At 59.9% G+C, this 57671-nt stretch carries 40 protein-coding genes and 1 pseudogene (1 of these 41 running past the window's edge); 12 read left to right on the forward strand and 29 right to left on the reverse strand.

The features are described from left to right. Nucleotides 1–1382 (reverse strand): annotated as a pseudogene (locus M727_RS0124175) (OmpA family protein); the annotation flags it as partial. A 7-nt stretch (nt 1383–1389) separates the two neighbouring features. Continuing rightward, nucleotides 1390–2055, reverse strand: a complete 666-nt coding sequence (locus tag M727_RS0124180; RefSeq protein ID WP_027154818.1) for a hypothetical protein — start codon at nt 2053–2055, stop codon at nt 1390–1392. Between the two features lie 914 nt (nt 2056–2969). On the opposite strand from M727_RS0124180, the gene M727_RS0124185 reads away from it, so the two are divergent. Next, on the forward strand, nt 2970–5948 hold the full coding sequence (locus tag M727_RS0124185) for a trifunctional glycosyltransferase/class I SAM-dependent methyltransferase/polysaccharide deacetylase (protein WP_027154819.1): 2979 nt from the start codon (nt 2970–2972) through the stop codon (nt 5946–5948). Nucleotides 5949–6007: 59 nt separating this feature from the next. On the opposite strand, the gene M727_RS0124190 is transcribed toward M727_RS0124185, so the two are convergent. The 5 genes from M727_RS0124190 to M727_RS0124210 all read right to left on the reverse strand — a co-directional run bounded on the left by M727_RS0124190 (nt 6008) and on the right by M727_RS0124210 (nt 13281). Then, nucleotides 6008–6688: a redoxin domain-containing protein gene (locus tag M727_RS0124190; RefSeq protein WP_027154820.1), complete on the reverse strand. Its 681-nt coding sequence runs from the start codon at nt 6686–6688 to the stop codon at nt 6008–6010. An 18-nt stretch (nt 6689–6706) separates the two neighbouring features. Beyond that, complete coding sequence (locus M727_RS0124195) at nt 6707–10006, reverse strand: adenylate/guanylate cyclase domain-containing protein (protein ID WP_027154821.1); 3300 nt, start codon at nt 10004–10006, stop codon at nt 6707–6709. A gap of 287 nt (nt 10007–10293) precedes the next feature. Beyond that, nucleotides 10294–11673, reverse strand: coding sequence for a hypothetical protein (locus M727_RS0124200; RefSeq protein ID WP_027154822.1), 1380 nt, complete (start codon nt 11671–11673; stop codon nt 10294–10296). 184 nt (nt 11674–11857) lie between these two features. Continuing rightward, nucleotides 11858–12382, reverse strand: coding sequence for a GNAT family N-acetyltransferase (locus M727_RS0124205; RefSeq protein ID WP_027154823.1), 525 nt, complete (start codon nt 12380–12382; stop codon nt 11858–11860). 74 nt (nt 12383–12456) lie between these two features. Next, a complete protein-coding gene (locus M727_RS0124210) occupies nt 12457–13281 on the reverse strand; it encodes a hypothetical protein (RefSeq protein ID WP_027154824.1) in 825 nt (274 codons plus the stop codon). A gap of 201 nt (nt 13282–13482) precedes the next feature. On the opposite strand from M727_RS0124210, the gene M727_RS0124215 reads away from it, so the two are divergent. Continuing rightward, nucleotides 13483–14898 carry an adenylate/guanylate cyclase domain-containing protein gene (locus tag M727_RS0124215; protein ID WP_027154825.1) on the forward strand — a complete coding sequence of 472 codons (1416 nt, stop codon included), beginning with the start codon at nt 13483–13485 and terminating at the stop codon, nt 14896–14898. 65 nt (nt 14899–14963) lie between these two features. Here the strand turns inward: M727_RS0124215 and M727_RS0124220 are convergent, their stop codons facing one another. The 8 genes from M727_RS0124220 to M727_RS0124255 form a co-directional block, all read right to left on the reverse strand. Continuing rightward, nucleotides 14964–15443 (reverse strand): class I SAM-dependent methyltransferase, encoded by a 480-nt coding sequence (locus tag M727_RS0124220; RefSeq protein WP_027154826.1) that lies wholly within the window; start codon nt 15441–15443, stop codon nt 14964–14966. A 210-nt stretch (nt 15444–15653) separates the two neighbouring features. Continuing rightward, nucleotides 15654–16835, reverse strand: a complete 1182-nt coding sequence (locus M727_RS0124225; RefSeq protein WP_027154827.1) for an ABC transporter permease — start codon at nt 16833–16835, stop codon at nt 15654–15656. Beyond that, complete coding sequence (locus M727_RS0124230; protein ID WP_027154828.1) at nt 16832–17830, reverse strand: ABC transporter permease; 999 nt, start codon at nt 17828–17830, stop codon at nt 16832–16834. The genes M727_RS0124225 and M727_RS0124230 overlap by 4 nt, the downstream gene beginning before the upstream one ends. A gap of 2 nt (nt 17831–17832) precedes the next feature. Continuing rightward, nucleotides 17833–19731 (reverse strand): ABC transporter substrate-binding protein, encoded by a 1899-nt coding sequence (locus M727_RS0124235; protein WP_027154829.1) that lies wholly within the window; start codon nt 19729–19731, stop codon nt 17833–17835. Next, nucleotides 19728–21623 (reverse strand): ABC transporter ATP-binding protein, encoded by a 1896-nt coding sequence (locus M727_RS0124240; protein WP_027154830.1) that lies wholly within the window; start codon nt 21621–21623, stop codon nt 19728–19730. The genes M727_RS0124235 and M727_RS0124240 overlap by 4 nt, the downstream gene beginning before the upstream one ends. A 164-nt stretch (nt 21624–21787) precedes the next feature. Then, nucleotides 21788–23128, reverse strand: a complete 1341-nt coding sequence (locus M727_RS0124245; RefSeq protein WP_027154831.1) for an adenylate/guanylate cyclase domain-containing protein — start codon at nt 23126–23128, stop codon at nt 21788–21790. A gap of 192 nt (nt 23129–23320) precedes the next feature. After that, complete coding sequence (locus M727_RS0124250) at nt 23321–24664, reverse strand: nucleotide sugar dehydrogenase (protein WP_027154832.1); 1344 nt, start codon at nt 24662–24664, stop codon at nt 23321–23323. Between the two features lie 111 nt (nt 24665–24775). After that, nucleotides 24776–25954 carry a DUF3095 domain-containing protein gene (locus M727_RS0124255; RefSeq protein ID WP_027154833.1) on the reverse strand — a complete coding sequence of 393 codons (1179 nt, stop codon included), beginning with the start codon at nt 25952–25954 and terminating at the stop codon, nt 24776–24778. 73 nt (nt 25955–26027) lie between these two features. Here M727_RS0124255 and M727_RS0124260 point away from each other — a divergent pair, with 73 nt between their 5' ends. Then, a complete protein-coding gene (locus M727_RS0124260) occupies nt 26028–27116 on the forward strand; it encodes a glycosyltransferase family 4 protein (protein WP_027154834.1) in 1089 nt (362 codons plus the stop codon). Further along, on the forward strand, nt 27113–27877 hold the full coding sequence (locus M727_RS0124265) for a polysaccharide deacetylase family protein (protein ID WP_027154835.1): 765 nt from the start codon (nt 27113–27115) through the stop codon (nt 27875–27877). The genes M727_RS0124260 and M727_RS0124265 overlap by 4 nt, the downstream gene beginning before the upstream one ends. 1 nt (nt 27878) lies before the next feature. Here the strand turns inward: M727_RS0124265 and M727_RS0124270 are convergent, their stop codons facing one another. From M727_RS0124270 to M727_RS37180, 4 genes are all read right to left on the reverse strand, one after another. Continuing rightward, nucleotides 27879–28733 (reverse strand): MBL fold metallo-hydrolase, encoded by an 855-nt coding sequence (locus M727_RS0124270; protein ID WP_027154836.1) that lies wholly within the window; start codon nt 28731–28733, stop codon nt 27879–27881. A 135-nt stretch (nt 28734–28868) separates the two neighbouring features. Further along, nucleotides 28869–29318: a cyclic nucleotide-binding domain-containing protein gene (locus tag M727_RS0124275; RefSeq protein ID WP_027154837.1), complete on the reverse strand. Its 450-nt coding sequence runs from the start codon at nt 29316–29318 to the stop codon at nt 28869–28871. Between the two features lie 300 nt (nt 29319–29618). After that, on the reverse strand, nt 29619–32333 hold the full coding sequence (locus M727_RS0124280; RefSeq protein ID WP_027154838.1) for an ABC transporter ATP-binding protein: 2715 nt from the start codon (nt 32331–32333) through the stop codon (nt 29619–29621). A 17-nt stretch (nt 32334–32350) separates the two neighbouring features. Continuing rightward, entirely contained in the window at nt 32351–32716 is a 366-nt protein-coding gene (locus tag M727_RS37180) for a hypothetical protein (protein WP_051505698.1), read from the reverse strand. A gap of 82 nt (nt 32717–32798) precedes the next feature. Here M727_RS37180 and M727_RS0124290 point away from each other — a divergent pair, with 82 nt between their 5' ends. Next, nucleotides 32799–33470, forward strand: a complete 672-nt coding sequence (locus M727_RS0124290) for a class I SAM-dependent methyltransferase (protein WP_084646866.1) — start codon at nt 32799–32801, stop codon at nt 33468–33470. 84 nt (nt 33471–33554) lie between these two features. Here M727_RS0124290 and M727_RS0124295 read toward each other — a convergent pair whose 3' ends face one another. From M727_RS0124295 to M727_RS0124315, 4 genes are all read right to left on the reverse strand, one after another. Next, a complete protein-coding gene (locus M727_RS0124295; protein WP_036263196.1) occupies nt 33555–34745 on the reverse strand; it encodes a glycosyltransferase family protein in 1191 nt (396 codons plus the stop codon). Next, a complete protein-coding gene (locus M727_RS0124300; RefSeq protein ID WP_027154841.1) occupies nt 34742–35986 on the reverse strand; it encodes a glycosyltransferase in 1245 nt (414 codons plus the stop codon). The genes M727_RS0124295 and M727_RS0124300 overlap by 4 nt, the downstream gene beginning before the upstream one ends. A 1-nt stretch (nt 35987) precedes the next feature. Further along, nucleotides 35988–37202 (reverse strand): glycosyltransferase family protein, encoded by a 1215-nt coding sequence (locus M727_RS0124305; RefSeq protein ID WP_027154842.1) that lies wholly within the window; start codon nt 37200–37202, stop codon nt 35988–35990. 466 nt (nt 37203–37668) lie between these two features. Continuing rightward, nucleotides 37669–38529, reverse strand: a complete 861-nt coding sequence (locus M727_RS0124315) for an AraC family transcriptional regulator (protein WP_051505702.1) — start codon at nt 38527–38529, stop codon at nt 37669–37671. 237 nt (nt 38530–38766) lie between these two features. Here M727_RS0124315 and M727_RS0124320 point away from each other — a divergent pair, with 237 nt between their 5' ends. The 6 genes from M727_RS0124320 (at nt 38767) to M727_RS0124345 (ending at nt 47868) form a co-directional block, all read left to right on the forward strand. After that, nucleotides 38767–40239 (forward strand): alpha-glucosidase/alpha-galactosidase, encoded by a 1473-nt coding sequence (locus tag M727_RS0124320; protein WP_027154844.1) that lies wholly within the window; start codon nt 38767–38769, stop codon nt 40237–40239. Between the two features lie 204 nt (nt 40240–40443). Further along, nucleotides 40444–42528 carry an ABC transporter substrate-binding protein gene (locus tag M727_RS0124325; protein ID WP_084646861.1) on the forward strand — a complete coding sequence of 695 codons (2085 nt, stop codon included), beginning with the start codon at nt 40444–40446 and terminating at the stop codon, nt 42526–42528. Nucleotides 42529–42650: 122 nt separating this feature from the next. After that, a complete protein-coding gene (locus M727_RS0124330) occupies nt 42651–43664 on the forward strand; it encodes an ABC transporter permease (RefSeq protein WP_027154846.1) in 1014 nt (337 codons plus the stop codon). Then, the gene (locus tag M727_RS0124335; protein WP_051505699.1) at nt 43661–44788 is read left to right on the forward strand and encodes an ABC transporter permease; all 1128 of its coding nucleotides are present in this window, start codon (nt 43661–43663) and stop codon (nt 44786–44788) included. The genes M727_RS0124330 and M727_RS0124335 overlap by 4 nt, the downstream gene beginning before the upstream one ends. Before the next feature lie 13 nt (nt 44789–44801). Beyond that, nucleotides 44802–46472, forward strand: a complete 1671-nt coding sequence (locus M727_RS0124340; protein WP_027154848.1) for an ABC transporter ATP-binding protein — start codon at nt 44802–44804, stop codon at nt 46470–46472. 22 nt (nt 46473–46494) lie between these two features. Then, complete coding sequence (locus tag M727_RS0124345; RefSeq protein WP_027154849.1) at nt 46495–47868, forward strand: alpha-glucosidase/alpha-galactosidase; 1374 nt, start codon at nt 46495–46497, stop codon at nt 47866–47868. Nucleotides 47869–48107: 239 nt separating this feature from the next. On the opposite strand, the gene M727_RS43185 is transcribed toward M727_RS0124345, so the two are convergent. The 6 genes from M727_RS43185 to M727_RS0124375 all read right to left on the reverse strand — a co-directional run bounded on the left by M727_RS43185 (nt 48108) and on the right by M727_RS0124375 (nt 55033). Then, entirely contained in the window at nt 48108–48446 is a 339-nt protein-coding gene (locus tag M727_RS43185) for a hypothetical protein (RefSeq protein ID WP_023797948.1), read from the reverse strand. A 20-nt stretch (nt 48447–48466) separates the two neighbouring features. After that, nucleotides 48467–49027, reverse strand: a complete 561-nt coding sequence (locus tag M727_RS0124355) for an ATP-binding protein (RefSeq protein ID WP_027154850.1) — start codon at nt 49025–49027, stop codon at nt 48467–48469. 2 nt (nt 49028–49029) lie between these two features. Continuing rightward, nucleotides 49030–51399, reverse strand: coding sequence for a SpoIIE family protein phosphatase (locus M727_RS0124360; RefSeq protein ID WP_027154851.1), 2370 nt, complete (start codon nt 51397–51399; stop codon nt 49030–49032). A 14-nt stretch (nt 51400–51413) separates the two neighbouring features. Beyond that, on the reverse strand, nt 51414–52592 hold the full coding sequence (locus M727_RS0124365) for a class I SAM-dependent methyltransferase (RefSeq protein ID WP_027154852.1): 1179 nt from the start codon (nt 52590–52592) through the stop codon (nt 51414–51416). Then, entirely contained in the window at nt 52589–53110 is a 522-nt protein-coding gene (locus M727_RS0124370; protein WP_027154853.1) for a hypothetical protein, read from the reverse strand. Before M727_RS0124370 ends, M727_RS0124365 begins: the two co-directional genes overlap by 4 nt. A 129-nt stretch (nt 53111–53239) precedes the next feature. Then, nucleotides 53240–55033, reverse strand: a complete 1794-nt coding sequence (locus M727_RS0124375; protein WP_084646862.1) for an EAL domain-containing protein — start codon at nt 55031–55033, stop codon at nt 53240–53242. 943 nt (nt 55034–55976) lie between these two features. On the opposite strand from M727_RS0124375, the gene M727_RS0124380 reads away from it, so the two are divergent. Beyond that, a protein-coding gene (locus tag M727_RS0124380; RefSeq protein ID WP_027154855.1) for an AAA family ATPase crosses the window boundary here: on the forward strand, nt 55977–57671 show its 5' portion. The gene runs 1650 nt beyond the window's last position; only the first 1695 of its 3345 coding nucleotides appear in the window; the start codon lies at nt 55977–55979; its stop codon lies off the right edge, out of view.

Raw genomic sequence — 57671 nt, forward strand, 5'->3', positions numbered from 1 at the left:
GCCCGATCTATCCAGGTGTCGGGAGCCTCACCCTCGGCAACGATGCGATCCTCGACGATCGAAAGCCGAACCGATTTCGGCGGGGTCAGCGACGCCGTCAGCCGCTTCAGCACGAACTCCGGCTCAAGGCTCTGATAGAATTGCCACTGCGAATGAACGCGGGCAGGATCGACCTGCGTTCCGGACAGCAAAGCCTGCGGGTCGGCGGCAAGCGGGTCTCTCAGGCCGGCAATATAGAATTGGCCATCGCGCACCTTTTGTTCGGCAACGATGATGCCCGGCTGGGTACTCAGCCGCGACACATAGGCCTGCCAGCGTTGCCCGGATTGCCAGGAAAGAAAGAACCAACCGCCTGCCGGAATCAAAACCAGCAGGACTGCAGCCACCACCAGCCACGGAAATCCCTGGTTTGAGTCCTCCTGCTTCAGTTCAACGCAGGATTGCAACTGCGTCTCTATGCCGGCCAACTGCGAACTGTCGCCGTCAAATTGCTCTAAGGCCTGTGAGTATTCATCATGGATGCGAAACAACACATCGCGAACGATTTCATGTAATTCCTCTGGCGGATTTCCCCGGATCACCGCGACCAAGGTCGCAAACGGTCCAACTTCCGACCAGAGACGAAGCTCTCCGAAACGGATAGTGTCCAGGCCGCTTTGTTCTTTCTCGTTAAATGAGTCTTTCACAAAATCTTGAATAGCACTAAGCATCGAAGAAATGAGTTGAGGATCTTCGCTCGTTGCATTATCGGCTGTTACATGCGCTATCAAAAGGCCGGAATTGCGGTTGATAAGAAAGACATGCTCTACACGGTAGACAAGAGAATGCTTAAGAACAACTTCTGAGAAGCTTGCACCCGTTCTCCAAGCTTCAAATCTCCACTTGAGCCCGTGCCAGGTAAATATATGTCTTAAAGTTTCATTCAGCGACTGAAAGGTCTGATCGATCTTTTCCCCGATCGACTTGCGAATTGCCGGCAGAAACACCGGGTATAATATATCCGTAAGCGTGCGCGGGCTCTTCTGGATGGACCGCTGCACGGCCCTCTCGACAGCTGGCGCAAGGGCCTCGCCGAGTTGCGCATGAGGCGCACGTGCGGCTGCACTGGGGAGAACACCCCCCACTGCAGCCGCAAGCTGCTCAGGTTCGTCGAGCAGGTGCGCAACTCGTGAAAGCTCCGAAATTTCGCGGCCGACCAGCAACTGGCGCAGCGTCTCCATGCGAGGATCGGCGGTTGGAACTCCGTAGAGACGCGCACGATAGTCCGGATCGACGTTCCGAGCAATTTCGACCAAAAGATTAGCCAGAGCCTCGCGATCAATCTCTGGATCGTTCGAAGCTGCTCTTTGAGGAAGACTGATTGGGTCGACGGTCGACGTCAAGTTCCGATCAACTCACTTTCCAGCTGCGTTCCGCGTTGTGCTTGCTGCCGACGGGATCCTGATTTAGACATTTTGCAACCTCGACAAACAGGCCGGCCAAAAGATTTCGGTCGGTCTTGACGTTGCTGAGATCGGAAAACATTTTCTCAATCAGCATCTGAATGCTTTCATTCTTTTGCTTGATTTCCTCACGCAGCAATTGATCGCTTCGATTTATCCGGTCCGCGACTTCGCGCTCAAGCTCGCTCAATTGATCCGACAACGCGCGCACCTGCTTTTCAAGCGCCTGATTTTGCTCGCGAAGATTCCGGTCAATCTCCTTGTCGGCCTCGGCTCGTGCATCTTTTTCGTTCCGCAATTGCGCCGCGAGCGATTCGACCTGCTTCTTTGCATTCGACTCGTACATTTCAAGATTGCGCTTGGCCTCGGATTCGACATCCTTGAAGCGCTGCAAGAACCGCTCTTCAAGCTTGGAAAAACGGCGGTCGTAGTCCTGCATCTGGTTGCCGAACAGCAGATCACGTATCTTGTCGACACCTACAGCGTCGCCGGACACCCCGCTCTCGCGGGCCTGGACCCCCATGAAGGCCAGCCCGTTTCCATCTGGATTGTTTATCAGATTTTCGTCCGCTTTACTTGCCGAAGAAGCGGTACTCGAAGATTCCTTAGCCATCCTTATGCCCCTTCATTTGAACACCTGCCACAGTGCAAAACCAAAAAACGCCCAAGCATGTCAGCAAAATACCCGGCTCGCAAGCCGGAATCTTCTTGCCTTAGGCCAATTCGTGCGTCCCTTTTACATCTCTTGGACTAGCACAAATGAACGAGTTCCGATTTGCGTCGCTCTCGCATCTCTTTGTGATAGCAGCCATAACCGGCTAATCTAATCGGCCATTGGACGCAATCTACTATAGAAACGAGTAATACAATGTCAGGCCATAGCGATTGGAGCGCAATTAAGTAGCGCATATTCATTAGAAGTATCTAAATTAACGGGCCTGGCAGTGCGCATACTGTCTCGCACCCGGCTGTATACTGCGACGATCAGCTTCCGATGCGGGCCCAACGGTAGAAGGAAGGTCTTCTTTCGCACGGAGAATGGCTGTTCGAGAATGCACCTCGGAATCGAGGCGTTTCGGTCGATAGCAGGGGAGCAATAGTCCCAATCACTGCAGTCATTCACACCAACGCTTCAGTGGGCCTGCATCTATTGCGCCCCGATTGCAAAAGACGTCAGGTTGCCATAGCTATTGCACGATGCCAGGGACCGCAGCTCGTGGTCATGGCGCCGACTCCGGGGATCGACGACATGAGTATGCGGCATGCTTGGCCTTGACGTCCCTCTGCGACAGCTGGCGCCCAAGCTCGGCGGCACGGATCCGAATGCTGCGCCCGGCTTCCAACATCGGTAGCACGACAGGAGCAAGCTCGCTCTGCAGCCAAATGGCGGCGTCGCGGCGGCTCGGAAGCGTTCGCAGGAGACTGTTTGGACGCAGTGTCGCTGAGGACCGTTTCCTTTGGCAGGAAATCGCCGGCTATGTTTCGGGACTCTGGTTCTACCTTCGAACCAGGCGCGGGTAAGACGGCGTGGCGCATAATCCCTTGGTTTCAATCGTGGTTCCTGCGCACAATGCGGTGGCAACGCTGCCGCGCGCACTCGATTGCCTACTCGATCAGGAAATAGTGGATTGGGAGGCGATCGTCGTCGACGACGCCTCCACGGACGCCACCGCCGCGATCATCGCCGGCTATGTGGAGCACGACGCCAGGTTTCGGACGTTGAGCTCTTGTGCGTATAGCGCCGCCGGCGCGCGCAATAGCGGGATTTCGACAGCGTGCGGACGCTGGCTCATGTTCCTGGATGCGGACGATTGGGTGGGCGCCGGCTTCCTTGCGAAAATGCTGGCCGCACTTGAAGCCGCCCCCGATGCGGTCGCCGCCTATTGCGGTTCCCGGCGCGTGATGCCCGATGGCGAACTCACCCCGTCGAGCATCCCGACGGAGGTTGCGATCCAGCCCTTCGAAACATTCGCGCGCCGGTGCCCTATCCGCACTCACGCGCTGCTCGTCGACCGGAAGACAATTGTCGAGTTGGGCGGCTTCGATGTTTCGCTGCGCACCTGCGAGGACTGGGATCTGTGGCAGCGCCTGGCACGTCTAGGCAAACGTTGGGTGATGGTCGACGAACCGCTCGCTTTCTATCGGACCAGTCCCAACTCGCTCACCCGCAAATCGACGCAGATGCTGGCCGATGCGGAAATCGTGATCGCCCGCGGCTTTTCTCCTGATCCCAGGGTCAAAAAGCCAGCATCGGCTCACGCCAATGGCGCGACCGAAACGAACGGCCGCACCGCTTCCGAAGCACTCGCGTGGTTCGCGTTGTGGAACGCCGCGTCGGATTGCGGCAGCGGCCGCCGCTCGATCAGCCCGCAGACCCTGCGCGCGCTCCCGGCAGGACGTAAGTGGGCGCGTGAGATCGCCAAGGTGGCCTGCGACGGCCTTATGGTAGGAAGCCTATCGGTGCCAGCGCAATTGGCTGCCAGGTGGGACGGGTTCGGCGGCTCCCTCACCGAGTTGATCACCGAACTCGGCAAGGTCTGGGACGATCCCGTCGCGGGTCGCCGCGTCCAGTATCACCTTGAGGAAATGCTTCTCGACTTCGACGATCTTGCCGCGCCGCGCAGGCTGGCGCGGACGCTTGGAATTCGCGTCGATATTCGAAATCCGACCTCGATCGAAATTCCGGAAGGAATCGATCGAATTTATGCCTATCTGACGATGGATGGCCAGATCGAGGCTGTCGCACAGTTCGGCGTACTTGGGAAAGTGACAAGGCGCCATTGGATTGAATTGATCCAGGATTTCGTGCCCCCTGAGCGGCTTTCACAGAGTGCCGCGCGGCTTGCGAGGCGACCGCCTGTACATGCCCCGCAACAGGGCGCCGGTGCCGACAAGTCAAACATATCTGCAGCCGAGGCATTGTTGTCCATCGCGGGACCCCGGTCCGATCGGGACAGCCACTTCGGCAAACTCGCGCGGTTGGCCGCGGAAGCGCGCGGGCTGGTTCGGTCGAGCGCCGAAGCTACAGAGCCGCTTTCAGTGCAGCGCCGTGCATCGGCCGCGGATGGGCACGACAATGATCGCACGTCGTTCTGGAATCGCCGTTTCGCCACCGAGGATCCCTGGAACTACGGTTCGTCCTATGAGCAGGAAAAATATGAGCGGCAGCTCGAAATTCTGCCTGCCGGTCCGATTGGACGGGCGCTTGAGCTGGCCTGCGCGGAGGGGCATTTCACGCGGCAGCTGGCGCCGCGAGTGGGCCATTTGACCGCAACCGACATCTCCCCCGTAGCCATCGGGCGAGCGCGCGCGCGATGCAGCGATCAGCCGAATGTCGAGTTCGGCGTACTGGACTTCTGCGCGGACACGCTGCCTGGTGAGATGGACCTGATCGTCTGTTCGGAAGTGCTCTACTATCTGGATGATCTCGCCGAGTTGCGGCGCATCGCCAAAAAAATCGTCGAGGCATTGGCGCCTGGCGGCAGTTTCATCAACGCACACGCATTCGTATTACGTGACAATGTTGAAAGGACCGGCTTCGACTGGAACACATTCGGTGCACAAGCGATCTCAGAGACGCTGGCAGCGACCGAAGGCCTCGCCCTCGATCAATCGATCCAGACCGAGCTCTATCGCGTAGACCGCTTCCGCCGCCTGTCGCCGGACGAGGTGGCGACGGAACCGCTGATCGATCATGCGCCAATCCGCGCGCGCCTCGAAATCGGGGTCGCGCGAAATATCGTCTGGGGCGGGGCACGGGCCCTGCGCCGCGACGTTGCGCGTAGCGAGCGGCGGCAGCGTATCCCTGTCCTCATGTATCACGGCGTCGCCGATGAAGGTCCGGCCGCGCTCGCCCGTTTTCGGCTCACGCCCGCCGCATTCCACAGTCAGATGGCATGGCTGCGCGCCAATGGCTTTCACGCGATTAGGTCCGAGCAGCTGGAACGGTTCATCGCCAGCCGTCAACCTTTCGCTGGCCGCCCAGTGCTCATCACCTTCGACGACGGCTTCCAGAACTTTGCCGACCATGCCTGGCCGATCTTGCGCGCGAACGACCTGACCGCGGAAGTGTTCCTGGTGACGGACCTGGTGGGTGAAAGTGCACTGTGGGACGCCGACAGCGGTCCGCCGACACAGCTTATGGACGCCGGGACGGTGCGACGCCTCGCCGCCGAAGGTGCGTTCTTCGGAAGCCATCTGGCGACGCATCGCGCCATCGATGGTCTGTCGAGCTCCGACCTGGCCGCCGAGCTCCTGCGCTCTCGCATGTTCATCGAACGGTGGACCGGTCGGCCAACCACGGCGTTCGCGGCACCCTTTTCTGTCACCGACCGACGGCTTGGCCGGCTGGCCAAGGAGTGCGGCTATCGGATCGGCTTCGGCGGCAGACACGGGCCGGCGGACCTCGATTGCGATCCCATCGACCTTCCGCGCATCGAGATTCGCGGGGATCGCTCACTCGATGACTTTGTAGCCAAGGTCGAGGCCGTGCTCGAAGAACGGTGAACTCGTCTCGTCAGTGTCATTTCAGTGTCCCGCCCGTTTACCTTACCTCGTTCGCAAGTCTATTGGGCGACTTGGGACACGGCTGACATCAGCTCCTGAGGGCTTGGCGCCCCAAACATGTATCGCCCACCCTCTGGAACCTCCGTGAAGCTCCAGCGGACGATCCCCTGCCGGTCCAGCAGGAACTGACCGACCAGTTGTCCGTGTCCCGTTGCCACCATCTGCTCGTCGGCTTCGGTCACTTCGTAATGGTCCATCTTGTTGAGGATTTCGGTGGCCGCAATAGGATCCATAGGACCGGGCAACTCGCCTGGTATGTCGACCCGCATATCCTTTACCGCTGCCATCGAGACCTTGTACGGCCAGTTCGTCTCGTTTTGGGTGAATTCGAGATTGGGCAGTCCAAAAGCACGATGTGAAGCGCGCTCAGGGTCGGAGGCCGCAAGCAGATTCGGCATCGGGTGGTAGCGGAAATAGAGGCGCGCCCGTTCGATCGGGGTGTTGACCACCGTCAGGCTCTCCACGCCCTTTTCGCGCAGCTCCGGATCAAGCCGCGCCTGGGCGGCGATATAGCGCCGGCAAAACGCACAATGCAGACCTCGAAACAGGCCGACCAGCACCGGTTTTTGTCCGCGATAGTCGTCAAGCGCGATCTTGCCTTCCTGGGTAATGGCGTCGAGTACCAAGTTCGGCGCACGGTCGCCCGGTTGAAGCGGTACCAAGTCACTACGCGCGGACATTTCCAACCTCCAACCCGGCTAGTCGAGAAAAGGCAGCACCACAAGCGCTTCCGGGTCGAGCCCGTGCTGGGCGCATATGCCCTGCGCCAGGGAAAAGTAGCGTTCGGCCTCGGCCAGATTGTCGAGGTCGAGATTAAGCGTTGCGAGACCATCATAGCACGGAAACAGCAGTTGGGGTTCGCCCGTTTCGCGGGCTACGTCCAGTGCTTCGTGGAACAAGCCGACCGCCAGTTCCGGACGGCCGTGGCACTGGTGGATCTGCCCAAGCACGATCAACGGCACCGCCAGGTGCTCGCGCTGGTCGAGCGCCCGGTCGATCTCGATGGCCTTCTCGGCAGCAGGCACGCCCTCCGTTGGACAGCGATCCGTGAAAGTACAACAAGCGACAGCCAGATTGGCGAGAAGGCGCGCCTGGAAACCCAAATCACCAATATGGCGCGCCACTTCAAGACCGCGCCGACAGACCTCCATCGCCTGTGCCGGATCGATAGTCGTGTAAAGCACGCCGAGATTGGTGTAGCCGCGACAGGCCGCGCCCAGTAGACCGGCGGCTTCGGCCAATTCAATGCTACGCTCAACCTGACGCACGGCTTCACGGCTTCGCCCAAGGCGAGCCAGCGCAACAGCCTTGGTATTAAGTGCCTCGGCGGTCACAAGAGTGGCATCACATCCTACCTCGGAGACATGCTCCGTTGTCAGAGTGCGTACGCAATCCAGCGCCGCGTCTGCCCATTTTACCGCGAGAGCGTGATCTCCGCTACGGAACGCCTGTCGGCCACGTTCTTGCCAGAGTTGCGCTTGCTCGATCGGAGCATCCGCTCCATCGAGGAGCGCTGCCGCTTCAGCATAGCGGGATTCTGCGTTGTCCCGCTTGCCGACGTCCCAGAGCAGCCGACCGATCTTACGCAAAACTCGCGCCGAAGCGACACGATTGGCTGACTTGCGGTATGCCTGCAACACCGTCTCGTAGTGGTGGTGCGCGATCTCGCGGCGGCCTACCGGGCCGCTCAAATCGGCAATGCGCTCTGCAATTGCCAGTTTGAGCGGTGTTTGCCCGATCGCGCCGAACGCAGTCAGTGCTCGATCGTAGAAACGAAGGGCGTCGTCGTTGGCGTATATCATGCGAGCGCGATCGCCCGCCGCCTGCAGGTAATGCGCGCCCTTCTCCCCCTCGGCGCTCTGTGCGAAATGATAACCGAGCACGGTCAAATCCTCGAGCCGTTCCGGCTTGTCGCCGCACAGTTGCTCCAAGGCAGCGCCGACCCGCCCGTGGATGTCGGTCCGGCGTTGCAGGAGCAGATTCTGGTAGATCACGTCCTGCAGCAGTGTTTGCGTAAAGCGGTAGCTTTGCGACGAGACCGAGCCTGATCCGGCAACTTCCTCGATGATTTCCGCATCGCAAAGCAGTTCGCAGCCGGCTTCTAGCCGGCCGGGGTCGGCTGTCACGGTTTTCAGAAGTGTGGCATTGAAGCGCGGGCCGATTACCGCGGCTTCCTGGGCCAACCGGCGCGCCTCTTGAGGCAGCCGGTCGACGCGAGCAAGCAACATTGCCTGGATAGTGGCGGGAATGCCGGTTGCCACTTCGCCTGCCACAGTCCGCCATCGCTGGCCCTCGCGCATCAGTACACCGCGATCGATAAGGCCGCGAATGATCTCCTCTACAAAAAAGGGGTTGCCGCCCGCGCGCTCGAGGATCTGGTCGAGAAGCCCTCCTGCGGAGTTTACCCAGCTCTCGCCGAAAAGCGCCGCCAGCAGGCCGCGTCCGTCATCACTGTTGAGCGGCGAAAGCCTCAGCGCTGTGTGACTGACCCGACTTGAGTCGAGCTGGTCATTGTCCGGCGCCGGACGATGCGTGACCAGCACCATCAACCGCGTGCGCACTAACCTGTCCATCACGAAACGTAGTGCCTCGAGCGACACGGCGTCGGCCCAGTGCAGGTCTTCGACGACAATCAACAGCGGCGACAACGCAAGCCGCCGTTCGATGATTGTGCGGACTGCGTAGAGAATTTGCCGCCGCAGCTGCTCGGGCTCGACATGCTGCAAGGTGGCATCGGGGTCGCCAAGGCCAAGCACATGGTAGAGCAAAGGCATCAGCCGCTTCGCCTCCTCGCCCTGCAGGCCGAGATCGGCAAGCAAGCCTGCGAGCTTCCCCCGCATTTCGTCCCCATTGTCGTTTTTCATCATCCCGGCAGCGCTGCGCACCACTGCGCCCAAGGCGCCAAATGATTGTTCGCCCAGCGGTGAGCACGTGGCCTGCCGCACGGCGACGTTGCGAAAACGATCCTCGTCGCCGACGCGGGCGACGAACTCGTTCACCAGCCGCGATTTCCCGATACCGGCTTCTCCGACGAGGCGGACAAGTTGGGCCGAGCCGCCGCACGCCTGGTCAAGGCTCGCCAGCATTCTATTGAGCTCCGCACCACGACCTATTATCGGCGCACTGAGGCCGAGCGCCTCGAGCCCACGCGCTGCACGCGGCGCCGCAAGCGGTGCATCCAGTCGATGGACGAGCACACTGCCAGCCTTGCCGCGAAGCACGACATCACCCAGCGACTCGTAAGAGAAGGCGTGCCGGGTCAGCCTGTGAGTGAGCTCGCCTACCAGCACCTCACCCGGTGCGGCCAGCGATTGCAGGCGTTGCGCCGTATTCACTGTATCGCCGGTCACCGAATAGGATTTGGCGGTGCCGACGCCCAATCCGCCAGTGACGACCGGACCAGTGTTTATGCCGATATGGAGTGACAGAGGCGAGCCGGAGTGGGGGGTGCTTTCGCCGAGCCGCGCCGTCCGGGCGATCATGTCGAGAGCGGCGCGAAGCGCACGTTCCGGATCGTCCTCATGCGCGACCGGCGCACCGAACAAAGCGAGCAGTGCATCGCCGATGAATTTGTCGACGAAACCGCCAAAGTTTCGCACGGCCGCCGTCAATTCCTTGAACAGTTTGTTCTGCAGCGCTTGCATGACCTCGGGGTCGAGCTGCTCGCTGAGTGTTGTGAAGCCGCAAAGGTCGGCGAACAGGACCGTTACCGTCCGGCGATCGGCGTCAGAGACGGGATACTGCCCATCTTCGCTTTCGATGTTCGGAAGCAGCGACGGAGTTCGAGAAGGCTGCACAATGGTCCGGCTTGGCGTCGGAGCAGGCCGTTCGACGGCTTTTGCGGGCGCACCGACGCTTGCCCCACATTTCGGACAGAACTCGAAATCAGGTGCGCAGCGGTAGCCGCAACTGGCGCATGGCACGGGCTGGCGCCTGCCACACCTCGGACAGAAAGCGTAACCGCCCTCAACCTCGAAACCGCAGCCCGAGCAGTCCATCGAACAAGACCTCACTAGGGGCCGTGACGGCGTGATCTCGCTACGCACTTCACGGCCAAGGTTCACAAGAATGAACCGATAGCCGTCGACCAGCAAGCGGCAGCGCAAATGGGCATCGAGCGATCCGTGTGGGTCCGGTGGCAGAGCGCTGCCGATCGAGGCGGAAGCCGTCGTCGAAATCCCGAAAGGCATCAGCGTCAAGGACGCGGCCGGATCAGACGCCAGAGGCTCACCGATAGATCGCCGTCGCTTGCGGTTGCGCACCAGAAAATCAACCTGAAGTAGGCTCAGTTCGCCTTGATCTCTGCCTGGCCGATCTTGCGCCATCGGGCGTTTTCGCGAACCAGCTTCAGGTCGTCGGTCGCCTCGGCAAATGTCCGCAAACGGTATTGCCGGAGCAGGGCCGGGAAGAGCGCCCCTTTCGGCAGGCCGGCAAGCTGCTCGCGGACCGAGATCTTTTCATCGATGACCCGCATGCCCCAGGCATTTTCCCGAACCTGCAACTCCGCAGCCAGATCGCGCTCTTCCGGCGCGTTTTCATCTAGCGCAGCCAGCAGGATCGAGTGGAAAAGCGCTACATAACCAATCTGTCTCAGGCCGCCCACAACCCGCACGCGCGGCAATATGGCAAGGACCAGGAACATCAGGAACAAGTTCGGCAGCAGCACGCCGTCCAGCAGCGCCTGCCTGAGATGCGGCCGCTCGAACGGGATGGAAAGACCATGCGGCCTGCCAGGCTCGATCAGGTGCCCGTTATCGAGGACGAGCTTGCGCACGCGCTCCTCGCGGATACCCCAGAAATAGGCCGTGGCATTGGGCAGGAACCTGCCAAATGGGCTCGATGCGGCTGCTTGCAAGGCACGTTCGAGACGCTGGCGCCTTGCGGGCTCAAGGAGCAGCCTGGAAACAAGGCTGCCGTCATTTTCCAGATGCCGCGCCATGGCAGCCGCGGCGAGCCGATCATCGATGAAAACCGGCTGGGCCATGCCGGAACGATCCCAATCGGCGACCAGATCCTCGTTGAGGGCTGTCAGCGCATCGGCGGCGGTTCCAAACACCTTGTCCTGGCTGGCAAGCAGTGTGCCCAGCCAGCGGCTGGCATCCGTTTCGTCGCCCACCGCTTCGAGCGCGCGCTTGTTGAGGGTGACGGGACCGGCCACGCAGGCGCTTTTGCGGCACAGTTTGTGGCGCCCCATGCCAAACAGGTTGACCTTGTCGTCACCGACATCGAGCCATCCCGGCCCCTCCCGGCCAATTGTCTCCATGGTCATCGTCGTTCCCATGAAGCTGAAGAAGGCCGACAGCCCGTTTTCGACCGCGCCGAGCCAGGCAAGCAGGAGGGCATCGAAGGTGATCCGGTCCATCAGAAGCAGGCAGTGCAGGCCGGACTGAATCACCGGTCTGTATTCGAACTCGTCGAGGACCTTGCCGATCTCTTCAGGCTGCATGATCACACCAAGGCGCTGATGCAGGACTTCGCGCAGGATCGAGCGGGCAGCGATCGCCGGGCCCGATGCAGGCCTTGCCACCGGCCGCCACAGATGGCGGGCGTAGTCGGAAACCGGTGCATTCCAGTTCTGCTCGATGTCGCGCACGACTTCCGGGCAGAGCAGCGACAGCACTGCCAGAATTTCCACCGGAGGCGTAGGGTCAAAGACGGCGGTCATTGGTCCCGTCTAGCCGCTTGCCGTGCAAACGCCAAGGGAGACCAGACTTGCTGGATGCGACCGGCCCACACATGGAGGCGAAATTGACCGTATCCAACGCAGGTCTCCATGAGCAATCGCCTGTTCGCGCCGACTCGGCACGAATTATCAGATTGGCTAAACAGTTAGGACCAAACAGCGGATCTCAGAACCGCAGCCGGGCCATGCTCAGGAGGTCATGGTACTGGCCGTCGGTAAAACCGGCCTTCACATGTCGGCCTTCGACCTTGAAGCCGTGTCTTGTGTAGAGACGGATGGCCGGTTCGTTGTCGGCATAGACGGTCAATTCGACCCGCTTCAGGGCGCGCCAGTTGTCGGCCACGTCAAGCAGCGCGCCAAGTATGGCAGAGCCGATACCCTTGCCGACAAAGGCATCGTCAAGGCCGATATTGATCTCGCCGATATGCGAACGGCGCGGCGAACCCTGCACGACCAGGCTGCCATGGCCGACGACCTTGCCGTCCAACTCGGCAACGATCCAGGTGGTTTCCTGGCCGGACTTGGCGATGCGCCGCTCCACCTGCTCCACCATCTCGAAGGGCATCCTGAGCGTGCCCCAGCGGAAGCCCGGCATGTTGAAGATAGCGCAAAGCGCCTCAGCATCGCTCAGCCGGACGGACCGGAGCTGCGGCTGGATTTTCTTTGGGGATGGCGAGGTCGTGCTGGTCATGGCTTTCCCGGCGAAGGCAATCGGCACGCCACGATGCACCGGACGTCACCTGAAAATCCAGCCGTCTGTGCAACCTATGATGCCGATTGCGAGCTAAAATACCGGGAGGCGGCGTAGAGTTTGAAGACGCCGCTGATGCCGATCCAGCCGAAAAGGGCGAGCCAGCACAATGTCCCGGTCGCTGTCCAGTCGATCCGGTGCACCGCAGCGTCGGTGATGACGAGGCCAAGGATGGCAAGCAGGCCAACGAGAAACTGCGCCAAGCCGAGCACCAGCAGTTCCTCGCGCGGAGCGCTTCTCCAGACAAGATATATACCGCCCGCACCGGCCAGGAAGATGGCGCTGTAGACCTGAGCGTGGAAGGCATCGATCGGCCATGGCCAGATGCTGCCGAATGTCAGGGGAAACAGCAACAGGCCGACGCCATAGAGCCCAAGGATCGCCGATTCCACCGGCATGTAGCCGCGCCATACGGGGGTTAAGGTCACGCCATTTGCTGAAGGACGGGCCCTGGCCCGCCACAGGAACAGCCCGGATACCGCGACCGAAGCGAGATAGACCAAAAACCAGAGCCAGGGCGCTTTGCGCTCGAAGTTGAAATAGCCGAGATTGATGAACGAAGCCACCGACACGATGGCGGTGAAGATGAAGGCCATGACGAGCACGAGCCGGCCGGGTGACCAGCGATTCCAGACCAGCAGCGCCGCCATCACGACCATTTCGGCGGTGTAGAAGCCGCCGAGGAAGCGGGCATTGAACGGCGTGACGGCCCAAGGCCAGCGCGGCTTGACCAGCACAGGCGCGAAAAACAGGCCGGCGCCGACGATCAGGACGATGATGACCACCACAGAGAAAAGGCGCAGGGCCGCGGGAAATTGCGGGTTGTTGGATGTCGGCATGGGAGAAGACCCCAAAGATGAATGCCCCGCCATCCTAGTGCCGCTTGCGGCCAGTGAAAATCCGCCGAATGGAAATTGAACTGTCACCAGGCCTATCCATTCGAATGGTCGTACGGTCCGTTTCGAAGTAAGATGGAGCGCTCGGACCAAAGACCGGTCCGGTCAACACGCCTGGATGGCGCATTTTCCGGAGCCTGCACGATGAACGAAGCTCAGGATCTGTTCTCGCTTCTGCGGCAATCGACCGATGTCGATCCGCAGGCAATCGACGCGATCAGGCGAACCATCGCGGAGGGCAAGGACCGCGAACTTTGCCGCATCAATGCGCCAGCCTTCGCCAGCAAGCATGGCCTCGACGAGGAACGCGCCATAAGCGCCTTTCTCCATGCGGCGCGGGTGGGCATCTTCGACATTTCCTGGAATGTCCTATGCCCCGGCTGTGGCGGCGTGCTCGACTCCAACGCCACGCTGAAAACCCTGCAGAAGGACGAATACACCTGCGCGCTGTGCTCCGAGGGCTATTCGCCGACCCTCGACGAGATGGTCGAGGTGACATTCACCGTCAGTCCTCGCGTGCGCAGGATTGCCGCCCACAATCCACACGAACTGCCGTTGGTGGAATATTTCCGCCAGATCTACTGGGCGTCCGGCGTCGATCTGCCGGAAGAGGATTTCGCGAAAAAGATAGAAGCGTTCTCGTTGGAGGATATCGAGCTTGCCCCCGGTGAAAAGGCGGTTCTGCCCATCCAGCTTCCGTCTGAGTTCGTCATCGTCTTCGAGCCGGTCACCCATTCAGCGCAGTTCATCGACGGGAAGGGTGAACCAACAAAAGAGCGCCGAAGCCTCTCTTTGGTCTTCGACCGCGACCATGTCCAGAACCAGACGCTGGAGATGCAACCCGGCCCGTTGCGCATTTCGCTGGAGAACAGGACCGACACCCGCGTGCTGCCGACGGTCTTCATCGCCGGCCAGGAATTGCATGATCTCCTGGGCAAACGCCGGCCCTTCCTGACTGCCAAGCGCCTGCTCACCAACCAGACGTTCCGCGATCTCTATCGCACGGATACGCTCGACATCGACCAGCGCCTGAAAATCACCAGCCTGACCTTCCTGTTCACCGACCTGCGCGGATCGACCGAGCTTTACGAGCGGGTTGGCGATCTTTCAGCCTTCGATCTCGTGCGCGTGCATTTCCAGGTTCTGCACGAGATCGTCGCGGCGGAGGCAGGCGCGGTGGTGAAGACGATCGGTGATGCGGTGATGGCGACCTTCGCGACGCCCGATCGTGCGATTGCTGCGGCCCTCAGGATGCGCGATGCCATGCGTGAGCTCAACGACAAGAGCGGGCGCGAGGATCTGCTGCTCAAGATCGGAGTCCATGCCGGCCCCTGCATCGCCGTGTCTATGAACGAGCGACAGGACTATTTCGGCCAGACGGTCAACATTGCTTCACGGGTCCAGAACCTTGCCAACGCACAGGCGATCTTCGCCACTCGTGCCGTGGTCGACGACAATCTCACCGCCGATCTGTTGCACAGGAACGCGCTGACGCCCGTGCCCCACGAGGTCTCGCTGCGCGGCATTGAGCGGGAGATAGCAGTATATATGATCCCCTGAAGATTTGGCCCCAAAGATTTGGCCCCGAAGATTTGGCCGCCAAATATTCGGGTCGTCTCGGCTCCTCACACGCGCCTGCAGACAAAATAACGATCGGCGGGCACCGAAGGCGGCGGCGGGAGGCGTTGCAACAGCGGGTGCTCGAGCGGCGTGCCGCTGACCGCGAAGCCGCCGACGCGAAGCAGGCGCGCGATCAGATCGGGAAGCCAGGTAGAGGTCACTGCATCGCGATCGTCATAGCCGGTGCCGATGTCAGCATGAACAAGAGCCGCGTCGATGCCAATGAACCTCTTCGCCGTCTCGCGTATTTCGCCGAGCACGAAGTCTTCAGCGTCGGGAATTGAGCTGGCGTGTGCGCTAAGTTCGCGGTCGAACACCACAATCCGGCGTCCGGGCAGGCGCTCGCGCAGATGGTGGAACGTCCGGCCGTTGCCGAGGCCGAGCTCGAGCACCAGCCCTTCCATCTTCGCCACCTCGGGGCAAACTTGATCGAGAATGTCGCGCTGTGCGGTCATCCTGCTGATGAAATTCTCAAGGCGAGTCATATGCGTTTGTGTGTCCTGAAACCAGCTCAAGAGATCGGCAATGCCCGCGACCAGAACGGTTCACAGGTGAAACCCAAGGGCGACGTGTTAAACCCCGATCGCGTCTCGGCACCTATAGAGGCGAACGATGAACGCTGCAATAACCGAACAGGCTGCCGACAGGATCATACCGGGTGGAGTCGGCGGCCGACGCGCGGCGGAATAGTGATCTCACTTGTAGGGGTCTGCGGCGTCCCGCAGGCCGTCGCCGAGGAAGTTGAACGCCAGGATGACGAGAATGACGGGAAGCATCGGCAAAAGCAGCCATGGATAGAACGCGATGACGCTGACGCTGCGCGCCTCGGTGAGCAGGATGCCCCAGCTGGTTATCGGCGCCCTCAGGCCGAGCCCGAGGAAGCTCAGCGCCGTCTCGCCCAGGATCATGCCGGGTATGGAGATCGTCGCCGTCGCGATCAGATGCGACATGAAGCCGGGAATGAGATGTCGCCCGATGATGCGGCTGCTTCTGGCGCCCATCAATTGCGCGGCCAGAACGTAATCCTCCTCGCGCAAGGCTAGAAGCTTTGAACGCACGGCCCGCGCCAGTCCGGTCCAGTCGAGCAGCCCGAGGATGACGGTGATGCCGAAATAGATCAGGATCGGACTCCAGGTTATCGGCATGATCGCCGCCAGAGCCAGCCATAGCGGGATGCTGGGGATCGATTGCAGAACTTCGATAATCCGTTGAACGATCAGGTCGAAGATACCGCCGTGATAGCCGGCCAGTCCGCCGATCACAATGCCGAGCAGGAAGCTGAAACTGATGCCGACGAGGCCGATTGTCAGTGAAATACGTGCGCCATGGATGATGCGCGAGAGCACATCGCGCCCCAGCCTGTCGGTGCCGGCCAGAAAGAGCTGGCCGTTTTCGGCAGGGCAGACAAGATGCCTGTTACCTTCGATCAGGCCCCAGAACCGGTAACTGTCGCCCTTGCAGAAGAAACGGATCCGCTGAACATCATCCTGTTTCTCGATGTAGTTACGCTTGAGCGTGTCCATATCCAGCGTCATCTGGCGGCCATAGACGAACGGCCCGACGAGCTGGCCGTTGTGGAACAGGTGCACCCGCTGCGGCGGCGAATAGATGTAGTCCATGTTGCGCGTGTGCAGATTGTAGGGCGCCAGGAACTCGCAGATCAGTATCCCGAAATAAAGCGCTGCCAGGAATATGCCGGATACAACGGCAAGCCGGTGCTCCCGGAATTTCCACCACATCAGCCGCAACTGGGACGCCTGAAAGACCTTCGACTGCTCCGGCGTCATCGCCTCGACCGACTGCAGGTCAAAGGGCGCGCTGGAAACGTAGTGTTGCAGCGGAGCACCTGGAGCGGGCAGCGGCGAATGCGTGCTCATTTGGTGCTGCCACCCTGCAAACGAATTCTTGGATCAAGCAGCGCCAGCGCCAGGTCGGAAATCAGGACACCGATGACCGTCAGGAAGGCGAGGAACATGAGGAACGACCCTGCCAGATACATGTCCTGGCTTTGCAGCGCCTTGATCAGCATCGGCCCGGTCGTTTCCAAAGACAGCACGATCGCCGTGATTTCGGCGCCGGAGATGATGGCCGGCAGGATAGAGCCGATGTCGGAAATGAAGAAATTGAGCGCCATGCGCAGCGGATATTTGACCAGCGCCTTGAACGGATGAAGTCCTTTGGCGCGCGCGGTCACGACATATTGCTTGTGTAGCTCGTCGAGAAGATTGGCGCGCAGCCGCCGGATCATGCTTGCCGTGCCCCCGGTGCCGATGATCAAGACCGGAATCCAGAGATGGGCGAGGATCGACTTCGCCTTGGCCCAGCTCATCGGCTCGCCGAGATATTGCTGGTCCATGAGATGGCCGATGGATGTGCCGAACCAGATGTTGGCGAAATACATCAGGATCAGCGCCAGCATGAAGTTCGGAATTGCAAGGCCGAGAAGGCCGAAGAAAGTCAGGCCGTAGTCGCCCCAGCTGTATTGATGCGTGGCGGAGTACATGCCGATCGGAAAGGCGATGAGCCAGGTGAAGATGATCGTGACGAAGGAAACCAGCACGGTTAGCCACATTCGGTCCCCGACGACGTCGCGAACCGGCAGCTCATATTCGAAGGAATAGCCGAAATCGCCGCGCAGCATCCCGCCGACCCAGTAGAAGTAGCGAATGACCGGTGGCTGGTCGAAACCATAGTCCTTGCGCATCATCTCGATGCGATCGGAATCGACCGCTTCGCCCTGAGCCCGAAGCTCGGCAACATAGCTGTCGAAATAGTCGCCTGGTGGAAGTTCGATGATCGTGAACACCAGTGCCGATATGACCAGCAGCGTTGGAACCATCACGGCAATGCGCCAGACAAAATATCGAAGCACGCTCAGGACTCTCCAAGCCAGAATGTATCCGGCATGTAGACACCGAAATAGGCGGTCGGGTCGTAGCCGTAGAGCGCCTTGTCAGGCAGATTGCGCAGCCGCGAGGACGCCAGAACCGGCTGATGCGTTCCGTTCACGGTGCCGATCGAAAACACCTGGTCGGTGTAGATCGACAGCATTGAATTCCAGATTTCGGCACGCTCCGTGGCTTCGGTCGATGCCTTCCAGCGCTTGAGCAAAGCCATCAGCTCGACCACAGGCGGAAGATCGGGCGCCTCACCGACCTTGCCATGAGACAAGTAGTGAGCACCCCAGAGCGGCCATTGCAGCTGGTCGTCGATGGTGGGGGCCAGCTGGTACGGGTTCATGTCGGCGGTCGGCACGCCGTTGTCGATGCCCGACCACATCGACATCATGATCTGGCCGCCAAGCGCGCGGCTGCGGAAGATATCGCGCTGCGAAGTCCGGATGAACAGGGCGATCCCGATCTTGCGCCAGTGATCGGTGATGAGTTCGAGCGCGTCGGTTTCCAGCGTGCTTTCGCCGGCCGTTTCCACTATGATCTGCGCAGGGCGTCCATCGGGAAGTATCCGCATGCCTTCATCGTCACGCGTCTGAAGCCCGGCCTCGTCGAGCAGGGCATTGGCCTGGTCGGGATCATGGGCGACCCAGGCTTTCGCGAATTCCGGCCGGTAGAGCGGGCTCTCCGGCAGGACCGTATCCGCACTTTCCTGCCCCAGTCCGTAGAACACGGCCAAATTGATCTCGCGCCTATCCACAGCGAGCGAAAGGGCGCGGCGCACGCGCACGTCACGAAGAAGGCCACGCCACACCTGGTCGGCACAATTCAGATTGGGCAGCAGCGCCAGCCGCGAACCCTGTGTGCGTTTCCAGAGATGCATCTTCACCGGGTAGCGCTTCTCCGCATCCTTCAGGAAGGAGTAGTCGGTGAAGTCAATTCCCATGCTTTGCAGGTCGCTCTCGCCCGCACCGGTCTTGGCGGAAATGATCGCCGGCGAGCTGACATTCATGACGATCCGGTCAACATAGGGCAGTTGCCGGCCATTCTCGTCTATTCGATGAAAGAACGGGTTGCGCTCGAAGACGAATTGCTCGGCCGGCGGCTTGGTCCGGTTCCGCCAGGGATCGAGCGTCGGCAGTTCCGGGTTCTCCGGGCGATACTGCCGCGACATGCGGATATGCAGGAGCGTCCATTTCTTGGCCCGGTTCTCCTTCATTAGGCCGGCGAGCCGGAATGGATCCTGGTATTTCTTGTGGAACTGCTTGAGATAGGTGGCCGGCAGAACCAGCGATAGCGGCGAAGCAGCAGCAAGCTTGGGCAGGAAGTCGGGATTGGGCGCATCCCAACTATAGCGGACCGTCGACGGATCGACGATCTCGAAGCGTGGCGGCTTGCCGTTCGCCAGCAGGGCGGGGGCAAGCCCGCCTTGCGAAAGCTCATCGTTCAGCCAGACATCTTCCCAGCAATAGCGAAAATCCTCCGGCGTCAGCAGGCTGCCGTCAGACCATTTATGCCCTTCCCGAATCTTGAAAGTGAAGACGCGATCATCCGCTACGTCGAAACTTTCGAGAATGTCGGCTTGCAAGTTGAGCTTTTCGTCATAGCCGACCAGGCGAGCATACCCGTAGATCGTCATCATCCGGATATCTTTCTGGCTGCCGATGATCGTGCGCAGCGTGCCGCCATACTGGCCGGGCTGCCGGCCCATCGCGGCGAGGTTCAACGCGCGCGGGCTCTTGGGCAAGCGTTCGGCGAGTGCCGGCAGCGCCTTGGCCTTCAGCTGCGGCTGAAGAAATTCCGGCTCCAGATCGCCGGCGCGCGACGTGCCCGGCAGAAATGCCGAAGCCATAAGTCCAAGGACGGTGCGCCGGCTGATCAATGGCGTAACTCGCTGACATCGGCCGTACGCCGGGCCAGCACGAGGTGGCCGCCGCCAAGGTCGAGCGGCGACAGCATATCCTTGTCGCTCTCGTCGCGGAATTGCGGTCCCCATGTGCTGGTGTCGGAAGCGCCGTCGAGCTTCAGCGTTTTGAAGTCCATCGGCCTGTCGAGATCGGGGAAAGGTACTGCGGCGACCAGTGAGCGCGTGTAGGGGTGGACCGGTTTCCTAAGCAGAATTTCGCGCGGTGCGAGCTCGACGATACGGCCGCCGCACATCACCGCGATGCGGTCTGCCATGTAGTCCACCACCGCCAGGTTGTGGGATATGAACAGGTAGGTCAGGCCCAGTTCCTTCTGCAGGTCCTTCAGAAGGTTCAGGATCTGCGCCTGGACAGAGACATCGAGTGCCGAAACCGGCTCGTCACAGATCAGGAGTTCAGGCCCCAGCGCCAACGCGCGCGCGATGCCGATACGCTGACGCTGCCCGCCGGAGAAACTGTGCGGATAACGCTTTATGAAGCGCGGATCGAGCCCGATTGCCTGCATCAGGCTCTTGACCGTGGCGAGTCGGGACGCGGCATCGCCACGTTGATGGATTTCCAGCGGCTCGCTCAAGATGTTCTCCACCGTCATGCGAGGTGAAAGCGACGAAACCGGGTCCTGGAAGACCATCTGGATTTTCGCGCGCAGCATGCGCAGGGCGTCTCCCTCGGCTTCCAGGACGTCGATCGGACCATCGCGGCCGTTGAAGATCACAGAGCCGCCGTTTGGTGTGACAGCCCGCATGAGGACCTTGCTGACGGTGGTTTTGCCGGAGCCGCTTTCGCCGACAAGACCCAGGCACTCACCCCGTCTGATATCGAAGCTCACGCCGTCCACGGCGCGAACAGAGGTTTGATGATCTCCGCCGAACCATCCGGACTTGCGGATGGTGAAGGTCTTTGTCATATCCCTGACCGACAGCAGGATGTCGTCCGGCCCCTTCGATGCCGGCGCCGTCTGCTTGCCGAGCAGGTTCCCGACATTCACCGGCACCTCGCGGAGCGCCTTTAGCCTTTCGCCAGGCTTCAGGTCGAAATGCGGAACGGCTGCCATCAGGCCCTTCAGGTAAGGGTGGCCTGGCCGGCGGAATATCGCCTCGACAGGTCCCGCTTCCATGATCTCGCCATGGTACATGACCACCACCTCGTCGGCGACATTGGCGACCACGCCAAGGTCGTGCGTGATCAGCAGCATCGCCATGTTCAGCTTGGCCTGAAGCCCGCGCAGCAATTGCAGGATTTGCGCCTGGATGGTGACGTCCAACGCCGTCGTCGGCTCGTCGGCGATCAACAGGGCGGGCCGACAGATAAGCGCCATGGCGATCATGGCGCGTTGACGCAATCCTCCCGAAAGTTCAAACGGATACATGTCATAGGCGCGCTTGGGGTTGGGAAAGCCGACCAGGTCGAGCATTTGCTCGGCCCGCGCCTTGCGCTCCGCCCGAGCCATGGGCGTATGAATCTGCAGGGATTCGCTGACCTGATTGCCGACCGTGTGCAGCGGCGACAGTGATGTCATCGGCTCCTGAAAGATCTTGCCGATGCGGCTGCCTCTCAACGCCCGCATTTCGGGTCCGTCACGCGGCATCTGCAGGATATCCTGCGTCGTGCCGGGCTTTTCAGGATCGGAAAATAGGATACGGCCGCGAACATGGGCTGTGTTCGGCAAAATGCCCATCACTGCCTGGCTGAGAACCGATTTTCCGGAACCGGACTCGCCCACAAGCGCAGTAACCTTGCCGGGCAGGACGCGAAGATTTGCACGCCTGACGGCATGCAACGGTCCCCCGATAATGGCAAAAGAGATGCCAACATCCTCGATCCGCAGCAGATCAACACCCGAATTCATTCTCACACCAGCCCCACTCTGGCAGCCTGCCGGGCGGCAGGCCCAGAAAGCGAGACTAGCGCATTGCCAGCCTAGAGCAACTTGGATTCGGTCCGGTCGCCAGTTCCCTGGCGGAACCGGCGACCGGACTGCATACCAAAGGCGTTCGGATCAGATCGTGGCGGTTACTGGAGCTTCCTCGGATCGCCCGCCGACAGCCGCGCGGCATCGCGATGAAGCAGCATGACCTGCTCGGCGTCGGATATTCGGTCGTAAATCGGCTCCAGCGCACCGTCCTCGTCGAGTGCGAGAGCACCCGACAGATCGGGTGAAAGCACCGTCAGCTTCTGCTTGATGCCCGCCAGTTCCTCGTTGCCGAGCGTCAGCCAGCTGATGGCGCCGCAATAGCTGGCGAAGTCTTTGCTGGCGAGAACGCTGTGCGAATATTTCTTGGTCAGGGTCTGGAGGCGCTGGACCTCGTTTACAGCCGAGCCGAAGACAGAGAATGTGAGCCGGTCTGTAAGCCCGACATTGCCGAACATCACATTGCCGACATGCAGGCCAATGCCAAAGTTTATGTCGCCCAATCCCTGCTCCTTTCTGCGCAGATTGAGATCCATCATGCGCGCGGTGGCCTTGTGCGCTGCTGCAAGAGCAGCCTGGCAGGCGATCTCGGACTGCGAGCGGTGCCTTTCGCAAGGGTAGACGGCAATGAAGCCATCCCCCAGGAAACTCATGATCTGCCCGCCTCTGCGATTGAAAGGTGCAGCAATGGCATCGAAAAACTGGTTCAGCGTATCGATGTAGATTTCGCGGCCGGAAGTTTCGGCAAGCCTTGTCGACCCGCGCATATCGGCCATGACCAGTGCGGCCCGGATTGTGTCGCCCTCGCCGCGCTTGATCTGGCCGTCCAGCACGCGCCTGCCGGCGTCGCCGCCGAGATAAGTGGTCATCATGTTGTCGGCCAGCTTGGTGAGCACCGCCATCTTCGTTGCGATAGCGAGATGGTTCTGGATGCGCAGCAGCGCTGAAATCATGTTGTCGCTGAAGCCTGCAGCGCTGTCGGTGGACCAGGATCCCATCATGCCCTGACTGGTATTGCCGTTGAAGGGATGGACGAAAGCCATGTAATCGGTCACGCCCATAAGCCTGAGATCATCGAAAACAGGAAATTCCGACGGCATCGACGGGTCGAGCCGGCGCCGCAGATGGTCGAGCTTGTTGCTGAGCAGATGGTAGTATGGGCTGGTCAGGAATCTGTCAGAATGAACGCCGTCCTCTTTGCGGAAGCCTTCCACTTCCATGCCCTGGCCGCGAAGCCAGGTGAAGCCAAGCGCGTCATAAAGCGGATGAAGCATCGAAAAGCTCAAATGCACCCGCTTCAGCGGCAGGCCGGCAGCAGCCAGCCGTTCACAAAAGCCCTTTACCAATGTTTCCAGGGCGTCGCCCGCCAGCGCCGATTGGGTCAGCCAATCGGCAACCTTATCCATGAGAATGGTGGAAATTTCTGCTTGCGCTGTGCTCATGCTATCTTGAGACCCGTCGAAGACGAGCCATTCTCCTTTGATCCGCCACTAACGACCCAGAGATAAGACCCTCGAAGTCAATGAAGCCGGCTTCGGGCAAAAGCCGGCGAAGGGGCATTATGTGGCGAGGCTGCCGGCGGAGTGCAATCACGATCCTGACATCAGGCAACAAATTCGCCAGCCCAGACGCCGTCAGGCCTTCACCACCGTCTCTCGGGCTAGCCCGAGGCGGCCAAAAACATTGCGTGTGTCGACGATCAGAAGAGCGTGATCAGCGATCGCCTGATAGTCGATCGCGTCGTGGTCGGTTGCAATGACGACAGCATCGAAATCCTTCAATGCCGCCTCGGTCAATTCGACCGAGCGCCGCCCCTTGATCGCCATATGCTCCCGTGTGGCCGGGATCTCGGTAACATACGGATCGTGGAATTCCGCCTTGCCGCCCCATTCCTCGATGAGTTCAATGAGCCGCAACGAGGGGCTTTCGCGGATGTCGGGTACATTCTTCTTGTAGGCGAGCCCGATGATGAGAATGCGCGAGCGGCTGAGCGCCTTGCCGCAGCGCCGGTCCAGCGCCTTCGCCAGTTCATCGACCACATGACGCGGCATGGCCGTGTTGATCTCGGCCGCCAGCTCGATGAAGCGGGTCGGCATTTCGTATTCGCGCGCCTTCCACGTCAGGTAGAAGGGATCGATCGGAACGCAGTGCCCGCCAAGTCCGGGGCCAGGATAAAAAGGCATGTAGCCGAAGGGCTTGCTCTTTGCCGCCTCGATCACCTCCCAGATGTCGATGCCCATCGCACCGAGCACGACCTTCAACTCGTTGACCAGGGCTATGTTGACCGAGCGGAAGATGTTTTCCGTCAGCTTGACCGCCTCGGCGGTCGCCGTGGTGGAAACCGGAACAACGGTCTTGACCACGCCCTGGTAGAAAGCCTGCACGAGTATCGCCGCTTCAATGCCGTCGCCTGCCACGACCTTGGGGATCGTCGCGACTTCAAAGCTGCGGTTGCCGGGATCCTCGCGTTCGGGCGAGAAGCCGAGGAAGAAGTCTATCTTCGACTGCAAGCCGGTTTCTTCCAGTATGGGCTTGATCACGTCGTCGGTGGTGCCGGGATAGGTGGTCGATTCCAGCACGATCAGCTGGCCGAGACGCAGATGCTTCGCGACGGTGCCTGCCGTGCTTCTGACAAAGGAGAGGTCCGGCTCACGGTTTTTCGTCAGCGGTGTCGGAACGCAGATGATGATGACATCGCAGACGGCGAGTTCGGCAAAATCCGCAGTGCCGCGGAACCGTCCGCTCGCCACCTGGCCGGCAAGGGCTGTCGACGTCACCGCCTCAATGTAGGATTGGCCGTTGTTCAGGCTCTCGACCTTCTGGGCTTCGATGTCGAAGCCGGAAACCGGGAAGCCGGCGCGTGCGATCGCAACCGCCAGCGGCAACCCGACATAGCCCAGCCCGATCACGCCGACTTGCGCGGCGCGCGTCGAAATCAGGTTCAGAAGACGGTCATATGTCGATCGTGAGGCGTCCAAAAATCTGCTTTCCGTCAATTCGGACAGGCCGTCCGCGCCCATGGCGAGGCTCACCTGGTTCCCCAAGAACCCCGAGGCATATTGCGGAAAATCGATTTCCGCAAGCTGTCGTCAGACCGGCACCTTCGCCTTCAGGCTTGCGGCGGCCATCGCATAGCCGCCGGCGGCGCCATCGATGAAATGAACGTGATCGCGCTGCAGCGGCGAGGCGACGAGGCATGTCATCAAGGCCGATTTCTGGCGGTGCAGGCCATAGTTGCAGATGCCCGCCTCTTCCGCCTGTTTCAGCCGGTTCTCGATCCGTTGCAACACATCCGCGTCAACGTCGATAGTCATCTTCAAGCCGTCGTCGAACTTCCGGAAATCCGAATTGCTGGCCACGTCGCGTTTGTAGATCTTCGGATCGAAGCTGCCGATCGTCCAGCCATATCTATCGGTGACAGCCGTAAGCGTCAGCTGGAACAATATCCACAGCTTCGACAGCCACCGCCATCCTGCCGGCGCCATGGCTCGCGCCTCGATATCGAGGCCGGCGGGCGAAAAACTGTAGGCCGGACCGTTCACCGGCAACGGGTGGCCATCGCGTTCCTGCCCCCCGGCAAGGGCGATGATGTCGGAAGCCAAAGACTGAAAACCGCGCAAGTCGCGCGACGGCCCCGGGATGGCTATGATCGAGACGATTTCGCCGTGCCGGGCGTCGATCGGGTTCCAGCGGCAGGAGAGGCCGGTAAGATCCGGCCGTGTGCCGGCCGGCGCAGGATCGATGCGGTAGCGCCCCGCTTTCATCTCGGCTTCCGCCCAACTGCCGCCACCGCCCGCGAACATGGCATAGAAGACCGCTTCGGAGGCCCGGAACCTCGCCACGCGAACGTCGAGGCCTTGCGCTCTTATATCCTCTATCGGCACGATTGCGGCACGCAAGGTCAGGTCCAGTTCGTCCGCCACCCATCTCTGGACAGCGGCCAGCGCGTTGCGGGTGATCTCCAGCGCCGAGCCGGGAAACGCCACGAGCGCGCCGTCGCCGCCGAAGACAAAGGGAAGATCTCGCCGACCCAGCGCATTGAGCAGCGCCGAGATGACGCTGGCGCCGGCCATATTGACGGTTTTATAGCGCCCAGCGTCGATCGCCTTGGTCGAGCCGACGATGTCGGCGGTGGCCAGCGCCCAGCCATCCGGGAGAGGCCGATAATTATCGATATCGGCAACGCTTTCGAACTTTGCGAAGACCGGCAAAGAAGCGACAAACGGATCGGACGCTGCAGCTGTTTCCATGAGCATCAGATACCACATTCCACTGCTTGAAAGTGAGTCGATCATGCTTCGAAATTGACTTGCGCAGGCTTTCCGATGATAGGGTCGGGCGATGCGAATTGCCTTCTACGCGCCGCTGAAGTCGCCCAATCATCCCGTTGCCTCCGGCGACCGCCAGATGGCACGGACGCTGGTCAAGGCGCTGGAGCATGCAGGGCATAGCGTCGAACTGGCATCCGAATTGCGCTTCTATCTACGCGAACCGGAGTCGAAAATTTTCGATGCGCTCAAGATCGAAGCCCGAGAGGAAGCCGCGCGGCTGACAAAGGTTTGGGATCGTGACGGCAAGCCCGATCTCTGGTTCTCCTATCATCCCTATTACAAGGCGCCCGACCTGATCGGACCCGAGCTGGCGTCGGCCTTTGCTATCCCCTGTGTGACAGCGGAAGCCTCCTATTCGAGGCGGCGCAACGGCGGTTTGTGGGCCGACACGCAAGCGTTGGTGGCGCGAGCCGTCGAACAGGCAGCGCTGAACATCTGCTTCACGCAAAGGGATCGTCAGGGACTGGCAGATGCGATTCCCGACGCCGCTCTCGGTCTGCTTTCGCCCTTCATCGACACATCGGTATTCGGGGAAATGCCGGCACGGGGTTGTCCGACGCGCCTCGTTACCGTCGCCATGATGCGCCCGGGCGACAAAGTCGAAAGCTATCGCATGCTGGCGCAGGCGCTCGGTCCGATCGGCCACCTGCCCTGGACCATGTCGGTCGTCGGGGATGGGCCTGCCCGTGACGAGGTCAAAGCGCAATTCGCCGGCTTGCCCGCCGACCGTATCGTATGGCTTGGCGCGATTGAGCCAGCCGCCGTGCCGGATGTCCTCTACAGTGGGGGAATTTACGTCTGGCCGGGTTACGGCGAGGCCTATGGCGTTGCCTATCTTGAAGCACAGGCCGCCGGCCTTCCGGTGGTGGCTCAGGACATCGCCGGCGTGCCGGAGGTCGTGCGGGATGGCCAGACCGGGTTTCTCACCACGCCGGGCGATGTGGCGGCGTTCGCTTCTGCCATTGAAAGGCTTCTCACCCGTAACGACGAAAGAACCATCATGGCCGCGGAAGCCAGACGTTTCATCCTCGAAGAACGCTCCCTCGGTGTTGCAGCGGGGCGTCTGGCCGAACTTCTTGCGAAGATCCCGGTCTCATGACATCCGATCGGATCTGGCAGCCCTTGGTGGAAGAACTGGCGTGCCGGCAACGGGCGGACCGTAAGGCAGAGTTCTGGCTGCGTGACGATGACGTCGTGGATCCGACGCCTGCGCTCGATCGGCTGCTCGACCTCACCAGTGAATTCGCGGTTCCGGTCACTCTGGCCGTCATTCCGGCCCTGACTGATGAGAAGCTTGTCGTCCGGCTTGACGAGGCGCCGCATGCCGCGGTCGCCATCCATGGCTGGGCGCACCGAAATCATGCGCCCGAGGACCAGAAAAAGCAGGAGCTCGGCGCGCATCGGCCACGCGAGGCGGTGCTCGATGATCTGGCTCGCGGGCTGTCGCAGGTAACCGGCCTGCACGGCGCACGTGCCGTTCCGATGCTGGTGCCACCCTGGAACAGGATCGACGCCGGCTTGGTACCCAATCTTGGATCGATAGGATTTGCGGCATTGTCGGTCTATGGGCCGCCGAAGCCGGCTCCACTGGCGGTCATCAACAGCAATGTCGACATCATGGATTGGCATGGCACGCGCGGCTGCCGCGATCATGGCCTATTGGTTCAGGCTATCATCGCGCAATTGCGGCGTGCAATCGACGGCGGCGAACCGGTCGGCCTGCTCACCCACCATCTCGTACATGATGAATCGGCCTGGCTGTTCCTCGAACGACTGTTCACAGTCACCGCACAGACTGAAGCCTGCGCATGGCTTCCGATCGGGACATTGATCGGGCGCAGCGCCGGTAAAGGAAAATAGCTCAGCGCTTTTTGTGCAATGAGCCCGGAAATTTGAGCGTCTGGCCATCCCGCGCGGCAAAAGCGCCGGCAAACCTGTCTTTGGCCAGTTTCTCGATCTTGTCCAGTTCCTCGTCGGTGCGTGTCGGATCGTGGTGAAACAGCGCAAGCCCCCGCGCACCGGCCGCCTCACAGAGCTTGACGCCCTGTTGCCAGGTCGAATGCCCGTTACCGCGGCGGCGTTCCATTTCCTGGTCGGTGTAGGTGCAATCGTAAATGACGAGGTCGGCATCTTCGATCAGGGCGAGCACCGCCTGATCGAGTTTGTCCGGCTCGTGCTCAGTGTCTGTGATCACCGCCACGACCCGGCCGCCCCATTCGACCCGGTAGCCTATGCAGCCGCCCGGATGGATAAGACTGCCGGTTCTGACCACCACCCCTTCGCGCGGGCGAAGCACGTCTCCGGATACGAAATCGCGGCAGTCGAGGCTTGCCTTGCAGATCTCCAGTTTCACCGGAAACCACGGCGGCCGCATGAACTCATCGACCATCTGCCGGGTCGTCATGCGTCCTGCAAGATGTCCGGACCAAAGCGTAAGCTTGACGCTCCGGTCATAGATCGGCGCAAAAAACGGCAGCCCGATGATGTGATCGTAATGGCAATGGGTGAAAAACAGGTCGAAATCGGTCACGCCTGACGCCCGAAGCGCCGGGCCGGCAGGCCGTAGGCCAGAGCCCGCGTCGAATAGAAGCGTATGTTTACCGCATCGCATCTCAATGCAGCTCGTGTTGCCGCCATAGCGAGAGAATTCTGGCCCCGATACCGGAATGCTGCCGCGCACGCCCCAAAACCTGACCAGGAAAACTTCGTAGTCCATGCTACCCCTTCCCAGTCCCCGTCGCCCATCGTAGCCAAACAACTGCTGCTAGGCGAGACAGGTTTTCTCCGGGGTGACCTTCTCAGCAAGAGGCCAGTGCCATCGCGACGGCGAGGATCGAGCGCAGGTCATCCGTTATTTGGTGCTTCGTGCGTCGATCAGATCCGCGGTCGTATGGCTTAGGCGATCGGCAAGAACCCGCAATATCTCGATGGTCATTTCCGGGAACTCCCTCATAAGCCTCAGGAAATGATCCTTGCGGATCCTCAAGACTTCCAGCGGACTTGCCGCTCTGACGGTGGCGGTGCGAGAGCTGTTGCACAATATGGCGATCTCGCCAACAATCGAATTTGGCTCCAGTTCGGCAACTTTTATCGGTCCGCTGTCGGAATCGACCAGAATATCCGCCCTGCCTGAAAGGATGACATAGGCGGCGTCTCCCTCGTCGCCCTGCCGGAAAAGGATTTGGCCGGCGCCGTAGCTCACACGATCGGATGTGAACGCAAGCAGCTTGAGCTTTGTCGGGTCGATGGCAGAGAACAAGGGAACGCGTTGCAGCATTGCAACTTCATCCTTGAGCAGCATTGTCGCAAACCTTCCCAAAATTCGCGTTTGCCAGACTAGAGCAACGGACGCCCTGATGGAATGAATTCTGTTTCCGGGATGGCGAGACGAACCGCGCGAAAGGTGGCGAGCCCGATGTCGTGCGATCGGGCGATGCCGCCTGGAAATGGCGTCCGCCAACCGGAAACCCGAAGAGCCGGGTGAATTTGCGGCAAACCCTTCGGGTTTCGGCGGGATGTGGCCTCGCTACGCCCTTCGTCGAATCTCTTGACCGTGCAGTAAATTCCCACCGGCAGAATGATCCCATCTGAATGTCCGTTGCTATGACAACAGTTCCTTGAATGTACCGTTCCCTGCCAAAAGTGTCTCGGGTGTTCCGTCTTCCACCAATTTACCCGAATTGAAGACGATAACGCGATCGAACATCCTCGCCATCGCCGGATTCGTCACGACCCACACAATTGCCGGCGAATGGCCGTCGCGCCTGGCTTCCTCGAGCACGTTCCGCAGCACCTTATCCTGCATGCGCTGGTCGAGCGCCGACAGCGGCCGGTTGAGAATGAGAAAATCAGGACGCTTGAGCAAGGCCCGGGCAACATCGAGCTTCTGTCGCTGTCCACTGGTCAGCCGCCTGCCGCCGGAGCCGACGTTGAAGTCCAGGCCGACATCCAGAAGTTCGGCATAAAGCCCAAGTTCGTCAAGAATGTCATAGACGATGGAGCGTATGCGGTCCGGCGCGTCGGGATGGTTGTTGCCCACACGCCCGAACAGGACATTATCCATGACGGTGGCCGCGGCAATGTATTTGGCGGGATCATACCGTTCGATGGCATTTTGCAGCTCGGGCGGCAGGTTTTCATAGAACAGGTTGCGTGCAGCGACGATCTTGCTCATCAGTTCGTCGCTCAGCAGGCCGAAGCGGTGACGGGGCTCGATATAGGCAAAGCTCAAGGTGACGATCATGGCGCGGTCGTTCTCCGAAACCGCCTCGTGGGGACGGTTCTTGAGCCGTTGCAGCAAGGTTTCGTAGGTGGGTATCTCCTCGGCGCTCATGAAGGCGAGTTGCTGGAAGAACTGGTGATCGGGCGGCAGGTCGGCAAACAGTTCGATCGCCTGTTCGGCGATCTCCATGCCCATTTCGTAGAGCGTGCGGTCGAGGCCGGCTTGCCTCAGCACAGAGGCAAAATAGGGATTGGCCGCCAGAGCCCTGTCGGCCAGTTCGGGGCCGGCGGCAGCGCCGAAGAGCAGGTTTTGGCCGATCGTTGCTTCCTTGTTGTAGGCGCCCGGTTCGAAAGGAACCACCAGTCCGCTCAGCCCTTCGTGTTCCAGCCGGGTTCGCAGCGCCGCACGCAGTTCGACGATCCGCCTGGCAAGCTCGGAGTGACGCGTGAGGTCGGCCGAAGAGCGCAAGCCAAGATCCAGGATATCGCGCGATAGAACAACCGCGTCGAGCACCCGGCGCACGGCTTCAAAGAGGTCGTGCGGGCCAGTAGCGCCGGCGGACGCATAGTTGATCCAGTCGCTGTGGATATCAAGATCCGGATTGCCCGACAGGCGCGCCTCGTGCATGTTCCAGCGGTGCTGGTCTGCCGCAGCATCGTCATAAGACACCGATGTCAGCGGCGCATGCTTCAGCCCGTAGAGCAGGTTATCGCGTAGGCTTGCCTGGAACAGGAAAACATCCGACGAGGCATAGGACATGCGCCGGCCGGTCACTGCTTCGGGGAGTTCAAGCAAGTCGTCGGCGCCTGAAGCGACCCTTCCGCTGGCGGGCCAGTTCAGCCGCGCGAATGCTTCTGCAAGCGCCTCGGCTCCACCTGTTGCGGTACTGACCAGCGCCACCGTCTCACCCGGCTTGATCTTGAGGGAGATACGGTCGAGGAGCATTGCACCGCCATCATCCGCTATGGACAGACCGATCGCCGACAGGGGTTTGGTCATCGGATCGGGATCATCGATCGTCAATACCCCGATTCTCGGCGCAATGAGCCGATCGACGGTGAATTGTTCAACGACCTGCTGATATTTGACCTGGATATCCTGCCGCGCCTGATCCCAGTCGATCAGTTCCTTCATCGGTCCGGGCAGGTCCTTGTAGGCGCCGATCACGGCCACGAGCTGACCGACGTCCAGCCGCCCCTGGATGACCAGATACCCGCCGATCATGTAGAACAGAAAGGGCGTGACCTGCGCGAGAAAATTGTTGAGGAACTTCACCATGAATTTCCATTGGTAAAGATCGAAGCGGATCTTGAAGATGAGCCCGAGCCGGGCAGCTATGTCGGCGCGCTCGTAGTTTGACGTGTCGTGGACGTGAACCGCGCCGATGCCGTCGACGATTTCGCCAACCCGGCCCGAAAGCGCGCGCGCCGTCAACTGCCGTTCGCGCCCGAGCACGATCAGCCGCCGCCGCATTCGCGGGATGAGCACGATCTGGATCGCCACGATCCCGGCCGCTATCATTCCGAGCCAGAAATTCTGGACCACGATGAACAGCATGGCCGTCAGCGCCTGGCCGCCGAGCAGCACCGGCTGCACGAAGGCATCGCCGATGAAGCCGCCCAGCGGCTCCACCTCGTCCTTCACCATGGTCGCCACTTCGGCGGATTTCACTCGCTTGAAGTAAAACGGCGGAAACCGCAGCACACGATCGACCAGATCGAAGCGGATACGCCGCAGCATGCGTTCGCCGAGGCGGCCCTTGTAGGTGTTGATGTAGAGTTTGAACAGGCCGTTGATGACGACTAGCAAGAGGAACACAAGGCTCAGGGCAAACAGCGTCGCCTTGCGGTCGAGCTGAAAACCGGAGAAGAACTGGACCTCTCCGATGAACGGCAGGTTATAGTGTAGCCTCATGAATGGCTGGGTCGCGCCCGGTTGCTCGAAGCCGCTACCTTGGATCGGGCCGTTGATGATGAGCTTCGGCAGATCGAAGGACAAGAAATACGGGATCATCGAAAGCACGACGATCATCAATATCCAGAGCTGCTGCTTCCTGGTGTGCGTCCAGATATAGCGGGCTAGGCTGGGTTCCATATGCGGCTGTGGACCCTTCAGTTGGAACGATGCAGGATGTAAAAGCACCTGCTGGCGAATGGCGTGTCGGCAATTTCTTCGTCGCCAAAGACAAGCTCGAAGCTGCAGCGCACGGAGATTGTCCTGCGCTCAACGATGGAAGGAACCTGCGAGGTGGCGCGATCCAGTTCCGGCGCACGGTCGATGACAACGACATGGGCATTGCTGATCATCGAAGAAGGCGGCTGGCCAAACGGTTCGCGGCTTCGGTAGGGTTTCGGCGAATAGCCGAGCAGCACGAGGCCGCAGCTGCGCGGCTGGTGCTGGCGAATGGACGCCGATGGTCCGGACAGATGCAACAGGCTCTCTCCGGCACCGGGCAATGGCGAAGCGGCTTGCAGCATAATCACGTCCGCGAATCAACAGCCTTCCGGGAGGCAAGATTGCGTTGTGTCGCCCGAAATCCCAACCTACAAGACGAATATGATGGATGTCACGCAACCACGCAATGCCGGCATGGACTGGCACGAGCAAGCCTTTGACCTGACGCGGGGAATTGCTGCCTATGTCAAGTGCCCCCTGGTGGCAGGGCTGGCGCGCGTCATCACCAAGCATCCGAACGCCGATATCGCCAACGCCTTCAACCACAAGCAGGTCGCCTGCAAGATGTGGGCGCTCGACAGGCTGTTCGAAAGCTGCGGCGGCCGGTTCGGGCGCATATGGGTTCTGGGTGGATGGTACGGCGTATTGCCGGCTATGCTTTTCAACGACGCCCGCTTCGACATCGCGGCAGTCGATAGCATCGACATCGATCCCGAAGTCGCGCCGGTCGCCCGGACCCTCAACCGGGAAGCCGGCGACCGGTTCCGGGCGCTGACGGCAGATATGTACGCACTCGACTATGCGGCCGGGCGGCCCGACCTGATGGTCAATACGAGCTGCGAACACATAGCCGATCTGCGCGCCTGGCTTGCTCTGCTTCCGCGGGGCACGACTGTACTGCTGCAATCGAACGATTATTTCAGCGAGCCGACGCACATCAACTGCGTGGCTTCACTTGCAGCGTTCGAAGCAATGGCGGCGCTCCGGGAGGTGCGGTTCTCCGGCGAACTGCCGACAAAAAATTATACGCGCTTCATGCTGATTGGAACTGTTTGACGCATTTCGCCCGGTTTGGGACAACGATATGCATAAACGAGGAGTTGAAGCGCGTCGCACGAATCTCGCCAGACGCGACGCGCGTTAGCGTCTGTTTTGATCATGAACTTCTCCGAAACCAGGCCCCACTTTTAGGGACCATGTTCGATACCGCTGGCGCAGAATTTGCGCCGAGCGATGCGCGCCTTCCAGATCGAGACGATGCGCGGCTGGCGTCGGTCCCGCAAGCGCCTGTTCGATCGCTTGCGCCAAACCTTCAGGCGTTAGGTCCTTCTCCATCAGCACCGTTGCAAGACCGAGTTCTTCGAGCATCAGGGTGCGAACCGTCTGTTCGGTTTCCCCGCCGGCTGCAAATGGAACGAGCAGAGAGCGACAACCCGCGCGCAGGACATCGCAGACCGTGTTGTAACCCGCCTGCGAGACCGACAGGCGGGCGCCGGTCAGCAGGCTGGCGAAATCCTCGCGGAACCGGAAGATGGACAGGACCGGCGAGGCATCGCGTGCGATCGCGTCAAACTCGTCTTTTGGCAGGTTGGGGCCGGTGATCAAACACCATTTCCAAGCGTTGTTGGCATTCCGCGCCGCTGCGATGGTGGAGCTGACAAGGCTCTTTCCGGCAGCCCCGCCGCCAACCGACACCAGAACGTCGAAGCGCGCGGAGGCCGCGGGCGATGGCGGCGCGGCAACGAGCCCTGTGTAGGTGACCTCGGCCTTGATCGCCCCAGCCAGTGGAAATGTCTTGTCGATGGTTGCGAAAGCCGGATCGCCATGGACCATGACAAGGTCGAAATGCCTGTTGATCAGATCGACGGTTTCCTCGTTTCGGCCCGGCTTGACGCGCTCCTGAAGGATATCACGGACCGACGTCGCCAGCAGCGGTCTGGGCGACGTCGCGTCGATGGCCTCGATCAGCGGCAGGAGTTCGAACCGCATCTGCCGGCGTCCAAATGGAAACGCCTCGACAATGACGATATCAGGCCTGCAATCCCGGAACGCCTGCAGCAGCATCTCTGAACGCCATCTCTTGAAATCATCGTCGATGGGTTTGCCCTGCAGGTCGACAAGTCCGGAAAATCCTTCATCACCGGAGGTGACAGGTGGCAGGGTTACAGATTTCACACCCACGCCCGGAAACCCCGCGATCGGCGCTCCGCCGGTCACGACGGTTACGTCAAACCCGTCATCGACCAGAGCCGCCGCGATGCGGCTGGCGCGCGCGAGATGGCCGATACCGAGCAGGTGCTGGACATAGAAGAAAGCGCGCAGCCGCTTCATTCGGCGGCCCGCCACTCCCGCTCGAACAGTTCCTTGAGCTGTCCAATGCTTGCCAAATGATCGAAATTACCGCGCACGCGCCGCTCTGCGGCGTCGCCGAGGCGGGCGCGCAGCACGGGATCACGGATCAGGCGCTCCAGCGCCTGCGCCAGGGCAATTGGGTTTTCCGTCGGAACCAGCAGCCCGGTTTCATCCGGCGATAGAAGCTCCGGCACGCCGGAAATATCGGTCGACACGCAGGCAAGCCGCTGGCTAGCCGCCTCCACCAGAACATTCGGCAGACCGTCCCGGTCGCCATTTGCGGTGATCCTGCAGGCCAGGGCGAAGATGTCGGCGCAGCGGTAGTGCTCAAGTACCTCCTCCTGCGCAAGCGCGCCTTTCCAAAAGACGCGGCCATCCAGGCCGAGCTTTTGCGCCAGCGCCTTGAACCGTTCCAGTTCCTCGCCGCCGCCGATATGCTCGAAACGCCACGCCAAATCACCAGGCAAGAGGGCAAGGGCCTCCAGCAACGTATCGTAACCTTTCTTTTCAACGGCGCGCCCGACACTCAGAATGATAACCGGTTCGTCTGGCGCCGAGCCGTCATGCTGTTTTCGCGCCTCGCCGAAACTGCCGAAGCGATCAAGGTCGAGCCCATGATAGCTCAGATGCACAGACGCGTTGCCGTTAGCGAGTTTTTTCAGACGGTCGAAGCCGGTTTTCGTGCAAGTGACCGTCCAGCGGGCCGAGGAAAGCTTGCCAGCCAGATCCCAGTCCGCCGAAGTCCAGATGTCCTTGGCATGGGCCGAGCAGCTCCAGGGCAGGCCACGAAGCTGGCTGGCATAGCGCGTCACCGATGCCGGTGTGTGCGCGAAATGTGCGTGCAGCCAGCCCGCGTCTTCCGGCCATTCGGCCGCCAGCACGAGCGCTTGCCCGAAGCGGCGCGCGCGATTGCGCGTAAAGTCGCGGCCGAGGTCGATAGCCAGCGATCCGAGCGCGTGCCAGAAGCCCGGCCGAAGCAGATAAGCAAACAGCGAGCGAACCACGCGCAGCGGCTCTTCATGCAGATATTCCGGCAGATAATGGACGGGCGCTTTGATCTCGTCATGCACGGGGTGGCGTTTTGCGTCGGTCGGCCGCCTGAGCGCGAAGAGTATCAGGTCGAACCCCGCACGCTCCAGACCGAGCAGTTCCTGCGCGATGAAGGTTTCCGACAGCCGCGGATAGCCCTTCAGAACCACGACGATCTTGCGATGTTGCAACTCAGATCATGCCTTCAATGACCGAAAGGTGATGGCCGCCCCGCCGGTCGAGCAGTTCCGAGACGATTTCAGAAATGTGAGGCAGCCCTTCCAGCGTCAGATGCGGATGGCTCTGCGATGGGCCGGGCCGGGCCGGCAGCACCTCCAGCGCATTGGCAAACCGCTGGGAATCCTCGGCTTCTTCCGGCAAAAGCATCTCGATGAGGCCGAGTTCGGCTGCGCGCCGTGCTCGGATCAGTTGTTCCTCGCGGGGCTTGACGCGCGGCACGATCAGCGCCGGCTTGTCGAAAGACAGTATCTCGCAATAGGTGTTGTAACCGCCCATCGCCACGACCGCCTTGGCGCCGGCAATCAGCTCTTCCATGCGGTTGTCGAACTCGATGATCTTGACATAGGGGATCTTGGACCCCTTCCTGAGCAGCTTGTTGCGCTTGCGCGCCGGCATGTAAGGCCCAAGCACGATCAGCGCCCTATGCTGCAATTGTGGATCCTGCTGATAGGCATCGATGACGCTGTGGATCAGATCGGCGCCGTCACCGCCGCCACCGGTGGTAACAAGGATATAATCGCCCTCGGGCCGGTGGCCGGGCAACTCATTCTTCTGCAGGCTCCGTTGCAGGAAACCGACGAACTTCATCTTTGCTCTGATAGCCGGCGGCACATCCAGGCCGGTCAACGGATCGTAGAAATCTGGCGGACCATAGACCCAGACCTTGTCGTAGAACAGGCCTATCTTGCGCATCACATCCCTGTGTGCCCACTCTGCTTCGAGCAGATGCGGCGCGTCCATCACCTCGCGCAGGCCAAGCACGAGCGTGGTGCCCCGCGTCTTGAGGTAGGACAGCGTGTCCTCGATCTCACCGCGCAGGCCGAGCGGTTCCTTGTCGACGATGAAGATATCCGGCCGGAAGGTCTCGGCTGTGTGGCGGATGATCGACTGGCGCATCCTTAGCGTCTCATGCAGATCGATATCCTTTTCCAGCGACGTGTATTCGCCGTTGCGCAACTTGATGACGCTGGGGATCTTCACGAAGTCGACACGGGCGCGGTAGTCGAAGGCGCCAGCGATAGTCGCACCCGAAATGATAAGCACCTGAAGTCCGCGGAAATCCTCGACCAGCGAATGCGCGATCGTCCGGCAGCGCTGCAAGTGGCCGAGCCCGAACGTGTCGTGGCTGTACATGAGAATTCGAGCATTTTGTACGTGCTGGGTCATTGTTGAACGTCTTTTGGAATTCTCGCCTGAGGACCGTGGACGACCCCGCACGAAACCATCCTCGCGGGTCTGCCGACCTGTTTTGGAACATGACGGCGCAATTATCAATTACCCAAGAGGGTCCATATGCAGAAGCCAGGAAGCTGCGTCTGCTCAGCTGCCACGCTGGTCCAGAAGAACCTGCATCATTTTCTGGTCTTGATCATCTCGGATTGGTAGCGAAGATTCGGATAAGGCGGCGTTGGCAGAAATAGACGTTTCCAAGGTTGGCGTCGAGCGTTCGAATCGCTTCATCCGCTCCAAGTTCTCTCAAGGGAATCAAGCTATTGAGAGGCGCCTTTCGGGACGCCTTTTGCTTACAAGGCCAGCTTTGCCGCCTCCTGAAAGCCGATGTCCGAGTGACCAGGTTGACGGTCTCTCTCGCGCTAAAAGCAGCCATCAAAGGGTGACAGGTTAGCGCTATTTGTCATCTGTCCAAAATCTGCCCCTGCTGATAACCGGCGCTTGCATACATGCCAGTGGTTCTGAATTCTGTCGGACTGACGCCGAAGCCACGTCGGAATACCTTGGCGAAGTAGTTGGGATCTTCGAAGCCGCACATGCCGGAAATATCCTTCACCGGAAGGTCGGCGGACATGGTCAGTAGCTTTGCGGCGCGGTCGAGGCGTCTGTTGAGGACGAACTCAGCCGGAGGAATACCTTCATGCGCCGAGAACACACGTGAGAAATGCGCGCGACTGAGACCGGAAAGCCGCGCCAGCTCATCGACCGGCAACGGCAGATGCAGATGCGCACCGATATAGTCAGTCACCTGACGCACTACCGAATTCTCCGCCACGTCATTTCCGTGCAGTTCGAACACGTCGTCATAGAGTGCCATGGCCGCCTCGTAGGAAATTGCCGACGCGCGTGCCGGCGTTGAGCCGTCGCCTTTGACCAGCCGGTAGGCGCAGTCGGCCAGGTTATCGACGGTCGTTGCCCGAAGGCTGAACACCGGTCCTTTCGTTGCCAGGACCTCTCTATGGATGCGCAACGCTTCCGCGCCATGCATCGATATCCAGAAAAACTCCCAGCGCCCGCCTTTTTCGACCCAGTAGCGGTGCGAATGCGGAACAACCAACAGCATCGTCTCGCCCGGAGCGATGCGGTAGGACCTGGTTCCGTAACGCAGGTTTCCGGTGCCGCTGATGGTGTGCTGCATCACTGTGAACGGCGTCTGCCCGCGCCTGCGGCCATCCCAGCTGTAGCCGGCATCCGTTCTCACGTCGTAGCCGGTGCTCGTCGGCATGGTGTGCAATCGCTGCCGAGCGCGCGGCAGAGAAATCATCTTCGTCACCGGTCCAAGGTCGACGAGTTTTTGCAGCACAAAATTACCCTACAAAGCACATCTACGCCCTACCGCAGGGGCGTGATCTTACGCATATTGACCAAAAAACAAAAGAGATGAGGATGAAATCCCGGTTGCACGCCGCTTGGTTGCGTGTCTTCCGAATAACACGCCTGGGCTGGATTTCCACGAACCGATTTTACCTATCGGTCCAATCCGCTTGCGGAGAAGGTTCGAATGAGCAGATTTAAGATCGCAATCATTGGCGCGGGCAGCGTCGGTTTCACCAAGAAGCTGTTCACGGACATTTTGTGTGTGCCGGAGCTACGCGATATCGAGTTCGCACTGACCGACATCAGCGAGCACAATCTCAAGATGATCGAGTCAATTCTCCTGCGGATCGTCAAGTCGAGCCAGCTTCCTGCGCGGGTGACCGCGACGACGGACCGCCGCAAGGCGATCGAGGGCGCGCGCTACATCATTAGCTGTGTGCGCGTCGGAGGTCTCGCCGCCTATGCCGACGATATCCGCATCCCCTTGAAATATGGCGTCGACCAGTGCGTCGGCGATACAATCTGCGCCGGTGGCATTCTCTACGGCCAGCGCAACATCCCGGTCATTCTGGATTTCTGCAAGGACATTCGCGAACTGGCCGAGCCAGGCGCGAAATTCCTGAACTATGCCAACCCGATGGCGATGAACACCTGGGCGGCGATCGAATTCGGCAAGGTCGATACGGTCGGTCTCTGCCATGGGGTCCAGCATGGGGCCGAGCAGATTGCCGAGATCCTCGGCGCCGGGGAAGGCGAGCTCGACTATGTCTGCTCCGGCATCAACCACCAGACCTGGTTCGTCGACGTTCGCGTCAAGGGCCGCAAGATCGGCAAGGATGAGCTCGTCGCCGCCTTCGAGGCGCATCCGGTCTTCTCGCGGCAGGAGAAACTCAGGATCGACGTATTGAAGCGCTTCGGCGTCTATTCGACCGAAAGTAACGGCCACCTGTCGGAATATCTGCCCTGGTACCGCAAACGGCCTGAGGAGACCGCCAAGTGGATCGACATGTCGGACTGGATCCATGGCGAAACCGGCGGTTATCTGCGCTATTCGACCGAAACCCGGAACTGGTTCGAGACCGAGTTCCCGCAATTCCTCGAAGATGCGGGAAAGCCCTTCGATCCCGGGCGCCGCTCGAACGAGCACGCCAGCCACATACTGGAGGCGCTCGAGACCGGCCGGGTCTATCGCGGGCACTTCAACGTCAAGAACGAAGGCGTCATCACCAATCTTCCGTCCGATGCAATCATCGAATCGCCTGGTTTCGTCGATCGCTTCGGCATCAACATGGTGGCCGGCATCACGCTTCCGGAAGCCTGCGCCGCGACCTGCATTTCGTCGATTAATGTCCAGCGCATGTCCGTCCACGCGGCAATCTCCGGCGACATCGAACTCCTGAAACTGGCCGTGCTGCACGATCCGCTGGTTGGCGCCATCTGCACACCGGAAGAAGTCTGGCAGATGGTCGACGAGATGGTCGTGGCGCAAGCGCAATGGCTGCCGCAATTCGCCCATGCGATCGACAGCGCCAAGGAGCGGCTGAGCCGCGCGACGGTAAAAACGCGGGAATGGAAGGGCGTCGCCCGCCGCGAGGTTCGCTCGATCGAAGAGATCAGGGCCGAAAAGGAAGCCATGAAGTTGCGCGCGGCCGGCTGAGACATTGGTTGCGATAAGCCAATGTTCCGGAAAACCGGGCGGACAGGATGGTGCCTCGGCGAATGCGCCCGGGCAGCACGGCACTGTCATCCGAGAAAGCGGAATACCGCTTCTGAGAAAGCGGAATACCGCTTCGTTCGATGCTTGTAGGAGGAGAGCCATGCCATCGCGGCAGGCCCGAAGCATAAGGGAGAAACCAGGACAATGAACATTTTTGGCCGCATGAAAACCGCCGCCGCGCTTCTGTTTGGCGTATCGGCGTTCGCGATCCAGGCCGTGGCCTCCGAGCCGACGATCGTGCCGGAACAGCCGCCGTTTCCGGCGCAAGGCAAGATCACTTACGTGCCGCGCGATTCAATTCTGGAATTCAAGGCGCTATCCGAATATCGCGAGCCGGAGTGGGTCACCGAAAAATTCGTCAAGACCCGGAAACTGCCTCCGTTGGCCGAGCGGCTGCCAAAGGAGCCGATGGTCTTCAAGACAGGCAACATGCCCGACGGGATAGGCGTCTATGGCGACACGATGCGCCACGTCATCGGCGGCCGGCCGGAAGGCTGGAACTACAGTGCCGGGCAGACGCAAGGCTGGGGCGGCATTGACATTGCGATGTTCGAATGCCTGACGCGCACCGCGCCGCTCTTCCAGGTCGATGCCAAAGACGTCGAGCCGCTGCCCAATCTTGCCCGGAGCTGGGAGTGGTCGGAAGACGGCCACACACTGACGATGAAGTTGATCGAAGGCGCAAAGTGGTCCGACGGAGATCCCTTCGACGCCGATGACGTGATGTTCTATTGGGACGACAATGTCGTCGATCCGAACGTCTCGCCGCTGAACGGTGCAACACCGGAAACGTTCGGAGAAGGCACCACCCTGAAGGCGGTAGACAAATATACGATCGAATGGACTTTTAAGGACGCGTTCCCGCGCCAGCATCTCTATGCGATGGCCTATGGAACCTTCTGCCCTGGCCCCTCGCACATTTTGAAGACCAAGCATCCGAAATATGCAGGCACCACCTACGACGAGTACAAGAACGGCTTTCCGCCGGAATACTTGAATATGCCCGTCATGGGCGCCTGGGTGCCTATCGAATACCGTTCGGACGACGTCATCGTGCTTCGCCGCAATCCTTACTATTGGAAGGTGGACGAAGAGGGAAATCAGCTGCCCTATCTCAACGAACTGCACTACAAGCTTTCGACTTGGGCCGATCGCGACGTGCAGGCGATCGCCGGGTCCGGCGATATCTCGAACCTGGAGCAACCTGAAAATTTCGTGGAATCGCTGAAGCGCGCCGCACAGGAAACGGCTCCCGCGCGGCTGGCATTTGGCGCCCGGCTGATCGGCTACAATCTGCGCATGAACTTTTCAGCCAATGGCTGGGGCGAGCCGGACGAGCGGGCGCAGGCCGTACGCGAGCTCAACCGCAACGTCGATTTTCGTAAGGCCGTGACCATGGCCATCGATCGCAAGAAACTCGGCGAATCCCTCGTCAAAGGACCCTTCACCGCGATCTATCCCGGCGGCATTTCCTCTGGCACGAGCTTTTACGACCGCGCCTCGACGGTGTACTACCCGTTCGATCTGGAAGGCGCCAAGGCGCTGCTGGAGAAGGTCGGGTTGAAGGACACGGACGGCAACGGCGCCGTCAACTTCCCGGCCGGTACAGCTGGCGGCTCGGACGTACAGATCGTGCTTCTGGTGAATTCCGACTACAGCACCGATCGCAATCTCGCGGAAGGTCTGGTCGGCCAGATGGAACAGCTTGGCCTCAAGGTCGTGCTCAACACAATCGATGGCGCGAAGCGCGACGCAACCCAGTATGCCGGGCGCTTCGACTGGCTTGTTCGCCGCAACGAGCAGGAACAGACCTCAGTTGTGCAGAACACGACCCAGCTTGCCCCGACCGGTCCGCGCACGAGTTGGCATCACAGGGCAGGAACGGACGGCACCGTCGATCTGATGCCGTTCGAGCAGGAACTCGTGGACGTCGTCAACAAGTTCATCTCCAGCAATGACAATGACGAGCGGGCTGATCTGATGAAGCAGTACCAGAAGGTCTCGACGACGAATCTCGATACGATCGGCCTGACAGAATATCCGGGTGCGCTCATCATCAACAAGCGCTTCTCCAACATTCCGGAAGGCGCGCCGATCTTCATGTTCAATTGGGCGGAGGACACGATCATCCGTGAACGGGTCTTCGTCGCGGCCGACAAGCAGGGCGACTACGAGCTGTTCCCCGAGCAGCTTCCGGGCAAGCCCGGTGAAGGCGGTCCGATCAACTGACCGCAGTCGATTTCCCCTCCGGCGAGCATCCGCCGGAGGGGAGGTTCCGAATTGAACCGTGGAGATACCGCGCCTCGTGAAGGAGCAGATCGCCACGAGCCACAAGAGAAGCAAACACGATCATGTTCAGATTTCTGCTTGTGCGTATCGCCTCGGCGATTCCTGTCCTCTTCGTCCTGAGCGTCGTGACGTTCGCGATCATCCAGGCCCCGCCGGGCGACTACAGCGACTATGTGCGCTCGCAACTGATCAACCAGGGTGGCGCGTCCTTCGAAAAGGCCGACGCCCAGGCGCAGGCCTACAAAATCGCCCATGGCCTCGATAAGCCCTTGCCCCTCCAGTACGTCAACTGGATCACCGGCATCGTCACCCGCGGCGATTTCGGCCACAGTCTCTTCTACAACAAGCCTGTCGCCGATGTGGTCGGCGAACGTCTGCCCCGTACGCTGGCGCTGGCGCTCGTCTGCCATATCCTGGCATCGGTGATCGGGATCACCTTCGGCGTTTTGGCGGCAACCCGGCAATATTCCTGGGTGGACAGCGTGCTGTCGGGGATCTCGTTTCTCGGCATGACGGTACCGCGATTCCTGATGGCGCTGATCATCGTCTATATCCTGGTGTTCCACTTCAATGTCACTGAGATCAACAGTTTCCATTCCGCCCGCTACGGCGGGGCGCCCTGGTCGTGGGGCAAGTTCGTCGATCTGGTCAAGCATGTCTGGCCGGTCATCGCGATCGCCACATTGGGCGGGCTCGCCTACAACATGCGCGTCATGCGGGGCAATCTTCTCGATACGCTGAACGCCCAATATGTCGAAACGGCTCGGGCCAAGGGCTTGAGCGAGCGCACGGTGATCATGCGCCACGCTGTGCCGAACGCGCTGCATCCGCTCGTCATGTATCAGGGCGTCGTGCTGCCCTACATGCTGACCGGCGAGATCGAAACCGCGATCATCTTCGCCCTGCCGACGGTCGGCCCGGCCATCGTTGGCTCGATGTGGATCGGCGACGTCTATGTCACGGCGACCTTCATGTTGGTTCTGTCGGTGACCCTGATCGTCGGCAACATCATCGCCGACATGCTGCTTGCAGCGCTCGACCCGCGGGTTCGCCTTGGGGGAGGGACCGCCGCATGAAAGCCGACGTCCAATCCATAATCTGCGCCTCCGTGCCGCCGGCCAAAGGCAATGGCAACGAAACCTATACCGCGCTTGTCTGGCGCCGTCTGAAGCGATCCTGGACCGGCATGATAGGGCTGATCCTTGTCTGCCTCCTGATGATCATGACGATATTCGCGGAGTTCTTCGCACCCGTCGATCCGAAGCTGACCGGCGTCGGTTTCGCGCCGCCTCAGACAATCAGCATGACGGATCGGGGCGGGAACTTCGTCTTTCCGCCGCGCAGCTATCCGATTCGTGAAACAGATGAATTCGACCCCGTCACGTTCCAGCCGATCGTAGGCCCCGACTACGAAAACCCGCAGACGCTCGGCTTTTTCGTCAAAGGGTTCGGATACAGGCTTTTCGGACTGATCCCGGCGCAGCGGCATTTCTTCGGCGCCACCGACGGAAGCCCGGTCAATTTCCTCGGCACCGACAAATTCGGCCGCGATGTGCTGTCGCGCATCATCTACGGCTCGCGCATTTCGCTGATGATCGCCCTGACCGTGGTGTTCATCATCACGGTAGTCGGCACGACGGTCGGCATGGTGTCCGGATATTTCGGCGGAAGGTTCGACGCATGGGTGCAGCGCTTTGTCGAACTGGTGCTCGCCTTTCCGCAACTGCCGCTTTATCTCGCGCTCACCTCGCTGATTCCGGTGACGGCGCCGACCAATGTCTTCCTCGCGTTCGTCATCGTCGTCATGTCGGCGCTCGGCTGGGCACAACTGTCGCGCGAAGTTCGAGGCAAGACGCTGGCGCTGGCGCGGATCGACTATGTGCGGGCGGCGATGGCGATCGGCGCAACCGACCGCCGGATCATCTTTCAGCATATTTTCCCCAACGTCATGAGCCACGTCATCGTCGCCGTCACGCTGGCGATCCCCAATGTCGTGCTGCTTGAATCCTTCCTCGGCTTCCTCGGTTTCGCGGTGAAGCCGCCGCTGATCTCCTGGGGGCTGATGCTGCAGGATACCGCGACATACTCCGTCATTGGGTCCTATCCCTGGATCCTTGCCCCCGTGGGTTTCGTGCTGGTCACCGTCTTTGCGTTCAATGCGCTGGGCGATGGTCTTCGCGACGCCGTCGATCCCTATTGAGAAGGCCGGCACCATGGCTCTGACGGAAAAGACCTCGATGGCGCCGGACGAACGTCACGATCATGCGGTGAGGACCGGCAGTCCGATCATCGACGCCCGCAATGTCGCGGTGACCTTCAAGGTAGAAGGCGGAACCGTCGACGCGGTCAAGGATGTCTCGTTTCAGCTCTATCGCGGCGAGACCATCGCTGTGGTGGGAGAATCCGGCTCCGGCAAGTCGGTGACGGCGCGCACGGTCATGGGCCTGCTCACCAAGCGGGCCACCGTGGCCGTGCACTCGCGGATCGAATATGATGGGAAGAATGTGCTGAAATTCTCCGACCGGCAGCGCCGGGCGCTGCGCGGCGACCGCATTTCGATGATATTCCAGGAGCCGATGAGCTCGCTCAATCCGGTCTACACGGTCGGCGCGCAGATCATCGAGGCGATCCGCGTTCATCAGAAGACGAGCCGCAGGCAAGCTGCGGAGCGTACGCTGGAGCTGTTGCGGCAGGTGCAGATTCCGGACCCGGAAAGCCGCTTCAACCAATATCCGCACCAGCTTTCAGGCGGTCAGCGCCAGCGCGTCATGATCGCCATGGCGCTCGCCAATAATCCGGACGTACTCATCGCCGACGAACCCACGACGGCACTCGACGTCACCGTGCAGGCGCAGATCCTCAACCTCATCCGTGATCTGCAGCAGAAGCTCGGTATGGCGGTAATCCTGATCACTCACGATCTGACGGTCGTTCGCCAGTTTTCCGACTACGTCTATGTCATGAGCCAGGGCGAGGTGAAGGAGCACAACACCACTGAAGCGCTCTTCAAGAACCCGCAGCATCCCTATACGCGCCATCTTCTGGCGTCCGAACCAAAGGGCATGGCCAATCCGACGCCGGTGGACTCAGCCGTCATTCTCGAGGGCAGCAATGTGCGGGTGTCGTTCATGCTAAAGCATGGCGGGTTTTTCAAGCCGCGGCTCAAGGAACTCGTCGCCGTCGACAGCCTCAGCCTAAAGCTTCACCGGTACGAAACGCTGGGGCTGGTCGGCGAATCCGGGTCCGGCAAGACGACGTTCGGGCAGGCGCTGGTGAAGCTCCTGACGGCCGACGGCGGCGAAATCTTCTTCGACGGCGAACCGATCCACGCAAGGACACGTGACCAGATGCGGCCGCTCAGATCGCGCATGCAGGTCGTCTTTCAGGATCCGTTCTCCTCGCTCAATCCGCGCATGTCGGTCGGCCAGATCATCGAGGAGGGGCTGATCGTCAATCGGCTCGGCGACGACAAAAGTGATCGGTTGCAGCGCGTGGAGCAGGCGCTTGTCAGCGCCGGGCTTCCGCACAACATCCTGTCGCGCTTTCCGCACGAGTTTTCCGGCGGACAGCGCCAGCGCATCGCTATTGCGCGGGCAATCGCACTCGAACCGGAATTCATCCTGCTCGACGAGCCAACATCGGCGCTCGATCTCTCCGTTCAGGCCCAGATCATCGACCTCCTGCGCAAGCTGCAGGACGAGCGCGGCCTGAGCTATCTCTTCATTTCCCACGATCTCAAGGTCGTACGCGCGCTCTGTCATCGGGTCGTGGTGATGCAGCACGGTAAAATCGTCGAGGAGGGACCCGTCGACGAGGTTCTTTCCCATCCGAGGACCGCCTACACTGAACGGCTCGTCAAGGCCGCGTTCGAGGTAGCCGCATAATCGCAGACAAGAGGCGCAATTCATGACGAGACAACCCAAAATCACGTTCATCGGGGCCGGTTCCACCGTCTTCATGAAGAATGTCATCGGCGATGTGCTGCAGCGGCCGTCACTTTCGGGCGCTACCATCGCGCTGATGGACGTCAATCCGCAGCGCCTCGAAGAAAGCGAGATCGTCGCCGGAAAGCTGGTCAAGACGCTTGGTGCTGCGGCGACCATCGAGACGCATTCCAGCCAGCGCAAGGCCCTAGAAGGCGCGGACTTCGTCGTCGTTGCCTTCCAGATCGGCGGCTACGAGCCCTGCACGGTCACTGATTTCGAGGTGCCGAAGAAATACGGCCTGCGCCAGACGATCGCCGATACGCTCGGTGTTGGCGGCATCATGCGGGGTTTGCGCACCGTGCCGCATCTCTGGAAAATCTGTGAAGACATGATGGCAATCTGCCCCGACGCCATCCTCCTGCAATACGTCAACCCGATGGCGATCAACACCTGGGCGATTGCGGAAAAGTATCCGCTCATCAAGCAGGTCGGTCTCTGCCATTCGGTGCAGGGGACGGCTTTCGAGCTCGCCCGAGATCTCGAAATCCCGCTCGATGAAATCCGTTACCGTGCCGCCGGCATCAACCACATGGCCTTCTACCTGAAATTCGAGCATCGGCAGGCCGATGGCAGCTACCGCGACCTTTATCCGGATCTCGCGCGCGGTTACCGCGACGGGCGATTTCCGAAACCCAGCCACTGGAATCCGCGCTGCCCGAACAAGGTGCGTTACGAGGTGCTGACCCGCCTCGGCTATTTCGTCACCGAAAGCTCGGAGCATTTCGCCGAGTACACGCCCTATTTCATCAAGGACGGCAGGCCCGATCTGATCGAGAAGTTCGGCATTCCGCTCGATGAATATCCCAAGCGCTGCATCGAGCAGATCGAGCGTTGGAAAGGGCAGGCGGCCGCCTACCGGAGCGCCGAGAACATCGAGATCGAGGAGAGCCATGAATATGCTTCCTCGATCATGAACTCGGTCTGGACCGGCGAGCCCTCGGTTATTTACGGCAATGTCCGCAACAATGGGTGCATCACCTCGCTGCCGGAAAATTGCGCGGCCGAAGTGCCGTGCCTGGTCGATGCGTCCGGCATCCAGCCGACCTTCATCGGCGCCTTGCCGCCGCAACTGACGGCGATCATCCGCACCAATGTCAATGTGCAGGAACTGACTGTCGCGGCCTTGATGACAGAAAACCGCGAGCATCTTTATCACGCGGCGATGATGGATCCGCATACCGCCGCCGAGCTCGATCTCGACCAGATCTGGTCGCTGGTCGACGACCTGCTCGCCGCACACCGCGACTGGATTCCGGAGTGGGCGCGGATCTCGAAAAACGTGCAGGCAGCGTAAGGACGGAACGGTCCTGGTTTGGAGCCGCGATATGGCGTCTCCAAAGCCGACGTTCAGCCGTACCGGAAGTCATGACTCTGACCGGCCTTCCGGCCGCCGCCTCGGAAGCGGCATTCAGCCGGATGCCAGAGCGTATGAGCCCGCTCCCGTCCTTTGCACACGAATTCGATTCGCATCTCAAAAGGCAGACGTCCGGAAAGTGTAGCCGAATGGTCTTTGACGCCTGGATAAACCGCCTGTCAGCCAACGAAGAGTACCATCGCAGGATGTAGTTTTTTGAGATTTGGCAGCGATTTCGACTGCCAAGGTATTTCCGAGCTTCCCCGGACAATGAGTTGGATCTCTGGATGCTTTCTGACCTCTATGGTAAATTTGGCCAATAAATTGATGCCCGACGAGTTAAGGAACTCCAAGTCTGATACATGTATCGTTATAGTAGTAGGATTTGAGGTAAGGACATTCATCATTAGCTGCAAAATGGGCGCATAGGCCTCAGAACTGGACAACCTCATTACGCCGTCAAAATAAACATCGCTTCCTTCGTTCCACACGCGATAATTTGTCGTTGTTATGTCCACGATTTTGTCTTCATTTCGTTTTAGTTATAAGTTTCTGATACCAGAATTGAAGCATATGTTTCCAGGCGAACCTGGTCCCTTTCGTCGGCGGGGCTGAAGACCCAAGCCAGGCTCGCGCCATAGTCGCTCATCAACGTCAGCAATCCAAGACCGGAATTTGTTGTCTGAGGGTCCGCGGCATTCTCTTCGATTCGCTGGATCAGGAGCTCACCCGGATCGCCGGCTGTGATCTCCGACAGAAGATTTTGAAATTTAGCGGTCGTTTCGACGTCAACAACATTCGAAACCTTGATTTTAAAACTTTCCGATTCCATGGCCGCCTCGATCGTGATCTCGCCTGGCGCACGAAACTTGACCGCATTTTCAATCAGTTCGTTGACTAGATAGCCAATGCTGTGTCGCACTTCCCTGTAGTCATTGCGAGAAGACTGGAAGCGCAGGGCAAAAACGTCCGCGATGAAGTCCGAAGTAGTAGCGCAATGATGCCAACTCAGGTCGAGAGGTCCATCGAACAATCGCACGCGGCTGACGCTCTCTCTCATTCCAATTGCAAAGTCGGCTGTTCCGAACAGTGTTGTCATTCCTACTTGTGCCTCATGATCACGAGCGTGATGTCGTCGTGGATTTTCTGTGTTCCGATATGGGCCATCAGGTCCTCAATAATTCCAGTTTTGATCTCCTCGGCGCTCCCGCGATGATAGTGGCGCGCACTGTTAGAGAGGCGTATCAAACCGAACAATTTTCCCTCCTGATCTTCCGCCTCGGTCACACCATCCGTGTGGAGCACGATCACATCGCCGCTGTTGAACGGAATGTCGCGCGTTGCGATAAACGGCAAGATGTTGCGTTCGAGGCCGATCGGCAGACCAAGATTGGCGGTATCGATACGCTCGATCTCTCCATTTGCACGAACGACGAGAACCTCCTCATGCTGCCCTGACAGGGTCACCCTCCCATTCTCCAAGTCAAGAAAGGCCAGCGAGAGATGCTTGTCGGTGTTGGTCCGTTCGATATTTTTATAGATGGCTCTGTTCAGTCGATCGAGAAACTGACGTGGATTGTCCTCGCCAGTCTCCTGCAGTGCGCGTGCAACGGATTGAACCATCAGCATCAGCACACCGCTTTCGAGCCCGTGGCCTGTCACATCGCCGATCCCGATCTTGACCCGCGATCCCTCTTGCAAGACGTCGTAGTAGTCGCCGCCGACCTCGTCGGCCGGCCGCATATAAGCGGCGATTTCGACCCCGTGGATGGCTTCGAGTTCGCTGGCTCTCGGCAGAACCATCATCTGGATATGTTTGGCAACTGCAAGCTCTGCACCAAGGCGGAGGTTCTCATCTCGCAATTTGCTGTTGAGGGCGGAAATCTCCTGATTTGCGTCTTCAAGCTCCTTCGTTCTTTCATCGACGATTTGCTCGAGATTTTCCGTATGGAAGCTGATCTCCTCCGCCATCCGGTTGAACGCGACCCCCACCTCTCCCACTTCGTCATGCGTCGGAATGCTTACTCGAACTGAATAGTCTTGTGCCTGGAGCCGCTTTGCGGCTGCTGCAAGCGCGCTGAGGCCTGCGGTGATCCGCTTTGAGATTCCGAAGACAGCCGCAAAGACAATCAGGAGCGAAATGATAATTGCGATGATCTGGGAGACCAGGATCCGGTTGGTCGCGCTGGAAATGCTCTGTTGCGCTGCAAGTAGGGAAGCATAGATTTCCCGCTCCGGGACGACGAAGCCGAGCATCTGGTTTTCGGCAGTGATGGACCCCGTGCTGTTCCAGAGATTGACTGCCTCCAGTCGGCGAAGCGCGACGATGTGAGGTTCGGCTTCGCCATCCTCCTCCCAAATCGAAATATGCTTGATGACCGTCTTGTCGTCGGCAGGAAGTTCGAGCGCCGCAACGGCCGAATGCGTACTCTTTTTGAGCGAGCGATCGAGTCCGGTAACGCCTTGACCCGCCGCACCGCTTGCAATCTTGAGCCCGAGCGTTTTCTCGCCTTCGGGCTTGATCGCGAGCACATTGCCATTCGACATGGTGAGAAAACCGAAGCCCGTCTCAGCGACCTTCACGCTTTCGACGATCTCAGCGAGCTGATCGAGCGTTACGTCGGAAGCGACCATGCCGGCGACATCCTTGCGGTCCTTCGTCCAGAGCGGATGGAAGAAACTCACTATGAGCTTACCGGTAATCGCATCGATATATGGGGCAGTCGCCGTGATGTCATCGCCTTTTACGGGGCGCGAATTCGGGTCGCTGATCCACCCCTGCCAGCCCTCATAGACGCCAGGAAAGAAGAAATCCCAGAAATTTGCGTTGTTGTGGCCCGGATAGAGCTTGTCGAAGGTTTGCGCCTGATCGGAGTAAGGAGTCGTGCGCATGATAGGTGCTGCCTTCGGTCCAACGTAATAGACCTGCAACTTCCTAGCGCCTGTTGCCATTTGGCTTGGGCCAAAAATGTCGAACGCCGCACTCTCCTGAATTTTGTGGAGAATTTCGGGCTTCGGTCGGCCATCGGGGGAGAGAAGATATCCCCAGATACTCAAGACCGAAGGCGACCCTTGTGGGCTCTGCATCCAGTTTCCCTTGGGGTCATGTATAAGCGGCGCATTGAAATAGGAGTCCGTCGCCAGCGCGTTGCCGATTGCCTCCTTCGCCTCTGGATGATCGATCAGTCTCTGCATGGAGCCTGCAAGTGCGGTAACCTCGGAGTGCATTTGGTCGAAGAGGAGATCGGCGCGCAGAGCAGTCGTCTCGATATAATTCTGGAGGTATTCCTGGCTCGCCTTGGTGAGGCCGTTCTCGATCTGATACGTCGCGTCGCGGGAAAGCCGGTTGACGTTCCACAGGGCGACGCTCCCACCGACCAGGAGGTCGAACAGCACCGCCCCGCCTACAACGATTATGAATTTCGCGCGGAAGCTGTTAGGCCGGAAAACGGACCAGGGTTTGGGGGAAATGGCATACGGGTCGCTCACAGTGGCTTACGTCCCGATGCTACCCAGATTGGCCAGCCGGCATATCCCTTGGGGTGGAGCGCAGCGAAAATGTGATCCTGGAAACCCTGTCGGAACCGTCTGATGAACGCCGGCGGGTCACCTCGCTTTGTCGCCATCTCGCCTGCATAGACGTTCTCCCATGCCGCGACGACATCTGCGAAGTCCTGCGGATCGCCGTCGTGGTTGGTGACCACGAAAGACTCGACTCGAATGTCTTCGAACCCCGCTTCGACCAGGTATCGACGGCTTTTGGGGCCAAGCTCGATATCCATCTGGAAGTGCGCCCAAAGCTTGGCGACTTCATTATAGGTCCACTGGATGCTATCGGCGCGCGGTTCGCCCAGACAGTGCGAGTTCTTTTCATTCGTGATGTAGACGCGTCCGCCCGGCTTGCAGATGCGAAAGAGTTCCTTGAGAATCAGTTCGGGCTTGTTGAACACCTGCAGGGAGTGTCGGCATGTGACCAAGTCAAACTGATCTTGGTCGAGCAGCATTTCTGACGCGTCGCCATAGGTATATTCAATTCCTCCGATATCGAACGCCGCAGCCACGCTTCGCGCATAAGCAAGGCTTGATCTGGAATGGTCGAGAGCGACAATCCGTGACGGCTGAAATTCTTTCTGCACGAGTACGGCGAAATCACCAATTCCGCAACAGATGTCGGCCATGATGATACCGGGTTGCATGCCGTGTCGCGGCAAGATTGTGCGCTCGTGGCGCCAAGTCATCTTCGTCTGTGTGCGGAGGATCGGAATGAACCCGCCTTCTTCGAGGAAGCTCTGCCCCGGATAGAAATCACTGTCATACTCTTGAACCGTGATGTTCGCTTCGATTCCGTTCAGGCGCCCGAATTTTCTGGTCGTCCACCCGACAACGCTTGACGTTAGGAGTACGAACCTGAGATCTGGTCGAGCGCGACAGGCGTCAATAATGACCCGCGAGAAAGCATGAAATGCGGTGTTGTTCATTTGCGTCAATCGTTTGACGTTTACGTACAGGGTGCCGCGTACACGAGCGATTGATTCCTTCAACAGGGCAATGCTGGGCGCAAGCTCATCGATCGACTGGGGCCGCAGTATTCCCGATATCGAGAACTCCTGATCGTTTACATCGTATTGCGCTCTGAAACGCGGGAAAAGGTTGTACGCGCTCAACTTGGCATGCCCTCAAGCGGAAGATCGACGACAAGAGTGATGATATCAGCGCCGACTTGCTCGACTCGAAGGGTCGCGTTGTAGTCGATGGCGAGTTCCAAGAGAACGACTTCACGACTGGGCGCGAGGTCTCCGGACACTGAGTTGAGATAGCGCTCCATTGCCTCGGATCCCGTAATTTGAAACACCGCTTCTTCAAAGAATTGTCGTTCTTCGGGCATGCAAGGGAATGTCAGTTCGATCCTGTCCGTCTCACCCCGGCGGGACACCCTACAGGCTATTTCACCGCCGTAATGCCGCGTACGAAAGGCGACCTCCAATAATTCGTTCAACGCAGAGGAAAAGAGGTTTGAATGCCGTACGGAGTCAGTTCTGTTATGGCTGATCATTCGCGCCGAGTAGGTCGAGAGTTGATCGCAGAGTATCCAATCAGACATAAAAGTTTTGACGTCCAAATCGATCTGGATCATTGTCTCAAAGACTGCTTCGCCATCTTCGTCATGAGAAGCAATATTCATTGGCGTTCCTCACTCGTTTCTGGCTGCATTTTAGTCAAGCGATGCGACGAACCCTTCCCGGACGGCAGTTGACCTGTCTCTGGAAATCCATATTGCTCTACCTCGCTTCCCTCAATTTCGTCCACGCCGCTATGCATGGGGTCGGACGCTGGATCGCCAGATTTCGTCCCCACTTTCGCGTATTAGTTCCTTGGGAGATCGCCTGATGAAATCGCGCGTTGCCTCGGCTCCGAGTGGCCGTCCCAGGAAGTCGCCCTGCAGGTAATCACAGTCTTCCCTGATCAGCCACTGTGCCTGTCCCGGCGTTTCAACTCCCTCCGCGGTGACGCTTATCCCCAAGCCGTGCGCCATGCCTATGATCGATCGCACGATCGTCTGACTTTTTCGATCGGTTTCTAAGTCTTTTATGAAGTATCGGTCTATCTTCAATGTGTCGAACGGGAAGTTCTTAAGGTAACTCAACGAGGAGTAGTAGGTGCCGAAATCGTCTAGCGCGATCCTTATCCCGAGGACATTCAGGGTATTCAGTGTGTCAATGTTGTCGACGGTTTGCTCGAGAAGAACGGTTTCGGTAATCTCGAGCTCAAGCCGGTCGGCGCGGATTCCGACTGCGTCGACGATCTGAGCAACCGTGTCCGTGAGCGAACCGCTCAGGAACTGCGCCGGCGACAGGTTCACGGCGACCGTCAGTGAAGACGGCCATCTCGTTGCTTGGCGGCAGGCTTCTTCGATCACCCATCGTCCAATCTCGTCCATGAGACCGTCGGCTTCGGCGATCGGTATGAACACGCTCGGAGGAATGGTCCCGACTTCGGGATGCCGCCATCGCAGCAGCGCTTCGAAGCCCACGACCGACGCGGGAGCCCGAATGAGCGGTTGATATTCAAGATAAAGCTCGTTCCGGTCCAGCGCCATTCGAAGACTGCGCCTCAGGTTTTCACGCTGTTCGAGCAGGAGCTGCATCGAGCGATTGAAAATTCGCGCACAGCCGCGTCCGTCTCTTTTGGCTGCATAAAGGGCGATATCCGCGGCTTTCATCAACTGCTCGCCCTCGGTCGCGTGTCCCGGTCCGAATGCAATTCCGATGCTCGCGCCGACGAAGACGGGGATGTCGTTGATCATAAACGGCGCCTTGAATGCTTCAATCAACGCACCCGCGAGGCGTTCCGCTTCGGCGGGCTGTCCCGTACGCGATTGAATGACGGCGAACTCGTCTCCAGCTAACCGGTATGCGAGTTCGCCGTCCTGCAGCGTGTCCCGGATCCGGCCTGCTGCCAGTTGAAGCAACGTATCGCCCGTGCCATGGCCGAGTGTGTCATTGACCGCTTTGAAACCGTCAAGGTCGATTTGCAGCAGGGCAGTGGCATTTGGCTCATCGACCACCGACAGAGCTTGTTGCAGGTTTTCGCTGAACCGCCGCCGGTTCTGCAATCCGGTTAATGCGTCGTGCGTCGCCTGATGAAGGAGCATCATACGCTCTTGCTCTTCCGGTGAGCCTCGCCCGCCCTGCTCCCTTTCTCTGGATTCAATGATTCCAATTCCATTCGCAACGCCGAAAACGACAGCGGAACGGGGCGCCTCCCCCAGCGATCGCTGGAGATTGACATTTATTGGAGTGCCGCCGCGCAGCACGGGAACAAATTTTTCGATGAGCTCAGTGTCGACGTTCGGATAAATCTCCCACAGAGCGACGCCCGCAACTAGCGGGCGGCTGTGGATGCTTTTGAGGTTGGTTGCGTAGTGCGTCAGGCGGAAGTCCTGATCATAGAACGACACACCATCAGTCGTGTTCGCCAAAAAGTCCAGGAGACGTGCTTCGCTGATGGAGGACGGATGACTCGGTGAAAGCTCCTCCCTGTTCGCTCCGGCACCCAGTGCTTTCGGACGTAAGAGCCACTTCCAAAGGCGGTACAAAATCCGCATCTCCTCATCCCTACGGTGAAGCTAGCAAACCATAAGGCTAGTTGCAAACCTATAGGTTGCGGCGGTGCTTGCGGGCAAGTCATAGAGACGCCATTGGCGGAACCGTTGGCGGAAACGCAAAGATTGTGCCCGCGGATGGGCCGGACCGAAGATCCAAAAGGCTCCCCAGCTTCGGAGAATGATGGACATTCGGAGAGCAGATTGAATGGGAAGGTTGTTTCCGCTCTCCCCAGCTTTCGGCCGCACATCCCACAAACGCTGGGCTTCCGGGAGCCATGAAGGGGCCGGAGAATTGTTTGGGCAATTTTGAAGGTGGTAGAGGGAGTGGACCCGAAATCCAACCTTCTCCACGAAGTTCCGGAGGATGAACTGTGGTACGAATGGTGGTCTGGTGGCAGAGGAATTACCGGCATATGACCGTAGATAGTCAGCGCGAGGTGTTATTCAGCGCCACCACTGAGGGTGTGAAAAGAACCTTACACGGCAATTGGAGAAGACGGCACTCGCAATGTGGCTGTCGAAACCGACGGCTTTCCACTCTTCAGCATGCTGCGTCGAATGCCAGCACGGTCGCCAGCTTGTGAAGGTCATGGTAGAACCTCCTTGCCCGGCGAGTGGAACGTCACAGTTTGCCTGGTAAAGACGTAGAGCCCGTAGACTTGCGAGAAGCTGTGCAAGAGGTGGTTGCGCCCTCTTGGGGCGAACTCGAGCGAAACCGGGTGTCAGTTCGTACCAAATTTGCCGACGGCCTTCCCTTAGTTGCGGGGGACCGGGTCCAGCTCGCGCAGGCGATGCGGAAGACAGATTGATCGGATTCCAAGACTGGCGAGAGACCGCCTCTCCGTTTCAGCGGCCTCTTTCAAAGAGATTTCCGCCTACTCCATCAATTTGGGATATAGTCTGGAGAACAGGGCAGCCCCCGCAGCCGAAGAGGAGAAGGGGCGTGGATATCGCGGCATGGCTACTGAGCCTCGGCCTGCAGCAATACGAGCCGGCTTTTCGCGACAACGACATTGAAGCTGATACGCTTCCCCAGCTTACGGCCGACGATCTCGTGGCGCTCGGGGTCACATCGATCGGTCACCGCCGCAAGCTGCTCGCCGCCATCGACGCCCTGCGCGCTAGTTCGGATACAGCGGCCACCTCGACCACGAGATCCCTGGCGGCGGCCCCAGGCACAGCCCCGCCGCTTCCAGAGGCTGAGCGGCGGCAGCTAACGGTCATGTTCGTTGACGTCGTCGGCTCGACGGCACTCGCGGGCCGCCTGGATCCGGAGGACATGCGCGAGGTGATCGGAGCCTACCATCGCAGTGTCGCTGACACAGTTGGCCGCTACGGCGGCTTCGTGGCGAAGTATATGGGCGACGGGGTCCTGGTCTACTTCGGTTGGCCACAAGCTGATGAAGCCGATCCCGAGCGCGCTGTGCGCGCCGCCTTGGCTACGCTGGAGGAGGTCGGCCAGGCCGCGTCAGCCGGCGAACGGCTGGTCGCTCGCATTGGCATAGCCAGTGGTCTCGCGGTCGTCGGCGACCTGCTGGGTGCCGGGGCCGCACAGGAGCAGACGGTAATAGGCGAGACCCCAAACCTCGCCGCGCGCCTACAATCCCTCGCTGATCCTGGATGCGCAGTGATCGACGCACAAACACGGCGGCGCATCGGCGGCTTGTTCGAGTGCCGCGAGCTTGGCGAATTTCATCTCAAAGGCCTGTCTGGCGCTGTGTGCGCGTGGCAAGTGCTTGGCGAAGCCTTGGTTGAGAGTCGCTTCGCGGCAATGCACGCGGCCTCCCTCTCGCCGCTGATCGGGCGCGATGACGAGCTCGATCTGCTGCTGCGCCGCTGGCAGCAAGCGAAGGACGGCGAAGGGCAGGTAGTGCTCATCTCCGGCGAGCCCGGCATCGGCAAATCCCGCCTGATCGCTGCGCTCGAGGAGCGCGTGGCCGGGGAGGCGCATCTCAGACTCAAGTATTTCTGCTCGCCGCATCACCGCGACAGCGCACTACAGCCCGTCATCGCACGCTGGCAGAACGATGCGGGTTTCGTGCGCAGCGAGTCTGCGGACGCACGGCTTGACAAGCTGGAAGCCCTGCTTGTCCCACTCGGCGCAACTCGCGAAGAAGTGACGCTCATTGCCGAGTTGCTTGGCGTGCCGGGTGGAGAGCGGTATCCGCCGCTGGCTCTCAGTCCGGAGCGCAAGAAGGAGCAGACCTTCGGAGCATTGAACCGGATTCTGGACGAAAGGGCACGTCGGTCTCCCGTGCTGATCCTGTTCGAGGACGCGCATTGGGCCGACCCAAGTTCGCTTGAGCTGTTGGACAGGTTAATCATGCGTGTGGCCTCTTTGCCGGTAATGGTGATCATCTCCTTCCGGCCAGAGTTTCATGCGCCTTGGGTCGGCCAAGCCAGCGTGACCTTGATGGCGCTGAGTCGGCTTGGCCCTCGCCAGGCGACGACGCTCGCAAGTCAGGTTGTCGTCGATCAGACGCTTCCGGCGGGGATGCTGGAGCGGATTGTGGCGCAGACCGATGGCGTACCTCTCTTCATCGAGGAATTGACCAAGGCCGTGCTGGAACGCGCCAGTCTGCCCGATAGCGCTGGTTCAGCGCTTCCGGTGCCGAGCACCTTGCAGGCTTCACTGATG

The sequence above is a fragment of the Mesorhizobium sp. WSM2561 genome (assembly GCF_000513915.1).
Classification (GTDB): domain Bacteria; phylum Pseudomonadota; class Alphaproteobacteria; order Rhizobiales; family Rhizobiaceae; genus Mesorhizobium; species Mesorhizobium muleiense.

Coding starts and splice junctions, on each gene's coding strand:
- M727_RS0124180 (WP_027154818.1), bottom strand. CDS start 2,055: ATGGCTAAGGAATCTTCGAGTACCGCTTCTTCGGCAAGTAAAGCGGAC.
- M727_RS0124190 (WP_027154820.1), bottom strand. CDS start 6,688: ATGTCCGCGCGTAGTGACTTGGTACCGCTTCAACCGGGCGACCGTGCG.
- M727_RS0124195 (WP_027154821.1), bottom strand. CDS start 10,006: ATGGACTGCTCGGGCTGCGGTTTCGAGGTTGAGGGCGGTTACGCTTTC.
- M727_RS0124200 (WP_027154822.1), bottom strand. CDS start 11,673: ATGACCGCCGTCTTTGACCCTACGCCTCCGGTGGAAATTCTGGCAGTG.
- M727_RS0124205 (WP_027154823.1), bottom strand. CDS start 12,382: ATGACCAGCACGACCTCGCCATCCCCAAAGAAAATCCAGCCGCAGCTC.
- M727_RS0124210 (WP_027154824.1), bottom strand. CDS start 13,281: ATGCCGACATCCAACAACCCGCAATTTCCCGCGGCCCTGCGCCTTTTC.
- M727_RS0124215 (WP_027154825.1), top strand. CDS start 13,483: ATGAACGAAGCTCAGGATCTGTTCTCGCTTCTGCGGCAATCGACCGAT.
- M727_RS0124220 (WP_027154826.1), bottom strand. CDS start 15,443: ATGACTCGCCTTGAGAATTTCATCAGCAGGATGACCGCACAGCGCGAC.
- M727_RS0124225 (WP_027154827.1), bottom strand. CDS start 16,835: ATGAGCACGCATTCGCCGCTGCCCGCTCCAGGTGCTCCGCTGCAACAC.
- M727_RS0124240 (WP_027154830.1), bottom strand. CDS start 21,623: ATGAATTCGGGTGTTGATCTGCTGCGGATCGAGGATGTTGGCATCTCT.
- M727_RS0124245 (WP_027154831.1), bottom strand. CDS start 23,128: ATGAGCACAGCGCAAGCAGAAATTTCCACCATTCTCATGGATAAGGTT.
- M727_RS0124255 (WP_027154833.1), bottom strand. CDS start 25,954: ATGTGGTATCTGATGCTCATGGAAACAGCTGCAGCGTCCGATCCGTTT.
- M727_RS0124260 (WP_027154834.1), top strand. CDS start 26,028: ATGCGAATTGCCTTCTACGCGCCGCTGAAGTCGCCCAATCATCCCGTT.
- M727_RS0124265 (WP_027154835.1), top strand. CDS start 27,113: ATGACATCCGATCGGATCTGGCAGCCCTTGGTGGAAGAACTGGCGTGC.
- M727_RS0124270 (WP_027154836.1), bottom strand. CDS start 28,733: ATGGACTACGAAGTTTTCCTGGTCAGGTTTTGGGGCGTGCGCGGCAGC.
- M727_RS0124275 (WP_027154837.1), bottom strand. CDS start 29,318: ATGCTGCTCAAGGATGAAGTTGCAATGCTGCAACGCGTTCCCTTGTTC.
- M727_RS0124280 (WP_027154838.1), bottom strand. CDS start 32,333: ATGGAACCCAGCCTAGCCCGCTATATCTGGACGCACACCAGGAAGCAG.
- M727_RS37180 (WP_051505698.1), bottom strand. CDS start 32,716: ATGCTGCAAGCCGCTTCGCCATTGCCCGGTGCCGGAGAGAGCCTGTTG.
- M727_RS0124290 (WP_084646866.1), top strand. CDS start 32,799: ATGGATGTCACGCAACCACGCAATGCCGGCATGGACTGGCACGAGCAA.
- M727_RS0124295 (WP_036263196.1), bottom strand. CDS start 34,745: ATGAAGCGGCTGCGCGCTTTCTTCTATGTCCAGCACCTGCTCGGTATC.
- M727_RS0124305 (WP_027154842.1), bottom strand. CDS start 37,202: ATGACCCAGCACGTACAAAATGCTCGAATTCTCATGTACAGCCACGAC.
- M727_RS0124315 (WP_051505702.1), bottom strand. CDS start 38,529: ATGATTTCTCTGCCGCGCGCTCGGCAGCGATTGCACACCATGCCGACG.
- M727_RS0124320 (WP_027154844.1), top strand. CDS start 38,767: ATGAGCAGATTTAAGATCGCAATCATTGGCGCGGGCAGCGTCGGTTTC.
- M727_RS0124325 (WP_084646861.1), top strand. CDS start 40,444: ATGAACATTTTTGGCCGCATGAAAACCGCCGCCGCGCTTCTGTTTGGC.
- M727_RS0124330 (WP_027154846.1), top strand. CDS start 42,651: ATGTTCAGATTTCTGCTTGTGCGTATCGCCTCGGCGATTCCTGTCCTC.
- M727_RS0124335 (WP_051505699.1), top strand. CDS start 43,661: ATGAAAGCCGACGTCCAATCCATAATCTGCGCCTCCGTGCCGCCGGCC.
- M727_RS0124340 (WP_027154848.1), top strand. CDS start 44,802: ATGGCTCTGACGGAAAAGACCTCGATGGCGCCGGACGAACGTCACGAT.
- M727_RS0124345 (WP_027154849.1), top strand. CDS start 46,495: ATGACGAGACAACCCAAAATCACGTTCATCGGGGCCGGTTCCACCGTC.
- M727_RS0124355 (WP_027154850.1), bottom strand. CDS start 49,027: ATGACAACACTGTTCGGAACAGCCGACTTTGCAATTGGAATGAGAGAG.
- M727_RS0124370 (WP_027154853.1), bottom strand. CDS start 53,110: ATGAATATTGCTTCTCATGACGAAGATGGCGAAGCAGTCTTTGAGACA.
- M727_RS0124375 (WP_084646862.1), bottom strand. CDS start 55,033: ATGCGGATTTTGTACCGCCTTTGGAAGTGGCTCTTACGTCCGAAAGCA.